Source organism: Streptomyces griseoluteus, from assembly GCF_004784465.1.
Lineage (GTDB): Bacteria > Actinomycetota > Actinomycetes > Streptomycetales > Streptomycetaceae > Streptomyces > Streptomyces griseoluteus.
In genome coordinates this window covers 342,426-398,044 of record NZ_SRRU01000002.1, presented here as the reverse complement: position 1 = coordinate 398,044, position 55,619 = coordinate 342,426, and the positions used below count along the sequence as shown (strand labels likewise).

Below are 55,619 nucleotides of genomic sequence, written 5' to 3'. Positions count from 1 at the left end.
GCTCGACGCGGCCGCCAAGGCGGTCCCGGCCCTGCGCGACCGCCTGCTCTGGCACGAGATCCGCACCCCCGACCACAACTCGGCCGAGACCGGCGCCCGTCACGGCGCGGTCCCCGCCCCCTCACTGGCTTCGGGCGAGGGCGGTTTCCTGCACCCCGCCAACTCCACGCGACTGCCCGGCCTGTACCGGGTCGGCGGCTGGTCGCACCCCGGCGGCGGGCTGCCGCACGCGGGGATGTCGGGGGCGATGGTGGCCGGACTCGTCGTGGAGGGGCCGGAGTTCCGGGGCTCGACGTGAACCGCTGTCAGTAGCGGTACTGCTCGTCGTAGCCGGTGTTCTGCTGCTGGGTCTGACCCTGGTAGGGGTACTGCTGCTGCTCCGGCGGGAGTTCGCCGTTGTAGGTCTCGTCGGTCCGCTGCTGCGGCACCCACACCCCGCCCGCCGGGGTCTCGCCCTGGCCGCCGTAGGCGTCCTGGCCGTAGCTCTGCTGGGCGTAACCCTGCTGCGCGTACCCGGAGTTGTCGTAGCCGCCCTCGTAGCCCTGGCCGTACGGGTCGGTGTAGCCGGGGTACGTCTGCTGGGCGCCGGTGTCGTAGCCGCCCTGGGCGTACCCCTGCTGGCCGTAGCCCGAGTAGTCGTAGGCGTACGCCTGGTCGGTCTGCTGGGGCTGGGCCGGGGTGCCGTCGCCGTAGACGCCGTAGCTGCCGGTGTCGTCGGGCATGGGCTGGGGCTCGTAGACCGAGGTGGTCTCGGCGGCGGTGGGGTCCGGGCGGGCCGGGGTGAACACGTCGTCGCGGTCGTAGGCGTCGTCGTGGTCGTAACCGTCGGTGGCGTAGGCCGCGGTCTCCGGGCCGGGGTGGTCGTGGCCGAAGTCGGCGGACTCGTCCGGGCCGGGGTCGCCGAGGACCGGGTCCTGGTGCTCGGCGCGGTTGCGGCGGCGCCGGGTGACCGGGCCCGCCTCCTCGTCGTCGGGGCGCTTGACGGCCCAGCCGGCCGCGAAGCCCTTGCGGAACGACAGCGTGACGTAGGTCTGTCCGACGGCGAAGGCGATGGCGCCCAGCCCGATCACGACGACCGACGGCATCAGTACGCCGACCACCACACCGAGGAACCCGGTGAAGGCGAGCAGTCGCCAGCGAAGCCGCGCCTTGTACTGCAGCAGCACTTCGCCGAGCAACCACAGCGCGACGACGCCGAACGCGATGTAGAGGACCGTCCAGCCCATGTACGCCCCTCTCCCAGTGACCGTTACGCAGTGTGTCCCATTGCGATGCGGCCGGTCTAGGCCCGCGGGGGGTGGTGCAGGCCCAGGTTCTCGTAGATTTCCAGCGTCGCCGTGGAGTTGTTCAACGTGATGAAGTGCAGTCCGGGCACCCCCTCGTCGAGCAGCCGGGCGCAGAACTCCGTGGCGAAGTCGATCCCCAGGGAGCGTACCGCCGCCGGGTCGTCCTTCGCCGAGAGGATGCGCTCTTTCAGCTCGGGCGGGAACAGCGCGTTGCTCAGCTTCGGCAGCCGTTCCAGCATCTTCACGCTGGTGACCGGCAGGATCTCCGGAATGACGGGGGTTTCGCAACCCGCGGCGGCGACCCGGTCGCGCAGCCGGAGGTAGGACTCGGGCTGGAAGAACATCTGCGTGATGGCGTAATCGGCGCCCGCGCGGCACTTGTCCACGAAGTGGGCGACGTCGGTGTCCCAGTCGGCGGAGCGCGGATGCATCTCCGGGAAGGCGGCGACGCCCACGCAGAAGTCCCCCGACTCCTTGATGAGGCGCACCAGTTCGGCCGCGTAGGTCAGCCCCTCGGGGTGCGCGACCCAGTCGCCCATCGGGTCACCGGGCGGGTCGCCGCGCACGGCGAGCATGTTGCGGATGCCGGCGTCCGCGTACTGGCCGATGATGTTGCGGAGTTCGGCCACCGAGTGGTCGACGGCGGTGAGGTGGGCGACCGGGGTGAGCGTCGTGTCGACGACGATCTGCTGGGTCTCCTTGACCGTGGTGGCACGGGTGGTGCCGCCCGCGCCGTAGGTGACGGAGACGAAGTCGGGCGCGACGGCCTCGACCCTGCGCAGCGCGTTCCACAGGTTGCGCTCGCCCTGCGGGGTCTTCGGCGCGTAGAACTCGAAGGAGTACGCCGTCTTGCCGGTGGCGAGGATGTCCCGGACGGTCCGGGCGCGATCAGTCCTGGTGGATGCGGTTCCGAGGGCCATACCCGCAGGTTAGCCACGGGTGGGCGGTGACCCAACCGGGCACCGGTGATTTGGCCGAATTGCCGGGCCTTTGTCCATCCCTTGGGACGGCTCCGCTCAGATTTCCCGCAGCCGCTTGGCGAACTCGGCCGCCGCCGCGCCCGGATCGTCCGCCTTTGTGAGCGCGCGGACCACGACCACCCGGCGGGCGCCCGCGTCGAGCACCTCGTCCAGGTTGGTGCGGTCGATGCCGCCGATGGCGAACCAGGGGCGCTCGGTCTTCAGGCCCGCGGTGTACCGGACCAGGTCGAGGCCGGGTGCGTGGCGGCCCGGCTTGGTGGGGGTGGGCCAGCAGGGGCCGGTGCAGAAGTAGTCCACGCCGTCCTGGACGGCGGCCGCGGCGGCCTCCGCCTCCGAGTGGGTGGAGCGGCCGACCAGGACCCGGTCGCCGAGGATCGCGCGGGCGGCGGGCACCGGGAGGTCGCCCTGACCGAGGTGGAGCACGTCGGCTCCGGCGGCGTGGGCCACGTCGGCCCGGTCGTTGACCGCGAGCAGCTTGCCGTGCCGGGCGCAGGCGTCGGCGAACACCTCCAGGTGGGCCAGCTCCTCGGCGGCCTCCATGCCCTTGTCCCGCAGCTGGACGATGTCGACACCGCCGGCCAGGACCGCGTCCAGGAACTCGGCGAGGTCGCCCTGCTCCCTGCGGGCGTCCGTGCAGAGGTAGAGCCGGGCGTCGGCGAGGCGGGCGCGGGCGGTGTCGGACATGCGGTGGGTCCCCCGGTGTTCGGTGTGCGGGTCGTGCTGCGTGCGGGCGGCGCCGACGGGGCGCCGCCCTGGGGCGCGGCGGGTCAGACGGCCAGCGCCTGGGCCCGGCGCTTCACCTCCGTGCCGCGGTTCTCACTGAGGGCCTGCGCGGGGGTGCCGGGCAGGGAGGGGTCCGGGGTGAAGAGCCATTCGATCATCTCTTCCACCGTGAAACCGTTGTCCCGCAGGAGCGTCAGGGTGCCGGTGAGGCCCTTGACGACCTTGTCCTCGTCGATGAAGGCGGCGGGGACGTGCAGCGCGCGGTTCTCACCGCGGCGTACGGCGATGAGCTGGCCCTCCTTGACCAACTGCCGTACACGCGTCACCTCGACGTCGAGCATTTCGGCGATGTCGGGGAGGGTGAGCCAGGCGGGGACAAGAGCGTCGGTCTTGGTGTCAATCTCGGTCACGACATCTAGCCTGCCATCCCCCACCGACAGCCGGTAGTCGGGCCACTCCGCACGGGGCACCCGGCCTACCCGGCGACGGCCTGCTTCAGCGGGAGGGCGGGGTCCCGCAGAGCCTCGGCGTCCATCAGCCGGCCCGCCTCGATCAGCCGTCTGCCCTGGGCCAGGTCGCGCGGGCGGCCCACCGCCAGCAGGGCCACCAGACGCCCCTCGCGCAGCCAGCACACGGTCCAGGCGGGGTCGGCCGGGTCGCCGCGCCACACCGTGCGGTCGGCGGCCGCGTGGTGGCCCGCGTACTGCACGAACCGCCCGAACTGCTCGGACCAGAAGTACGGCACCGGGTCGTAGGGCGCCGCCTCCTCGCCCAGGATGTCGGCGGCGACCGTACGGGGGCCCTGGAGGGCGTTGTCCCAGTGGTGGACGAGGAGCCGCTCGGCGTAGCGGGCCGAGGGGAAGGAGGTGCAGTCGCCGACCGCGTACACGTCCTCGGCGGAGGTGTGCAGCCGGTCGTCGGCCAGCACCTCGCCGTGCGGGCCGAGGGCGATGCCGGAGCCGGCCAGCCAGCCGGTGGCGGGGTGGGCGCCGATGCCGACCACGACGGCGCCGGAGGGCAGCCGGGCGCCGTCGTCCAGCACGACCGCCCCGGGCTCGACGGCCGCCACCCGGGCGCCGGTGCGCAGGGTGACGCCGGCGTCGGCGTACCAGGCGGTCATCGGGGCGGCGACCTCGGCGGGCAGGGCGCCTGCCAGCGGGCGGTCGGCGGCCTCGACGACGGTCACCGCGCAGCCCGCCTCCCGGGCGGCGGTGGCGAACTCGGCGCCGATCCAGCCCGCGCCGACGACCACCACGTCGTGCTGCGCGGCCAGCACCGGGCGCAGCCGCTCGGCGTCGTCCAGGGTGCGCAGCAGGTGCACGCCGGGCGTCTGGTCCGTGCCGGGCAGCCGGACGGGTTCGGCGCCGGTGGCGAGGACCAGCACGTCGTACGGGACGGGCCCGGCGGTGGTGTCCACCTCGCGGTCGGCGGGGCGGACGCCGAGCGCCTCGCAGCCGAGCCGGAGGTCGATGCCGAGCGAGGCGAAGTCCACGTCGAAGGCGGAGCCGTCGGCGGTGCCCAGCAGGATGGCCTTGGACAGCGGGGGCCGGTCGTACGGCTGGTGCGGTTCGGCGCCGATCAGGGTGACGGGCCCGGTGAAACCCTGTTCGCGCAGGGCGACGGCGGTCTGCACCCCGGCCATCCCCGCCCCGACGACGACCACGCGCCGTTCCTGTGCCTGGCCCGCCGAAGATCTCTGCTCGCTCACATCGCCACCTTAGGGGGTGTCGTCTGGATGAGGTCGGCGGATGGATGCGGCGCCTCCTGGCCGACCCGAGCGGGGTCTGGTGCGTGCAGCTGCGAGGCGGAGGAGGGAGTCGACGCGATGGGGGTGCCCCCGCGCGAGCGCAGCCGAGCGTGGGGGAGTCGGGGAGTGACGACAACGCGGCAGATGTGCGTGCCAGACCCCACGTCGTCGAACTGATCCAGACGACACCCCCTAAGACACCTGACCCACCGTCAGTCAGTGCGCGGCGGCACCGACCTCTTCCACCACGCTGGTGCCCGCGCCCGGCCCGGATTCCCACTCCCACTCCTCCTCCAGCCGGACGCGGCCGTCGGGCAGCTCGACCACGGTGGAGACGCAGTGCCCGGAGGCGGTGGTGCCGTCGTGCCGGAGCTGGACGTAGCGGAAGTCCAAGCGGTCCCCGGCGCGGGTGCCGACGAGGTGGCCGCGCACGATGTCCCCGCCCGCGTACTCGGCCCATATCCGCCCCTCGCTCTCGTGGTACGCGAACCGGGTTCCGGTGCCCACCTGGCCCGGTGCCTGGTCCGTCACGGGGGCGAGGGTGAGTCCGTCGAGCGAGCGGGGCATGGGCGAGGGCTCCCTTACGGGTGAACTGGGCGGGCGGCTAGGCTGACCACCGTAACTGCACTCGCGGGAGCCCGGACGCACCGGGCTGAGAGGGAGGCTGGCGGCCTCCGACCGTACGAACCTGATCCGGGTCATGCCGGCGAAGGGAGGGGCGGGACGCCCATGCCGTCACGTACGTCCGAACGACCCGGTGCTCGGGACGTCCTCGTCGTCGGGGGCGGGATCATCGGCCTGGTCACCGCCTGGCGCGCGGCCGGGCGGGGGCTCACCGCCGCCGTGGTGGACCCCGGTCCCGGCGGCGGGGCCGCCCGGGTCGCGGCCGGGATGCTCGCCGCGGTCACCGAGCTGCACCACGGCGAGGAGGGGCTGCTCGCGCTCAATCTGGCCTCCGCGCGCCGCTATCCCGAGTTCGCCGCCGAGCTGGCCGAGGCCACCGGCCACGACCTGGGCTACCGCCGCTCGGGCACGCTGGCCGTCGCCTTCGACACCGACGACCGGGCCCAGCTCCGCGAGGTGCACGAGCTGCAGCTCCGGTGCGGGCTGGACTCCCAGTGGCTGTCCGGGCGGGAGTGCCGACGGCTGGAACCGATGCTGGCGCCCGGTGTGCGGGGCGGGCTGCGGGCCGACGGGGACCACCAGATCGACCCCCGGCGGCTGGCGGCCGCGCTGCTCGCCGCCTGCGAGCGGGCCGGGGTGGCCTTCCACCGCACGTGGGCCGCACGGCTCGACACCGCCGGGGACCGGGCCACCGGGATCACCACGGCGGACGGCACCTCCCTGGCCGCCGGTCAGGTGGTGCTGGCGGGCGGCAGCCTGAGCGGGCGGCTTCAGGGGGTGCCCGAGGCGCTCGTACCACCGGTGCGCCCGGTGAAGGGACAGGTGCTGCGGCTGACCGTGCCGCCCCGGTACCGGCCGTTCCTCAGCCGTACCGTGCGGGCCGTGGTGCGCGGCGGGCCGGTGTACCTGGTGCCGCGCGAGAACGGCGAGCTGGTGATCGGCGCGACCACCGAGGAGCTGGGGTACGACACCACGGTCACCGCGGGCGGGGTGTACGAGCTGCTGCGCGACGCCCATGAGCTGGTGCCCGGCATCACCGAGCTGCCCCTCACCGAGACCCTGGCCGGGCTGCGCCCCGGCTCCCCCGACAACGCCCCGCTGCTCGGCCCCTCGGGCCTGGACGGCCTGCTGCTGGCCACCGGGCACCACCGCAACGGCGTGCTGCTCACGCCCGTCACCGGGGACGTCATGGCCGACGTGCTGTGCGGCGCGGGCCTGCCCGAGGTGGCCCGCCCGTTCTCGCCGCGCCGCTTCGCCGCCCCCTCCCCCACTCTGGAGCGCTCCGTATGAACATCTCCGTCAACGGCGAGCACCGCGAGGTGGCGCCCGGCACCGCTCTGGACGCCGTCGTACGCGTCCTCACCCCGGCGCCCTCCGGGGTGGCCGCCGCCGTCAACGAGACCGTGGTCCCGCGCACCAGGTGGGCCGAGACCGGCCTCGCCGAGGGCGACCGGGTCGAGGTTCTCACCGCCGTGCAGGGAGGCTGAGCATGACCACCGATCCCCTGGTCCTCGGCGACCTGGCCCTGGACTCCCGGCTGATCATGGGCACCGGCGGCGCCCCCAGCCTGGACGTGCTGGAGCGCTCGCTGATCGCGTCCGGCACCGAGCTGACCACGGTGGCGATGCGCCGGGTCGACCCCGGCGCGCACGGCTCGGTGCTGTCGGTGCTGGAGAAGCTCGGCATCCGCGTCCTGCCCAACACCGCGGGCTGCTTCACCGCCGGGGAGGCGGTGCTGACCGCCCGGCTGGCCCGCGAGGCGCTCGGCACGGATCTGGTGAAGCTGGAGGTGGTGGCCGACGAGCGGACCCTGCTGCCGGACCCGGTGGAGACGCTGGAGGCGGCCGAGACGCTGGTGGACGACGGCTTCACCGTGCTGCCGTACACCAACGACGACCCGGTGCTGGCCCGCAGACTGCAGGACGTGGGGTGCGCGGCCGTGATGCCGCTGGGCTCCCCGATCGGCTCCGGGCTCGGCATCCGCAACCCGCACAACTTCGAGCTGATCATCGAGCAGTCGTACGTCCCGGTGATCCTGGACGCCGGTGCCGGTACGGCCTCCGACGTGGCGCTGGCGATGGAGCTGGGGTGCGCCGGTGTGATGCTCGCCTCGGCCGTCACCCGTGCGCAGGACCCCGAGACGATGGCCTCCGCCATGCGGTACGCCGTCCACGCCGGGCACCTGGCGAGGCTGGCCGGACGCATCCCGCGCCGCCATTTCGCGCGGGCGTCCTCCCCCGCCGAGGGGCGCGCGGACCTCGACCCCGAGCGCCCGGCGTTCACCTCGCGGAACGGTCACAGCTCTGCTGCAGCCGCTCACCCGGACGGCGCAGCGGGAGCCACCTCCGCGCACCCCTCGTAGACTCGCCCGCGTGGATACGACCCTCTCGGACCCCCTCCTCGGCCAGGTGCTCGACGGCCGCTATCGCGTCGAGGCGCGGATCGCCGTCGGCGGGATGGCCACCGTGTACCGGGCCCTGGACATCCGGCTGGACCGGGTCCTGGCGCTCAAGGTGATGCATCCGGCGCTGGCCGCCGACGGCGCCTTCGTGGACCGGTTCATCCGCGAGGCCAAGTCGGTGGCCCGGCTGTCCCACCCCAATGTGGTGCAGGTCTTCGACCAGGGCACCGACAGGGGTTACGTCTACCTCGCGATGGAGTACGTCGCCGGGTGCACCCTGCGTGACGTGCTGCGCGAGCGGGGCGCGCTGCGGCCGAGGGCGGCCCTGGACATCGTGGAGCCGGTGCTCGCCGCGCTGGGCGCCGCGCACCGGGCCGGGTTCGTGCACCGGGACATGAAGCCGGAGAACGTGCTGATCGGGGACGACGGCCGGGTCAAGGTCGCCGACTTCGGTCTGGTGCGCGCGGTCGACACGGTCACCAGCACCACCGGCTCGGTCCTCGGCACCGTCTCCTACCTGGCTCCGGAGCAGATCGAGCAGGGCACCGCCGACCCGCGCGTGGACGTGTACGCCTGCGGTGTCGTGCTCTACGAGATGCTGACCGGCGCCAAGCCGCACTCCGGGGACTCCCCCGCCCAGGTCATCTACAAGCACCTGAACGACGACGTGCCCCCGCCCTCGGCGCTGGCGCCGGGCCTGGCCCCCGAGCTGGACGGTCTGGTGGCCGCCGCCACCGCCCGCACCCCGGCCCTGCGCCCGGCGGACGCGGCCGCGCTGCTCGGCGAGGTGCTGCGGGTGCGCGGCACACTCAACGAGGAGCAGCTCGACGCGCTGCCCCCGCAGGCCCTCTCCGGCGCCCATGACAACGCGGGCGACCGGACGAGCGTGCTGCCGCGCGCCATGACGGTCCGGCCGCTCCCGGTCGACGGGGACGGCGAGGACGGCCGCGACGTCACGAGCGTGCTGCACACGACCGACATCGAGCCCCCGCCCGCCCGGCGCGGCGCCGGACGGTCCCGGCGGCCCCGGCGCGGGCTGCTGACGCTGCTGGCGGCCGTGCTGGTGGTCCTCGGCGTCGGCGGCGGGGTCTGGTACATCAACTCGGGCCAGTTCACCAAGGTGCCGCCGGTGCTGTCGCGCACCCAGGACCAGGCCGAGCAGCGGCTGAAGGCGGCCGGGCTCGAGGTGGGCGGTGTGAAGCGCGCCTACAGCGACACGGTGGACCGGGGCACGGTCATCAGCACCGACCCCACGGCCGGGTCCCGCGTACGGGGCCACGCCTCGGTGGGTCTCACGATCTCGCTGGGCCCGCGTACCGTCCCGGTGCCCCGGGTGGCGGGGCAACCGCTGGAGCGGGCGAGGGAGCGGCTGAAGGCGGCCGGTCTGGAGCCGGGCATGGTCACCCGCGAGTTCAGCGACGAGGCCGAGCGGGGCTCGGTGATCCGCACGACGCCGGAGGCGGGCACCGAGCGGCACGCCGGTTCGGCGATCGCGCTGGTCGTCAGCAAGGGCGTCCCCGTCGACATCCCGGACGTCAGCGGCGAGGACGCGGAAACCGCGCGCCAGGACCTGACCGACGCCGGGCTCAAGGTGAAGATCGCCACGGAGCGCGTCAACTCCGACTACGACAAGGGCCAGGTCGTCTCCCAGTCGCCGCAACCCGGCGCGCAGGGTGCCGAGGGCGACACGGTGACGCTGACGCTGTCCAAGGGCCCCGAGATGGTGAAGGTGCCGGACGTGGTCGGTTCGAACGTGGACGACGCCCACCAGAAGCTGGAGGCGGCCGGGTTCCAGGTGCGCGAGGACCGCGGGCTGCTGGGGCTGTTCGGCGACACCGTGAAGAAGCAGTCGGTGGCGGGCGGCGACAAGGCGCCCAAGGGCTCGGAGGTCACGATCACCATCCGGTGACCGGTCTCACCGCGGCCGCCGGTCCGGGCGCACGGGACGGCGTGACACCCTGAACGGGTGACACTCCAGCCGTCCCCCGCAGTTCCCCTCACCGTCCCCGGTGCCCTCCGCAACCCCGTCGGCGCCCATGTGCCGGTGGCCGGCGGGCTGCACTCGACGGGACTTCCGTACGCCCGCGAGCTGAAGGCGGAGACCGTGCAGGTCTTCGTGGCCAACCCGCGCGGCTGGGCCACCCCGGCCGGTAACCCGGCCCAGGACGAGGCCTTCCGGGCGGCCTGCGCGGCGGAGTCGATACCGGCGTACGTGCACGCGCCCTATCTGATCAACTTCGGCTCGCACACCGAGGCGACGGTGGAGCGGTCGGTGGAGTCGCTGCGGCACTCCCTGCGGCGCGGGCGGGACATCGGGGCGCTCGGTGTGGTGGTGCACACCGGCAGCGCGACCGGCGGGCGCCTGCGTGAGGTGGCCCTGAAGCAGGTGCGCGAACATCTGCTGCCGCTGCTGGACGAGCTGACCCACGACGACGACCCGTTCCTGCTGCTGGAGTCGACGGCCGGGCAGGGTTCCTCGCTGTGCTCGCGGACCTGGGACTTCGGCCCATACTTCGAGGCGCTGGACGCCCACCCCAAGCTCGGCGTCTGCCTCGACACCTGCCACATCTACGCCGCCGGGCACGACCTGACCGGCCCGGACGGGATGCGGCAGACCCTCGATCTGCTGGTGGAGACCGTGGGCGAGGGACGGCTGAAGCTGATTCACGCCAACGACTCCAAGGATGTGGCCGGCGCACACAAGGACCGCCACGAGAACATTGGCTCCGGACACATCGGCGAGGAGCCGTTCCGCGCCCTGATGGCTCACCCGGCCACGGCGGGCGTCCCCCTGATCATCGAGACCCCCGGCGGCAAGGAGGGCCACGCGGCGGACGTGGCCCGGCTGAAGCGCCTCAGGGACGACTAGGGCCTCTCGTTTGGATCTTGCCGGGCTCGCGGGGTCTGGCACCGCGCCTCGCGGCGTTGTCGTCGGTTGCCATGGCTCCGCCATGTCGCCCTCCTCCGCCTTGCGATGCACGGCACCAGACCCCGCTCCCTGATCCGGCCTGATCCAAACGAAAGACCCTAGAGCCACCCGGAGCTACAGCTCCGGACCGTCGCCCGGCTCCTCCTGGTAGGAGTAGCGCTGTTCCTTCCAGGGGTCGCCCACGTTGTGGTACCCGCGCTGCTCCCAGAAGCCCCGGCGGTCGGCGGTCATGTACTCCACGCCCCGGACCCACTTGGGGCCCTTCCAGGCGTACAGGTGCGGGACGACCAGGCGGGCCGGGAAACCGTGCTCGGCGGTGAGGAGTTCGCCGTCCTTGTGGATGGCGAAGATGGCGCGCTCGTCGGCGAAGTCGGCCAGCCGCAGGTTGGCGCTGAAGCCGTACTCGGCCCACACCATCACATGGGTGACCTCGGGCGCGGGCGGGACGAGGTCGAGGATCGCGCGGGCGGGCACTCCGCCCCACTCCGCGCCGAGCATGCTGAACTTCGTCACGCAGTGCAGGTCGGCCACGACGGTGGCGTACGGCAGGGCGGTGAACTCCTCGTGGGTCCAGGACCGCTTCTCGCCGTCGGCGGTGGCGCCGAAGACCCGGAAGTCCCAGCGCTCGGGGCGGAACTTGGGCACGGGCCCGTAGTGCGTGACCGGCCAGCCGCGCTGGAGCCGCTGCCCCGGCGGAAGATCTGGCGCTGCCCCCGTTCCAGACGCGCGTTCCACCGGATGACCCATGTCTCCATCCTGACAGACCCGGCGGGGTGCATCCGACCAGCACAGGGACATTTCCGGCATTATCCACTAAGTGTGCGCTTACTGGACGGTTCGGGACCCCGATGGAATCATGCGGCAGGATCTGCCAGGAATGTCCGGAAGGAGCCCACCCCGATGTCAGGCGACCCCGAGGTCATCGAGCTGCTCAACGAACAGCTCACCGCCGAGCTGACCGCGATCAACCAGTACTTCCTGCACGCCAAGCTCCAGGACCACAAGGGGTGGACGAAGCTCGCCCGGTACACCAGGGCCGAGTCCTTCGACGAGATGCGGCACGCGGAGTCCCTGACCGACCGCATCCTGATGCTGGACGGCCTGCCCAACTACCAGCGGCTCTTCCATGTCTCGGTCGGCCAGACGGTGACCGAGATGTTCCGGGCCGACCGGCGGATCGAGGTCGAGGCCATCGACCGGCTGCGCCGGGGCGTGGAGATCATGCGGGCCAAGGGTGACATCACCTCGGCCAACGTCTTCGAGACGATTCTCGCCGACGAGGAGCTGCACATCGACTACCTGGAGACCCAGCTCGACCTGATCGAGAAGCTGGGCGAGTCGCTCTACCTGTCCACGGTGATCGAGCAGGTCCAGCCGGACACCGAGGGCTGAGCCCAACCCTCAGGCGGCGTCACCGAGGCGGCGTACGGGTGCCTCGGCTGCGGTGACGAGCACCGGCGGACGCTCGGCGATCTGCTCGCGGCGCGGGCAGGCGCCCCGGCCCAGGAGGGCCTGGATGCGGCGGACACAGCCACCGCAGTCGGTGCCGGCCTTGCAGGCGGAGGCGATCTGGCGCGGGGTGCAGGCGCCGTCCGCGGCGTGCTGCTTGACCTGCTGCTCGGTGATGCCGAAGCAACTGCAGACGAACACCAGGTTCACCTCCCGACGGGACCGCCGATCGCTGCCGTCGCCGGATCTCGGTGAGGCAAACCTAACCTAACCCAGGCATCGGGGGCCGGGGAAGCGCGAGGGCGCGGATCTCGTGTGATCCGCGCCCCACTTCACGCTTCGTGCCGCCGCGGACTCACTGGTCCCGGTACATCTCCGCGACCAGGAAGGCGAGATCCAGCGACTGGCTGCGGTTGAGCCGGGGGTCGCAGGCCGTCTCGTAGCGCTGGTGCAGGTCGTCGACGAAGATCTCGTCGCCGCCGCCCACGCACTCGGTCACGTCGTCGCCTGTCAGCTCCACGTGGATGCCGCCGGGGTGGGTGCCCAGGCCCTTGTGGACCTCGAAGAAGCCCTTGACCTCGTCCAGCACGTCGTCGAAGCGGCGGGTCTTGTGCCCGGAGGCCGCCTCGAAGGTGTTGCCGTGCATCGGGTCGGTCACCCAGGCCACCGTGGCACCGGACGCCGTGACCTTCTCCACCAGCTCGGGCAGCCGGTCGCGGATCTTGTCGGCGCCCATGCGGACGATGAACGTCAGCCGGCCCGGCTCCCGGTCGGGGTCGAGACGGTCGATGTAGCGCAGCGCGTCCTCGGCCGTGGTGGTCGGGCCGAGCTTGATGCCGATCGGGTTGCGGATCTTGGACGCGAACTCGATGTGCGCGCCGTCCATCTGCCGGGTGCGCTCACCGATCCACACCATGTGGCCGGAGACGTCGTACAGCTTGCCGGTGCGGGAGTCCACGCGGGTCAGCGCCGACTCGTAGTCCAGCAGCAGCGCCTCGTGCGAGGAGTAGAACTCGACGGTCTTGAACTCCTCCGGCTCCGCGCCGCAGGCCCGCATGAAGTTCAGCGCCTGGTCGATCTCGCGGGCCAGCTGCTCGTAACGCTGGCCGGAGGGCGAGGACTTCACGAAGTCCTGGTTCCAGGCGTGCACCTGGCGCAGGTCGGCGTAGCCACCCGTGGTGAAGGCGCGGACCAGGTTCAGCGTGGAGGCGGAGGCGTGGTACATCCGCTTCAGCCGCTCGGGGTCCGGGTAGCGGCTCTTCTCGGTGAAGTCGAAGCCGTTGACGGAGTCGCCCCGGTACACCGGCAGGGTCACGCCGTCACGGGTCTCGGTGGGCTTGGAGCGCGGCTTGGAGTACTGGCCCGCGATCCGGCCGACCTTGACCACCGGGACGGACGCGGCGTACGTCAGCACGGCGCCCATCTGCAGGATCGTCTTGACCTTGGCCCGGATGTGCTCGGCACTCACTCCGTCGAAGGACTCGGCGCAGTCGCCGCCCTGGAGCAGGAACGCCTCGCCCTTGGCGACGGCCGCCAGGCGGGCGCGCAACTGGTCGCACTCGCCCGCGAAGACGAGGGGCGGATAGGTCGACAGCTCCGCGATCACTTCGCGCAGAGCCTCGGTATCCGGGTATTCGGGCTGCTGCGCCGCGGGCAGGTCTCGCCAGGTCGCCTCGGCGGCCACGGCTCGGGAATCAGCGTTCACGGTCACCCTCTCAACATTACGGGGTCGCAACCGGTGCTCCCCGCCCCGCTCGAAAGGTGAGACGGGGTGACTGCTCCGTGGACGCCTTTCCCCGCGCCGGGCCGGGCCGATGCGGTAGGGTCGGCGCCATGTTCGCGCAGTCGATCCAGAACTGGTGGTGGACCGCTTTTCCGGCGGCCCACTGATTCGCGCGCACTACCGAGACTTCCGCGAAGGCCGCCCGAGGGGCGGCCTTCGGTGTTTCCCGGGGTCGTCCCATCGACCGGCGTCCGTCGTCCCCGCTTCCGGACCGCCCGACGCAAGAGGACCCCCATGACCCAGCCCGACCTGGCCCGTCTCGCCGACGGCAGCCGCCCCTTCGCCCTGCTGCACCGCCGCACCCCCGGCCGGGACACCTCCTCGGTGGAGGTACTGCTCGGCCCGGTCACCGCCCACGAGGAGCTGGCCGAGCTGCCCGACGAGGGCCTGGCACTGATCCCGTTCCGGCAGATCCGCGAGCGCGGCTTCGACGTCCGCGACGACGGCACCCCGCTGCTGGTGCTCCACCCCGAGGAGTCGTACGAGGTGCCGCTCGAGCGGGCGCTGGAGACCCTGCCCGCGCATCCGGTGCGGGTCGAGGACGGCGGGTTCGACGTGCCCGACGCGGAGTACGGGGAGATCGTCGGCCGGGTGCTGCGCGAGGAGATCGGGCGGGGCGAGGGCGCCAACTTCGTGATCCGGCGGACCTACCGGGGCGAGATCCCCGGCTTCTCCCGGGCCGACGCGCTCGCGCTGTTCCGGCGGCTGCTGGCGGGCGAGCGGGGCGCGTACTGGACGTTCGTGGTGCACACCGGAAATCAGGACGGGCCCGGAGGGCCTTCCCCGGAAGGGCGGGGGCGGGTGACGGGTGGGCGCACGCTGGTCGGGGCGAGCCCCGAGGTCCATGTGCGGATGTCCGGCGGCACCGTGGTGATGAACCCGATCAGCGGGACGTACCGCTATCCCCCCGAGGGGCCGACCCCGGAGCACCTGCTGGACTTCCTCGCCGACGCCAAGGAGACCGAGGAGCTGTCCATGGTCGTCGACGAGGAACTGAAGATGATGTGCACCGTCGGCGACCGGGGCGGGGTGGTGGTCGGCCCCCGGCTGAAGGAGATGGCCCACCTCGCGCACACCGAGTACGAGCTGCGCGGCAAGACCTCGCTGGACGTCCGGGACGTGCTGCGCGAGACCATGTTCGCCGCGACCGTCACCGGCTCGCCGGTGCAGAACGCCTGCCGGGTCATCGAGCGGTACGAACCCACCGGGCGCGGCTACTACGCGGGCGCGCTCGCCCTGCTCGGTCGGGACGCCGGGGGCGCCCGCACCCTGGACTCCCCCATCCTGATCCGTACCGCCGACATCGCCGCCGACGGCCGGCTGAGCGTGCCGGTCGGCGCGACCCTGGTGCGCGGCTCGGACCCGGCCGGCGAGGTGGCCGAGACCCACGCGAAGGCGGCGGGCGTGCTGGCCGCGCTCGGGGTACGGCCCGCCCGGCCGCGCACCGAGCGGGAGCGGCCCCGGCTGGCGGACGACCCGCGGGTGCGGGCCGCGCTGGACGGGCGCCGCTCGGCGCTGGCGCCGTTCTGGCTGCGGATGCGGGAGCCGGCCGCCCCGCTGGGCGCGCACGCGCTGGTGGTCGACGGCGAGGACACCTTCACCGCGATGCTCGCCCACGTCCTGCGCTCCGGCGGCCTGGAGGTGACCGTACGGCGCTTCGACGAGCCGGGGCTCGCGGAGGCGGTGCGGGCGCACGAGGGTCCGGTGGTGCTCGGGCCCGGCCCCGGTGACCCCTCGGACGCGGCCGACCCGAAGATGCGTCGGCTGCGCGAGCTGACGGCGACCGTGCTGCGCGAGCACCGGCACGGGGTGCTCGGGGTGTGCCTGGGGCACGAGCTGATCGCCGCGGAGCTGGGGCTCGACATCGTCCGCAAGCGGGTGCCGTACCAGGGGGCGCAGACGGTGATCGACCTGTTCGGACGGCCGGAGACGGTCGGCTTCTACAACAGCTTCACGGCCCGCTGCGACGACGACGCCGCGCGTGAACTCGGCGCGCACGGCGTGGAGGTGAGCCGTACGCCGGACGGCGAGGTGCACGCGCTGCGCGCCGGCCGGTTCGCGTCGGTGCAGTTCCACCCGGAGTCGGTGCTGACCGTCAACGGTGCGGATCTGGTGCGGGAGTTGGTCTCCGGGCTGCTGACGGCACGCACCGGCTCGTAGCGGGGGTCAGCCGAAGAACACCCCGGCCTCCGCGTACAGCTCCGGGTCGACCGTCTTCAGCCGGGCGGTCGCCTCGGAGATCGGGATGCGCACGATGCGGGTGCCCTGGAGGGCGACCATCTTGCCGAAGTCACCCTCGTGGACGCAGTCGATGGCGTGCAGCCCGAAGCGGGTGGCGAGCCAGCGGTCGAAGGCGCTCGGGGTGCCGCCGCGCTGGACGTGCCCGAGCACGGTGGTGCGGGCCTCCTTGCCGGTGCGCCGCTCGATCTGCTTGGCCAGCCACTCCCCCACCCCGGACAGCCGGACGTGCCCGAAGGAGTCGTGCGACTCGTCCTTGAGCACCATCTCGCCCTCCCTCGGCATCGCCCCCTCCGCGACGACCACGATCGGGGCGTACGCCGCCTCGAAGCGGGAGGTGATCCAGCCGCACACCTCGTCCAGGTCGAAGCGGTGCTCGGGGATGAGGATGACGTTGGCGCCGCCGGCGAGCCCGGAGTGGAGGGCGATCCAGCCCGCGTGCCGGCCCATCACCTCGCAGACCAGCACCCGCATGTGGGACTCGGCGGTGGTGTGCAGCCGGTCGATGGCCTCGGTGGCGATGTTGACGGCGGTGTCGAAGCCGAAGGTGAAGTCGGTGCCGGAGAGGTCGTTGTCGATGGTCTTGGGCACGCCCACACAGGGCAGGCCGTGCTCCTCGTACAGGGTGGCGGCGACACCGAGGGTGTCCTCGCCGCCGATGGCGATCAGCGCGTCGATGTCCTGCCCGGCGAGGTTCTCCCGGACCCGGCGCACCCCGTCCTCGGCCTGGAGCGGGTTGGTGCGCGAGGAGCCGAGGATGGTGCCGCCGCGCGGGAGGATGCCCCGCACGGCGGGGATGTCGAGCGGGACGGTCCGGCCTTCGAGGGGGCCGCGCCAGCCGTCCCGGAAGCCGGTGAAGTCGTAGCCGTACTCCTGGACCCCCTTGCGGACTATGGCCCGGATGACGGCGTTCAGGCCCGGGCAGTCGCCGCCCCCGGTCAGCACTCCCACGCGCATGGTCCGTCCCTTCGCCGCGATGACCGACTCAGCCACGGTAATGGTGATACAGGTCACAGAACGAGGTGGGAAGGGCGAAACCGGTGAATCAGTCGTCGTCCAGGCCCCACTCGATCGCGTACCGCACCAGTTCCACCCGGTTGTGGAGCTGGAGCTTGCCGAGGGTGTTCTGGACGTGGTTCTGGACCGTGCGGTGCGAGATGACCAGGCGTTCCGCGATCTGCTTGTAGCTCAGGCCCTTGGCGACCAGGCGGAGCACCTCGGTCTCCCGCTCGGTGAGCCGGGGCGCGCCCGGCGCTCCCGCCTCGGGCGCCGGCGCGGGCTCGGCGGCCAGCCGCCGGTACTCGCCGAGGACCAGTCCGGCGAGGCCGGGGGTGAACACCGGGTCGCCGACGGCGGTACGGCGTACCGCGTCCAGCAGTTCGCCGGTCGACGCCGACTTCAGCAGATAGCCGGTGGCGCCCGACTTCACGGCCTCCAGCACGTCGGCGTGCTCGCCGCTGGCGGAGAGCACCAGGACGCGCAGGGCCGGGTTGTGGGCGATGAGTTCCTTGCAGACCTGCACACCGGGCTTGGCGGGCAGATTGAGGTCGAGCACCAGCACGTCGGGGGCGGCGGCCTTGGCCCGCCGCACCGCCTGCTCGCCGTCGCCGGCGGTGGCGACCACGTGCAGCCCGGACTCGGCCAGGTCGCGGGCGACCGCGTCGCGCCACATGGGGTGGTCGTCGACCACCATCACCTTGATCGGGTCCTGCTCGGTCATCGCCGTTCCGCCTTCCCCCGCGCCACCGAGGCGCTCTTCGGTACCTTCAACTCGACCTCGGTGCCCTGGCCGGGCACGGAGATCACCTCGGCGCTGCCGCCGAGGTCGCGCAGCCGCCCCCGGATCGACTGGGCCACCCCGAGCCTGCCCTCGCCCTCGGCCAGCGCGAGCCGGCCCTCGGGGATGCCGGGGCCGTCGTCGCGGACGGTGACGATGATCCCGTCGGGCTCGTCCTCGACCAGGATCCAGGCGCGGGCCTCGTCGCCCGCGTGCCGCCGCACGTTGTCCAGCGCGGCCCCGACGGCGGCCGCCAGCTCCCGCGCCGCCGTCGCCTCCAGCGTGACCGGCGCGCCCGGTTCGGCGAGGCTCACCCGGGACCCGGCGTACGGGGCGAGCAGGGAGCGCAGGTCGAGCGGGCCGGTGTCGGCCCGGGCCGGGTCGGCGGGGGTGCGGCTGGTGGGGAGCAGGCCGCCGGAGACCAGGGTGCGCAGGGCGATCTCCTGGTCCCCGGCGAGCCGGCCCAGCTCGGCCGCCTCGCCGCCGATGACCGCGCCGCGCCGCTGGACCATGGCCAGTACCTGGAGCACGCTGTCGTGGATGTCGCGGGCCAGGCGCTCCCGTTCGCGGGTGGCGGCCTCGATCTCCAGGGCGCGGGCGAGGGTGCGCTCGGAGGCGCGGGCCACCTCGACCACGTAGCCGATGGCGATGGCGGCGACCCAGACCAGGATCACGTTGTGCACGGTGTCCCGCGCCGGGGCGCCCCGCTCGACCAGGTTGGCCACGGCGACCGCCGTGGAGGCGGCGGCCGCCCATCGCCAGCCGCCCTTGAGGGCGAAGGCCAGCACCGCGCCTGCCGTCCATATCGAGGGCAGGGTGGGGCCGCCGCCCGCGATCCGGTGCGGGTCGTCGGCGAGCGGGGTGAGCAGGATGCCGAGGACCGCCACCGCCAGGTCGGCCGCGAGGAACCACCGGGTGCAGCGGGCCGCGCTGGTCACCCGGGTCACGGTGGCGAGCGTCCAGAGCACCAGCAGCGCGTAGTAGGCGAGGGCCAGCCACGGGCGGACGAAGTGGGTGTAGGCGGTGGCGCCCAGACCGATCGCGTACAGCATGGTCAGGACGCGGTAGCCGGTGAGCGCGCGCCACAGCGGCAGCTCGACCGACATCCGCATGACCTGTTCGCCCCTGGCCATGGCGCCCCCCGCCTCCCCCGAGCCGGGTCGCTAGGCCCCGGTCTTCTCCGCCTTCTCGGCCTTGCCGGCCTCCTTCGCCGCCTTCGCCGCCTCCGCGATCTGCCGCTTGGCGGCGGTCGCGTAGATGTCGACGTACTCCTGGCCGGAGAGCTTCATGATCTCGTACATGACCTCGTCCGTCACCGCCCGCAGCACGAACCGGTCGTGTTCCATGCCGTGGTAGCGGCTGAAGTCCAGCGGCTTGCCGATCCGGATGCCGGGACGCATCAGCTTGGGCATCACCTTGCCGGGCGGCTGGATCTTCTCGGTGTCGATCATCGCCACCGGGATCACCGGTGCGCCGGTGGCCAGCGCCACGCGGGCCAGACCGCCGGGCTTGCCCCGGTAGAGACGGCCGTCGGGCGAGCGGGTCCCCTCGGGGTAGATGCCGAACAGCTCACCGCGTTCCAGCACCTCTATGCCGCTCTTGATCGCGGCCTCGCCCGCACCGCGCGCGCCGGAGCGGTCGACGGGGAGCTGCCCGACGCCCTTGAAGAAGGCGGCCGTCAGCCGCCCCTTGAGTCCGGGGGTGGTGAAGTACTCGGCCTTGGCGATGAAGGTGACCTTGCGGTCCAGCATCGTGGGCAGGAAGAACGAGTCCGAGAAGGACAGGTGATTGCTCGCCAGAATGGCGGGCCCCTCGGCCGGGATGTTCTCCAGCCCCTCGACCCAGGGTCTGAAGGCGACCTTCAGCGGCCCTCCGATGGCAACCTTCATCGTGCCGTACAACACCCGCGTGCCTCCCGTTTCCGTCGCACAGACCTTAACCCGGACCGCCGCCGATGGCGCCGACGACCCTGGTCGGTGGCGACGCGGTCGCGTACGGTGAAGCACATCCACCCGTACCGCACTCCCCAGAGATCCACATACCGGAACAGGAGCCCCAAAGGTGCCGGTCCTTCCCGGAGCCGAGCCGTACCGCCACGACGGCGGGGAGGTGGGGGTTCTCCTCTGCCACGGTTTCACCGGCTCGCCCCAGTCGCTGCGCCCCTGGGCGGAGCACCTCGCCGCGCGCGGCCTGTCGGTGTCGCTGCCCCTGCTGCCCGGTCACGGCACCCGCTGGGAGGACCTGCGGGCCACCGGCTGGGAGGACTGGTACGCGCACGTCGACCGTGAGCTGTGGCAGCTCTCCGAGCGCTGCGAGCGGGTGTTCGTCGCGGGACTGTCCATGGGTGGCGCGCTGGCGCTGCGGCTGGCCGCCAGGCACGGTGAGCGCGTCGCCGGAGTGGTCGTCGTCAACCCGGCGAACCGGGTGCACGGACTCGCCGCCCACGCCCTGCCCGTGGTCCGCCACCTGGTGCCCTCCACCAAGGGCATCGCCAGCGACATCGCCAAGGGCGCCACCACCGAGCTGGGCTACGACCGGGTCCCGCTGCACGCGGCCCACTCCCTGCGCCGCTTCCTGCGCGTGCTGGACGGTGAGCTGCCGCAGGTCACGCAGCCGTTGCTGCTGATGCGCAGCGCGGTGGACCACGTGGTCCCGGCGGCCGATTCGGCGCGGGTGCTGAGCCGGGTGTCCTCCACGGACGTAACCGAGAGCGTGCTGGAACAGAGCTACCACGTGGCGACGTTGGACCATGACGCGGACCGGATCGTCGAGGAGAGCCTCGCCTTCATCGACCGGCTCGCTCCCCGTGTCGGCAAGGAAGGGACGGCCCCCGTTGGCTGAGCACGACTCCGACCGCGAGGGCCGCGAGCCGGACGAGCACGGCACGCCCTTCGACGAGGACGCCGCCTGGCGGGCCATCGTCGCGGGGTACGGCGACGAGCCGCCGGACCCGCCCGGCTCCAAGCCCTTCCGCTCCATCGAGGACCTCGCGCTGCTGGAGAAGGACCCGGAGCCGGAGACGGACGAGGAGGGCACCGCCGAGAAGCCCGCGCCGGTACGCCCGCTGGGCAGCTCGGTCACCTTCGCGCCCGGTGTCGGCCCGCGCGACCACACCCCGGCCGAACCCTCCGACGACGCCGGGGACTCCGGCGACGACGATGACGACGGCGAGGGGCACTTCGTACCGCCCGAGCCGCCCCCGCTGCCCGTCGCCGACACCACCGCCAAGTTCGCCTGGCTCGGGGTGGTCGGCGGGCCGATTCTGCTGCTGCTCGCCGTGCTGCTGGGCTGGGAGATGACCTGGTGGCTGACGACGCTCGCCATCGGCGGCTTCCTCGGCGGCTTCGTCACCCTGGTGACGCGGATGCGTACGGACGACGACGGCGACGACGACCCCGGCCGGGGGGCCGTCGTCTGAGCCTTGCTAGACGCTCGCCGGGATTCTGAGGGCGGCCAGGACCGGGAGGTGGTCCGTGGCCGCCCTCAGGTCGCTTCCGGTGACGCCGGGGAGGCCGGTGGGGACTCCGCAGGCGAGGACCTCGATGCCCCGGGTGGCGAGGACGGCGTCGATACGGCGGGCGGGGGCCGTGGCGGGGAAGGTGTCCGTGCCGCCGCAGGGGGCTACGGTCGCGGCGTCCTGGAGGGCTTCGGCGAGCAGGGTGAAGGCGGGGCCGGTGGGGCCTTCGTTGAGGTCGCCGCCGATCACCGCGTGGTCCACGCCCAGTTCACCCAGGCGGTCCAGGAGCAGGCCGCTCTGCGTCCGGCGTTCGGCCTTCTGGAGGCCGAGGTGGCAGCTGACGAGTCCCACGCGGGCCTTGCCGAAGCGGACGACCGCGGTGGCCAGGCCCCTTCGGTGCTGGCCGCGGGTGAGGGGCAGCAGGATGTCCTCGGTGCTCTCCACCGTGGCCCGCAGGGAGCAGAGGATCGCCGGGCCGGCGGCGGGGGCTCCGCCGGTGAGGTAGACGAGGCCGGTGGTTCTGGCGAGGCGGGCCAGCTTCTTGCGCCAGCGGAAGAAGCGGGGGGCTTCCTGGAGGAGGAGGACGTCGGGGGCGCAGGCGTTGACGACTCTTGCCAGGGCTTCCGGGTCGTCCCTCAGGGAGCGGACGTTGTAGCTGAGAACCCTGATGACCGCGGAACCGTCTGACTCCGTACGGGAGTTGGGGAACGGGGTTGGCATGTGATCAACCTACTCGGGGCGCGGGAACCGTTCCCCGCGCCCCTGAAGTCGGTGCACTCGTCCGGTCTACATGACCGGGTCCGGCTCCCTTGCCAGGTCCGCCGCGCCCACCAGGCCCGCCTTGTTGCCGAGCTGAGCGGCGATGACGTCGGCGACCGGGCGCCAGTTGCCGCCGACCAGCCAGCGCTTGTAGGACTTGCGGATCGGGTCGAGGACCAGTTCGCCCTCGTCCGAGAGGCCGCCGCCCACGATGAAGGCGGAGGGGTCGAACAGCGAGGCCAGGTCCGCGAGGCCGGCGCCCGCCCAGCGGGCCAGCTCGCGGTAGGAGTCCACGGCCACCGGGTCGCCCTGGCGGGCGGCCACCGAGATGTGCTTGCCCTCGATCCCGTCGGGGGTGCCGTCGCCGAGGCCCAGGAGGATCTCCGCGTTCTCCGGGGTGGCGTTGGCGCGCTGCTTGGCGTAGCGGACCAGGGCGCGGCCGGAGGCGTACTGCTCCCAGCAGCCCTGGGAGCCGCAGCCGCACGCCAGGCCGTCCGGGACCATCCGGATGTGGCCGAACTCGGCGGCCACGCCGAAGTGCCCCCGGCGCAGCTTGTTGCCGATGATGATGCCGCCGCCCAGGCCGGTGCCGAGCGTGATGCAGATGACGTTGCGGTGGCCCTTGCCCGCGCCGAACTTGTACTCGCCCCAGGCGGCCGCGTTGGCGTCGTTCTCCACGACGACCGGGAGGCCCACGCGGGCCTCGACCTTCTCCTTGAGCGGCTCCTGGCGCCAGTCGATGTTGGGCGCGAAGTACACCGTCGAGCGCTGCCGGTTCACGTAGCCGGCCGCACCGATGCCCACGCCGACGATGTCGTGTCCGGCACGCGCGCCCTCCACGGCCGAGGCGATGGCGTCCACGATGGCCTCGGGCGTGCTGGGGGTCGGCACCTTGAAGGTCGAGAGGATGTTGCCTTCCTCGTCGACCACGCCGGCCGCGATCTTGGTGCCGCCGATGTCGACGCCGATGGTGAGTCCCATGAATCCCTCAGTTCCGGTCGAGCCCCGCTAGGGCCAACGGTACCCGAGGCCCCACCGGGGCAGACCGTCAGTCCAGGTCGATGCGCTCGCCCGGTCCGGTGCCCTCACCTGGGTCACGGCGGCCGGCCGGCGGTCCGTCTGCCGGGGGCGGGGTGGGACCGGTGGTCCACCGCCGCTCCTGCGCCTGGACGGCCGAGCGGTAGGCGGCGAGCAGTTCGCTCCCGGCGGCGGCGAGGTGGTCGAAGACCTGGGGGTTGCGCTCGACGACCGGCTCGACGGCGGCCTTGGCCTGCTGGACCATCTGGCGCACCGCCTGCTGCGCGGCGGGCCCGGCGACCGCGCCGAGCAGCGGGGACTGCAGGCCGGAGAGCTTGTCGGCCACGGATTCCATCAGCCGGCGCAGCTCCTCGGCGGCCGTGCCGGGCGGCGGCGGGCTGGTGCCGCGGCGGCGGGCCTTCTCGGCGGCCAGGTCCTCGGCGGTCGCGGTGGCCCAGGCGTCGGCGTCGCCCATGCGCGGCGCTTCAGGAGCTTCGGGCTCCTCGGGGGGCTGGGGTGCGGGGCGCTCTTCGCTCATGGCGGGCTCCTGACTACGGTTCGCGTCTTCGACGTTACCCGAACGGCGCAGTGCGTTCACCGTCCCGTGCCGGGCCACAGGGCGGGATCGGGCGCGAACCGGACAGACAGCTCGCCGTCGGTCAGGGCGGCCCCGGCGACGGTGCAGCGGCGCAGCGCGGAGGGCAGGGCGACGATCCGGTGGAAGGGACCGGCGGTGACCACGAGTTCGTCGCCGCGCCGGATCAGGTCGAGCTCGTCGCGTACGGCGCCGGGCAGCGGGAGGCGCCAGACGAGGGTGCCGTCCTCGGCGAGGCGGTCGGTGACCGGCCACTCGACGGGGTCGGGCGCGGGGTTGACGCCGGGCGGGGCGAGCGCGGCGAGGTCGTCGGTGCCGCGCGGGTCGTGGCCGAGGTGCGGCACGGTGTGCACGTCGTACTCCTCGGCCCAGTCGGCCAGGGTCTTGCGCTGCTGGGCGAAGGGGCCGGCCAGCCAGGTGCCGTCGGCGGACTCGGGCAGCACGCGGTTGGCGATCAGGGTCTCGGTGCGCAGTCCGCGCAGGGCGAGGCCGAGGGCCGCGGTGCGGACGGCGTCGTCCCCGGCCGGGCCGGGTTCGGCGACCAGGCGGACGGTGGTGCCCCGGTCGGCGACGACGGCTTCGACGGCGGCGAGTTCCAGGTCCCAGCGGGCGGCCGTCTCGTACAGCCAGTCGGCGGGCATGGGGACCCCGGCGAGGCGGCCGAGGACAGGGCGCAGGGCGCGGGCGGCCTGGCGCTCGGGCGGCAGCAGGCGGCGCAGGTAGCGGCGGAGTTCCTCGGGCAGTGCGAGCAGGGCGAGGGCCCGGGCCAGCGGGGGGAGGTCCACCACGAGCAGGTCGTAGCGCTCGGAGAGGGCCGCGTCGCGCAGGGCGCGCAGCACGGACAGTTCCTCGGCACCGGGCAGCGGGGTGACCTCCTCGGCGTCCAGCCGGGAGGCGCCGAGCAGGTCGAGGACGGTTCCGGCCCGGCTCTGGAAGGCGGTGAGGTCCTCGCGGAAGCGGGCGCCTGCGTCGGGGCGCCAGACGGTGAGGTTCTCGGCGGCCTCGGTGGGCGTGGGTCCCGTCACCGTGCCGAGGGCCGCGCCGAGCGTGTCGGCCCGGTCGGCGCCGAGCACGAGCACGCGGGCGCCGGCGCGGGCCGCGGCGAGCCCGGTGGCGGCGGCGACGCTGGTGCGGCCGCTGCCGCCCGGCCCGGTGATCAGGAGGGTACGCATGAGGCTGAACGGTAACGGAGCCTCAGCGGCGTCGGAGCCCCCGGCGGGCAGGGCCCGGTGTCAGGAGCCCGTCTCGACGCGCTTCTTCAGGCCGGCCAGCGCGCGGTCGATGATGACCTTCTCGGCCTTGCGCTTGATCATGCCGAGCATGGGGATCTTGACGTCGACCGTGAGGCGGTAGGTGACCTCGGTGGACCCGGCGCCCGCCGGCTTGAGCAGGTAGCTGCCGTCCAGGGAGCGGAGCATCTGGGACTTCACCAGGGTCCAGGAGACCTCGTGCTCGCCGGTCCAGGTGTAGGCGAGGGTCTGGTCGTCCTTGATGGCGCCCGCGTCCATGACGAGGCGGACCTCCTCGGCGCGGCCGCGGCCGTCGGTCTCCAGGACCTCGGCCTCCTTCACCTCGCCGGTCCAGTCCGGGTAGCGGGAGAAGTCGGCGATCACCGCCATGACATCGGCCGGGGCCGCCTCGATCGTGATGCTCGAACTGGTGTGTTCCGCCATCGCCGTGGCTCCTCCAGATGCGGCCGGACGTTCTCTCACGCGCGGGGTGCGCACGTGTGTGCAGCGTGAAGGCTACCGCGCCGCCCCCGGCCCGCCGTCACCACTCCAGCACCCACGGCCTGCCGGTCCCGGCGAAATGGCCCACGTTCACACACTCGGTCGCCCCGATCCGCATCCGGCGGGCGAGCGGCTGGTGGACGTGGCCGAACAGGGAGTAGCGCGGCCTGGTGCGCCTGATGGCGGCCAGCAGGGCCCGGCTGCCGCGCTCGAAGCGGCGGGCGACGGTGTCGTAGACGAGTTCGGGCACCTCGGGCGGGATGTGGGTGCAGAGCACGTCCACCTCGCCGACGGCCTCGATCTTCGCCGCGTACTCCTCGTCGTCGATCTCGTACGGGGTGCGCATCGGGGTGCGCAGGCCGCCGCCGACGAAGCCGAAGACGCGGCCCCCGATCTCCACCCGCTCACCGTCCAGCACAGTGGTGCCCGGTCCGGCGTACTCCCGCCAGAGGGGCGGCATGTCGACGTTGCCGTAGGTGGCGTAGGTCGGGGTGGGGAAGGCGGCGAACATCTCGGCGTACTGGCGGCGTACCGCCTGCTCGATCGCCGCGTCCCGGTCGGTGCCGATCCCCGACCACAGCTTCCGGCCGAAGGCGCGGGCCTCCTCGAAGCGGCGGGCGGTGCGCAGCTCGACGATCCGGTCGGCGTTCTCCGCGCCGAACAGGTCGGGGAAGATGCCGCGCGAGTGGTCGGCGTAGTCGAGGAAGAGGACGAGGTCGCCGAGGCAGATCAGCGCGTCGGCGCCCTCCCCGGCCCGCGCGAGATCACGGGCGTTCCCGTGCACGTCGCTGATCACGTGGACGCGGGTCCGGGGGCCGCGGGCGGGTGTGGAAGCCATGGCGATCAAGGGTAGAGGTGTGCGGTCTAGGTGAACAGTGGCCCGCCTGGCCTGCGGTTACTCGCCCGTTGGTCAAGAGGTGGACTACTGTGCGCCCAAGCGGGTCATCCCGTGTGACGCAGCGAACATCTGGCACGGACCCCCTGTCCCAGAGGTCATACCGGCGGGTAACGTCCGGGCAGTCCGGTCGTGCTCCGGAGATCACCCCGGCAGGCGGGACTCCCCGAGCACCCGCCCCGAGGAGCAGCAGTCTTGCGCGAGTTCAGCCTTCCGGCTTTGTACGAGGTCCCCGCCGACGGCAACCTGACGGACATCGTCCGCAGAAACGCCGCGCAGCACCCGGACGTCGCCGTCATCGCCCGCAAGGCGGGCGGCGCCTGGCAGGACGTGACGGCCCGGCAGTTCCTCACCGAGGTGCACGCCGCCGCCAAGGGCCTGATCGCCGCCGGTGTGCAGCCGGGCGACCGGGTCGGTCTGATGTCCCGCACCCGCTACGAGTGGACCCTGCTGGACTTCGCCATCTGGAGCGCGGGCGCGGTCACCGTGCCGGTGTACGAGACCAGTTCGCCGGAGCAGGTGCGCTGGATTCTCTCCGACTCCGGCGCGACCGCCGCCTTCGTGGAGCTGGACGGCCACGCGGCCGCCGTGGACTCGGTGCGCGAGTCGCTGCCGGCGCTGAAGCACGTGTGGCAGATCGAGGCCGGCGGCCTGGAGGAGCTGACGCGGCTCGGGCAGGACGTCTCCGACGCGACGGTCGCCGAGCGCGGCTCGCTCGCCAAGGCGGACGACCCGGCGACCATCGTCTACACCAGCGGCACCACCGGCCGCCCCAAGGGCTGTGTGCTGACCCACCGCAGCTTCTTCGCGGAGTGCGGCAACATCGTGGAGCGGCTGCGCCCGCTGTTCCGTACCGGCGAGTGCTCGGTGCTGCTGTTCCTGCCGCTGGCGCACGTCTTCGGGCGGCTGGTGCAGGTGGCGCCGATGATGGCGCCGATCAAGCTGGGCTGCGTCCCGGACATCAAGAACCTCACCGAGGAGCTGTCCGCGTTCCGGCCGACCCTGATCCTGGGCGTCCCGCGCGTCTTCGAGAAGGTCTACAACAGCGCCCGGGCCAAGGCGCAGGCCGACGGCAAGGGCGCGATCTTCGACAAGGCCGCCGACGCGGCCATCGCCTACAGCCGCGCGCTGGACACCCCGGCGGGCCCGTCGCTGAAGCTGAGGCTCAAGCACAAGGTCTTCGACAAGCTGGTCTACGGCAAGCTGCGGGCGGTGCTCGGCGGCCGGGGCGAGTACGCGATCTCGGGCGGTGCCCCGCTGGGCGAGCGGCTCGGCCACTTCTTCCGGGGCATCGGCTTCTCGGTGCTGGAGGGCTACGGCCTGACCGAGTCGTGCGCGGCGACGGCGTTCAATCCGTGGGACCGGCAGAAGATCGGCACGGTCGGCCAGCCGCTGCCCGGCTCGGTCGTGCGGATAGCGGACGACGGCGAGGTGCTGCTGCACGGCGAGCACCTGTTCAAGGAGTACTGGAACAACCCGGACGCGACCGCCGAGGCGCTGGCCGACGGCTGGTTCCACACCGGGGACATCGGCACCCTGGACGAGGACGGCTACCTCCGGATCACCGGCCGCAAGAAGGAGATCATCGTCACGGCGGGCGGCAAGAACGTCGCCCCGGCCGTGATCGAGGACCGCATCCGGGCGCACGCGCTGGTCGCGGAGTGCATGGTGGTGGGCGACGGGCGGCCGTTCGTGGGCGCGCTGGTCACCGTCGACGAGGAGTTCCTGGGCCGCTGGGCCGCCGAGCACGGCAAGCCCGCCGGCTCCACGGCGGACTCGCTGCGCGACGACCCGGAGCTGAACGCGGCGATCCAGGCGGCCGTGGACGACGGCAACGCGGCGGTGTCCAAGGCGGAGTCGGTGCGCAAGTTCCGTATCCTGCCGATCCAGTTCACCGAGGAGTCGGGGCACCTGACGCCCTCGCTGAAGCTGAAGCGGAACGTGGTGGCCAAGGACTACGCGGCCGACATCGAGGCCCTCTACGCCAAGCAGGCCACCTCCTGACGAACCGTCACAGAACCGAGCGGCGCCGGGGATTCCCCGGCGCCGCCGCGTCAGAGCAGCACCTTCAGCCGTTCGGCCAGCAGGTCCCAGCGCCACTTCTCCTCGACCCACCGCCTGCCGCGCTCGCCCATCCGGCGGCGCAGGCCCTCGTCGGCGAGGAGGGCGGTGATCCGCTCGGCGGCCTCGGCGGGTTCGCCGCCCCGGACCACCCAGCCGGTCTCGCCGTCGAGCACGGCGTCCGGCGCTCCGCCGGAGTCACCGGCGACCACGGGCAGCCCGGTCGCGGACGCCTCCAGGTAGACGATGCCGAGCCCCTCCACGTCCAGCCCGCCGCGCCGGGTGCGGCACGGCATGGCGAACACGTCCCCGGCGCCGAAGTGCGCGGGCAGCTCGGCCCAGGGCACCGCGCCGGTGAACCGTACGGAGTCCGCGACGCCGGTCCCGGCGGCCAGGCGGCGCAGGTCGGCCTCGTAGGGGCCGCCGCCCACGATCAGCAGTACGGCGTCCGGCTGGGCGGCGAGGATCCGGGGCATGGCCCGGATCAGGGTGTCCTGGCCCTTCCTCGGCACCAGCCGCGAGACGCACACCACGACCGGCCGGTCGGTGAGCCCGAGCCGGGCGCGCACCTCGTCCCCGCCGGAGCCGGGGTGGAAGGTCTTCTCGTCCACGCCGGGCGGCAGCTGGACCATGTGCCCGGCCGCCTGAGGAGTGAGCGCGGCGGCGATCCGGGACCGGGTGTACTCGCCGAGGTAGGTGATGGTGTCCGTGGACTCACCGATCCGGCGCAGCAGCCCGCGGGCGCCGGGCAACTGGGCCCAGCCCGCCTCGTGACCGTGGGTGGTGGCCACCAGTCGCTCGGCGCCGGCCTGGCGCAGCGCCGGTGCCATCAGCCCGAGCGGCGCCGCCGCCCCGAACCACACCGAGGTGCAGCCGTGCTCCCGCAGCAGCCCCACCGCCCGCCGGGTCGCGCCCGGTGTGGGCAGCAGCATGGTCGTACGGTCGCGTACGACGGTGAAGGGCTGCTCGGCGTCGAAGGCGGCGGTCGCCGCGGCGCCCTCCCGGCCGCGCTTCCAGGTGGAGGCGTAGACGACGACCCGGTCCGGGTCCAGGCGCAGCGCCATGTTGTGCAGGAACGCCTGGATGCCGCCGGGGCGGGGCGGAAAGTCGTTGGTCACGATCAGGGTCTTGTGCATCGCCGCCGACCCTACCGGGTGGGCCGCCGGGGGCCGGGCCGGGCGGAGTCTGTGGCAGGGACCCGGCCGTAAACGACATCATGAGTCTTCCGACGCGCACGACACACGACCGAACGGCAGGGGATCACGTGGACACGAAGGGCGCCGGGCGGTCCCTGGCGTGGCTCGCGGCGGTGTGGGGGTCAAGCCGTGCCGTCCTGCTGCTGACCGTGTTCAAGGTGATCACCGTCGCGGGCCCGGACGTCACCTCGGACGTGTCGGTGATCTACCGCGGCTGGTACGAGGTCCTGCGTCAGGGAACGTTTCCGCTGGACGACGTGACCTGGCAGTACCCGCCCGCGGCGGCGCTGGCGGTCCTCTCCCCCGGCCTGCTGCCGTTCCTGGACTACACGGACGCCTTCTTCGTCCTGTGCTGCCTCACCGACCTCGCGGTGCTCGTCCTCCTGGTGCGCCACGGCCGGAGGCCGGGCCGCTCGCCGCGCGGGGCCTGGCTGTGGACGGCCGCCGTCCCGCTGCTCGGGCCGACGGTGTACGCCCGCTACGACGTGATGGTGACCGCCCTGGCCGTGGCCGCGCTGCTGGTGGCCGCCCGGCATCCGCGCGCCTTCGGGGTGCTGACCGCGCTCGGCGCGCTGGTGAAGGTCTGGCCTGCACTGCTGCTGACGGGGTCCTTCCGGCGCCGTCCGTGGGCGTCGGCGGCGGTGACGGCGTCGGGGCTGGCGGCCCTGTTCGCGGTCTCCATGCCGGGCGCCTTCGCCTTCCTGACCTTCCAGCGGGACCGGGGCACCGAGGTGGAGTCGCTGGGCGCGCTGGTCTTCCATGTGGCCCGGCACTTCGGCTGGGAGGGCCAGGTGCTGCTGAACTACGGCTCGATCGAGTTCCTGGGCCCGTGGGTCGGGGTGGTGAGCACGGCGGCGCTGGTGCTGACCGGGGCGGCGTTCGGCTGGCTGGTGCTGTGGCGGCTGCGGGTGGTGCGGACCGACGAACTGACCCTCCCCGAGGCCGCGTTCACGGCGGTGCTGCTGTTCACGGTGACCAGCAGGGTGATCAGCCCGCAGTACCTGGTGTGGCTGACCGGCCTGGCCGCGGTGTGCCTGACCCACCGCGCGTCCCGGATGACCGCGCCCGCGCTGATGGTGGCCGTGGCGTCCCTGGTGACGGTGCTGGAGTTCCCGCTCGGCTTCATCCACGTGGTGACGAGCGACTGGTACGGCGTGACGCTGATGGTCGTGCGCAACGGCCTGCTGGTCGCCGCCTCCCTCGCGGCGGCCCGCCGCCTGTGGCGCGCCACCGTGTCCCCGGCGCCCCTCGCGTCCGTCCCCGCCGCGGCGGACCGCGCGGACGAGTCGCCCGTCTCCCCGTGAGGCTCAGCCCAGTCGGTCCCGGACGTAGTCCTGCCACTGGGCGGTGAACTCCTCCGGGGTGGTGTCCAGCACCTGCTTCAGCGCCCCCTCCACCGCGCCCGCCCGGCGGCGGTGGGCCCCGACGGCCCGGTAGAAGACGCGCAGTTCCTCCTCGCCCCAGCGCTCGGCGATCATCCGGCAGGCCAGCCAGCCGGACTCGTAGGCGCGGGCCAGACCGGCCGGGTCACCGGTGAACCCGAAGTCCTTGTCGGCGGGGAGCGCTACGGGGACGCGCCCGTCCGCGACCGCGCGGGTCAGCTCGGGGGCGACCTCGGCGGGGGTGCGGCCGGTGCCCACGTAGCCGGTCCAGTCGGCGTATCCCTCGGAGAGCCAGAGCGGCGTGGCGGCGGTGGTCGCCGAGCGGGTGGCGACATGGGTGGTCTCGTGGGTGAGCACGACCTGTCTGCCCAGGTCACCGAGGGCCGCGTACGCCTCCGGGTTGACCACCACCCGGTCGGCGGGGGCCCGCCCGGCGCCCGGTGTCTCGGCGGTGGTGACGGCGGCGATGCCCCGGTACCGGGCGGCGGGCGAGCCGAGCAGCGCGGCCATGCCGTCCAGCGAGCGCGGCACCAGCACGACCACCCGCCGGGCCCACCGGGCGCCCCAGGCGCGGGAGACGGCCGGTACGGCGCGGTCGGCGAGCCGGGCGTAACCGCGCAGCTCGCCGGTGCTCTGGCCGGTGCCCAGCACCAGGCTGTGCGCGCCGCTGACGGCGGTGACCGGCCCCTGGTCCCAGAGCTGCTGCCCCGCGCCCTGCGCGGGCCCCTCGGCGGCGACGTACCAGCCGCCGTCCGCGGTGTGGCTCAGGGTGAGGGTGCGCCGGGCGGTGACGGGCGCGGTGTCCTGCCCGGCGACCCGGTAGCTCAGCTCGGCGTCGGCGCTGGTGCCGTCCCGGCGCAGCGAGGTGATCCGGTAGGCCCAGGAGGCCAGCGGGAGGGCCCGGAGCCGGTTGTACGGGACGCGCGTGCCGGTGGTGGCGTACGCGGCCTCGTCGTGGCCCAGCAGGGCGGTGGCCCGGCGGTCGAGCACCCGCTGCACCTCGGCGCGGGCGCCGGTGCCGGGGGTGCGGTGGCCGCATCCGGAGAACGCCGGCAGGAGCAGCAGGCAGAGTCCCGCCGCCGCTGCTCGCCACGCTCCGTCCCGGCCGGCCACCGTCCGATCGTACGGGGTGCGGGCAGGGCTCAGGGCCGGGTCACCGCGGAGACCGGGAGCATCCCGACCCGTTCGTAGCGCACCGCCGCGCCGGGGTGGGGCGCGTGGATCACCAGGCCGTCGCCGACGTACATCGCCACATGGCTGGCGTCGGAGCGGTAGATCACCAGGTCGCCGGGGCGGGCCTGGGAGAGCGGGACCCGGTGTCCGGCGTCGCGCTGGGCCTGCGAGGTGCGCGGGAGCTGGACGCCCGCCCTGGCGTACGACCACTGCATGAGGCCGGAACAGTCGAAGCCGGAGGGCCCGTTGGCGCCCCACACATAGGGCCGGCCGAGGGCGGAGCGGGCCGCGGCGAGCGCGGCGGCGGCACGGGGGTCGAGGTCACCGAGGCCGGTGAGGTCGGGGCGGCCGGAGCGGGAGGACCGGTTGTAGTCGGCGCGGTCGGCGGCGGACAGGGAGTCGAACAGGCGCCGGGCGCTGGTGAGGCGCTCCCGTACCTTCCGCTTGTGCGCGGCGACCGCCTTGCGGCTGCGCTCCAGGTCGCCGAGCTTGGCCTCCGCCTCCGCCCGCTCCTGGGCGAGGTCGCGCAACGCGACGCTCAGTTCGCGCAGTTGTCCGGCCTGACGGGTGCCGATGCGGTCGACGACGGACGCCTTGTCGAGGTAGTCCTCGGGGTCGGCGGAGAACAGGAGGGCGACCGCCGGGCCGATACCGCCGGAGCGGTACTCGGCTCCGGCCAGCGAACCGAGCTGATCCCGCAGGGAGTTGACCCGCTGCTGGGTGCGGGCGATGTGGTCCTGGGCGTCGCGGACCTCGCGGCGCAGCCTGTCCGCGCGTTCGTCGGCCCGGTCGTAGTCCTCGGTGGCACGCTCGGCCTGGGCGTAGAGCCGGTCCAGTTCGGCGCGGGCGCCGTCGCGGGGCGCCGCGTGTGCGGCGGGTACGGCGCCGAGGGCGGCGGCCGCGGCCGACAGCACGCACAGGGCGGCTGCGCCCCGGTCGCATCCGGATGTTGCGGGACGGCGATGGGACGCCACGGCGGTCCTTCCCCTGGACGACGGGAACCGTCCCCCGGCGCGCGGACGGGCGGGGGCCCTCGGCGCCGGGGAAACGCGGCAGACAGTAGCCGCAGCGGCACCCACCGGCCAACGACCGCCGTGCGCCCACACGGTGACGCCCCGGCGCCGACGCAGGTCAGCGGCGGGGCGCCAGGGGTCGCGCGGTGCCGTGATTCGCCCGTTCGGGCGGGTGGGGCGAGGGTGTCAGACGCGCACGCCGAACATGAAGGGGCCGCCGATGGTGCTCATGGACTCGTAGCGGACGACCGTGCCGGTGCGCGGGGCGTGCAGGACCTGGCCGTTGCCCGCGTAGAGACCGACGTGGTGGATGTCGTTGAAGAAGAAGACGAGGTCGCCGACCTGGAGGTCGCTCGTGGAGTAGATCCGGGTGCCGATGTTGGCCTGCGCCTCGGAGGTGCGCGGGATGGAGACACCGGCCTGGGCGTAGGCCCAGGAGGTCAGACCCGAGCAGTCGTACGAGGAGGGACCGGTGGCGCCGTAGACGTACGGGGTGCCGATCTTGCTCTGGGCGGCGGAGAACGCGGCTCCGGCGCGGCCCGAGGCGGGGACGGCGTGGCCGAGCTGGACGCGCTCGCTGGAGGAGCGGTCGGCGCGCTGCTGTTCGGCGGCGAGCGCCTGCTTCTCCTTGGCGGTCAGGGTGTTGAGCAGGCGCTGCGCCTCGCCCAGCTTGCCCTGGACCTCCTTCTTCTTCTTGCCCAGCTCGGTGCGGGTGGAGGCGAGGTCCTTGAGCTTCTCGGTGGCCTCGGCGCGCTGCTGGGCGAGTTCGCGCTGCTTGTCCTGGATCTTCTTCAGCGCCTCGACCTGCTGACCGCTCAACTGGTCGAGCGTGGACGCCTTGTCGAGGTAGTCGTCCGGGTCCGCGGAGAGGAAGAGCTGGACCGAGGGGTCGATGCCGCCGCTGCGGTACTGGGCGGTGGCGAGCGAACCGAGGCCGTCGCGCAGCTTGTTGAGGTCCTGCTGGCCGCGGGCGACGTTGTCCTGGATCGTGGAGATCTCCTTCTGGAGCTTCTCCTGCTTCTCCTTGGCGCCGTTGTACTTCTCGGTGGCCTGCTCGGCCTGCTCGTAGAGCTTGTCGACCTGCGCCTTGACCTCGGTCTTGCCCGGCTTCTCGCTCGGGGCTGCGTTGGCCGCGTTCGCGCTCAGCGCGACGGCGGCGGCCGCCGCGGTGGTGAGCACGGTGACACGCGTGCGGCTCGGCTGCTTGGGTCGACGATGGGACGCCACTGAGGACGAACTCCTTCTTGTGAGTGATCACCCGCTCGGAGGTTCGAACCGACCCTAGTGACCCGGTTGTGATCAGTTCAAATCCTCACAGCAAAAAATCCAGTCCCTCGCTGCATATTTTGCACTCAACGCACCGGGCGTGACAGCGGGTTGACTTTCCGTCGTCCACAGAAGCCCTCAATTGGGGCAGGTCACGTGTCCGTTGGGCGTTCAGGACAGTCGCTTGAGAAGTACCGCAGAGGCCACCGGGCGCGCCCCGGCGCGTGCGACGCCGTCCGCCACCTCGCGGTCGGTGGAGGCCACGATGACCGGCCGGCCCGGCGGCTCGGCGCGCACGAGCTGGCGGATCAGCTCGTCCGCCGTCACGCCCGGCTTGGAGAACAGCACCCGTACGCCGCGCGGCGGCGCGAGCAGTACCGGGGCGACCAGTTCGGCGCCGTCGAAGACACAGGTGACCTCGGCGCCGGTCTGCGCGGCGAGCGCGGAGAGCTGGCCGAGCAGTCTGAGCCGCTGCTTCTCCAGCGGCATCTGCGGATAGCCGGTCTTGGTGACGTTGTAGCCGTCGACCACCAGATGGGCCTGCGGCAGCGCCAGCAACTGGTCGAGGATGGCCGGGTCGTGCTCGGACAGGGCGCGGGCGGCGATGTCCTTCGGCGTCATCCGGCCCGGCTCGACGGCGTCCACGGTCTCCGCCGGGCGCACCGACACCGGGGGCAGGGCGAGTTCGCGGCGCAGCCCCTGGGCCGCCTCCAGGACGGTGTCGAGCAGCAGCCGTACCCGCATGTCCTCCACGCTGCGGCCCTCGCGGACCGCACGGCGGGTCGCCTCCAGCGCGGCCTCCGACTCACCCAGGCGGGTCCTGAGCCGGCGGGACTCGCTCTCGGCGGCGGAGAGGGCCGCCTGGCCCTCGGCCCGCGCGGACTCGGTCTCGGCGCGCTCCTTGCGCAGCGCGGCCTCCCCGCGCTTGACGTCGCTCAGGGCCGAGCGCAGCTTGCGGTGCAGCGCGTCGGCCTCCTTCCTGGCCGCGTCCAGTTCGGCGCGCAGCCGGGCGGTCTCGGCGCGGGTGTGCTCGCGGGCCCGCTCCAGCTCCTCGCGGAGCTTCTCCAGCTCGGCGCGGCTCTCCTCGTCCACGCGCTCGGCGTCCGCGCGCTGGGCCTCCTCGCCGGCCGCCGCGACCAGCTTGGCCCAGCCGGGCGGGCGCAGCACATAGGCGGCGGCCGCGACGTCGAGGGGGTCGGCGGCCGGGGGCGGTGAGCCCGCCTCCAGCGCGCCGCACAGCTCGGGCTGGGTCTCCTTGTAGCGCTCGGCGATCCGCTGCCGGAAGAGGCGTTCGGTCTCCAGCGCGGCGGCCATCGCGTTCCCGGCGAACTTGGCCCGCCGGGTCGGTGTGAACCGGGCGTACTGGCGCAGGGGGGCGGGCAGTTCGGCCATGGTGAGGGCGCCGAAGGCGTCCGAGACGATTCCCACGACCCGGCGGCGCACGCCGTCGGGCAGCGGACGGTCAAGCACCTCGGCGGTGCCGTCCTCCGGCCCCCCGCCCGCGGTCTCCACCATCCTTCACACCCCAATGCCCGACATGCCCGATATCTGTCCGATCCCGCGCGGACCGCCCCGCCCTCAGGAGGCGGCGCCCGGCCTGTCCACGAGTTCCACCTGGTCCACCGCGTTGCACCAGCGGCAGCGGACCGACTCGATGGTCTCACTGACCACCTCGCGTTCCTCGACCGTCGGCTCCCCGGCCAGGTCGAGGTGGACGTACTCGACGGTCTTGGCGGAACGGGTCACGTCGAACCGGGTGAGGTTGCCGCACAGGGTGCAGCGCCAGCGTGTCGTGGCGGTCGGCGGAGGAACCGTCATGGCGCAGCTCGCTTCCTTCTCGTCGCGTCTGGCGGACTGAACGCGCCGGAACCCCGGCGCGTGTGGCCGTAACCCTACGGCCTGCCGGGTGTTCGCCGCCCGCCTGTCCGAAGCGGCGAGGCGGTCTGTACCACTGCGTCCGGTTACGTCATGCTCTGTATTCATGATCAGAGAGTGGAGCACGACCGCCGCCCGGACCGTCAGGGCGGTCCGGGGTACCCCGGCGCCGCTGACATACGGCCTCATCGCCCTGTGCTGCCTGATCTTCCTGCTGGGTCCGGCCTCCGGCTTCGCCCACACGTACGGCACCGGGAACGCGCTGCTCGCGGCGCAGCGGGCGTACTTCCGGCACTGGGGGGTGATCCCGGCCGGACTCCTCGCGGAGCCGGTCCGCGAGGCGCTCACCCCGGTGACCGCGCTGTTCGTGCACGGGGGCTGGGTACATCTGCTCGGCAACATGCTGTTCCTCTTCGTCTTCGGCGTGCTCACCGAGGAACGGATGGGCCGCGTCGAGTTCGCCCTCTTCTACGTCGGCTGCGGCTACCTCGCCCTGCTCGGGTACGCGCTGGCCAACGCGGACTCCGAGCAGTCCCTGGTCGGCGCCTCGGGGGCCGTCTCCGCGGTCCTCGGCGCCTTCCTCCACCTCTTTCCGCGGGCCCGTGTCACCAGTCTCCTCCCGTTCCTCTTCTTCCTCCCCCTGCGCTTCCCGGCCTGGGTGGTGCTGCCCTTCTGGGCGGGCCTGCAGTGGTACGCCGCGGGCCGCGCGCCCGAGGGTCCCGGCGTCGCCTACCTCGCCCATGTGATCGGCTTCTGCCTGGGCTTCGGCTACGCCTGGCTCAGGTACGGGCGGAAGCAGGGCGAGAAGGACGGGCCGGGCGAGGCTAGAGTTGGGCCCGCCCCGGCTACGGCGTCCAAGGGAGAGAACCAGCCGTGATCACCGCGATCGTCCTGATCAAGACCAGCGTGGACCGGATTCCGGAGATCGCCGAACAGATCGCCGCGCTGGAGAGCGTGAGCGAGGTCTTCTCCGTCACCGGCACCTACGACCTGATCGCCATGGTCCGCGTGGCCCGCCACGAGGACCTCGCCGAGGTCATCCCCGGCCGCATCAGCAAGATCCAGGGCGTGGAGGGCACCGACACCCACGTCGCCTTCCGCACCTACTCCCAGCACGACCTGGAAGCGGCCTTCGCCATCGGCCTCGACAGCTAGGGGGTCGGCCGCGCGGTCCCGCTCGGCGCCGCCGGGGTCCCGCCCGCGGCGGCCGTCCGGCCGGGCCCTGTGTCCCACCGGGCGCCGGGGCAGCCCGTCGGAGTCCGGCCGCTGCCGGATGACCGGGCCGCCGCCAGGCCGACGGCGGCTTCTGGGTATCGGCCAGGCCGCCGTTCCTCTCCCCCGTCGAGCCGACGCCGGCCGACGGGGTCGAGCCTCCGGGCCGCCCGGCCCCGGCTCAGCTCTCCGGGACGCAGCGGCCGTTCTCCGTGCGGTAGGTCCAGCGGGCGCCCCTGGTGACCAGTTCACGGACCGCTGTCACGAAGCGGGTCACGTGCTCGTCCGGGGTGCCCGCGCCGAAGCTGACGCGGACGGCGTTCAGGGTGCCGGTGCCGCAGCCGGCCTGCCCGGCGGCGCCGGTGCCGAGCAGGGCGTGCACCAGGGGGTGGGCGCAGAAGAGGCCGTCGCGGACACCGATGCCGTACTCGGCTGAGAGCGCGGCGGCGAGGTGGGAGCTGTTCCAGCCCTCCACCACGAAGGACAGCACGCCCACGCGCGGGGCGTCGTCGCCGAACAGCGAGAGCACCCGCACCCCGGGCACCTCGGCGAGGCCCGAGCGGAGCAGCCCGAGCAGGTGCCGCTCACGGGCGGCCAGCACCTCGGGGCCGGCCTCGGCGAGCGCCCGGCAGGCCGAGGCGATCGAGTAGGCGCCGATGACATTGGGGGAACCCGCCTCGTGCCGGGCGGCGCCCTCGTGCCACTCCACCGCCACCGAGCCGTCGGCCCGCCGGGCCACCGTGCGGCTGGCGCCGCCGCCCGCGAGGTACGGCTCGGCGGCGGAGAGCCAGTCGGCCCGCCCGGCCAGCACCCCGGAGCCGAAGGGCGCGTACAGCTTGTGCCCGGAGAACGCGATCCAGTCGACGTCCAGCTCGCGCACGCTCACCGCCTGGTGCGGCACCAGCTGGGCGGCGTCCAGCACGATCCGCGCCCCGAAGGCGTGCGCGGCGGCCGTCAGTTCCCGCACCGGCCACACCTCGCCGGTGACATTGGAGGCACCGGTGACGCAGACCAGGGCGGGGCGCGCGGTGTCCCGGCCGACGAGGGCCCGCTCCAGCGTGCGCACGGCCGCCCCGGGACTGTGCGGGGCGTCCAGGAAGGTCACGTCGGCCTTGCGCCAGGGCAGCAGCGCGGCGTGGTGCTCGGTCTCGAAGACGTACACCTCGCACCCGGCGGGAAGCGCGCGGGCCAGCAGGTTCAGGGAGTCCGTGGTGGACCGGGTGAAGACCACCTGGTCGTCGTCCCGGCAGTGGAGGAACTCCGCGACCGTGCGGCGGGCGTTCTCGAACAGCTCGGTGGAGAGCTGCGAGAGGTGCCCGGCGCCCCGGTGCACGCTGCCGTAGTAGGGGGCGTAGGCGGCGACGTCGTCCCAGACCCGCTGGAGCGCGGGGGCGCTGGCGGCGTAGTCGAGCGCGGCGTAGCCGGCCTCTCCCCCGGTGACGAGCGGCACGCGGACGTCCCGGCCGAGCACCGGCAGTGGGGCGGGGACGACGTCGGTGGCGGCGGGGGCGGGGGCGAAGGCGGTGGAGACGGACATGGCTGAACTCCCGTGAGGCAGGCCGGAGTCACCGCGCGCAGGGCATGCGGACGCGGCACCGGAGGAAGGGTGAAAGGGGGTGTGCGGAGGCGGGGCTCGGCGGCCCTAGCGCATTCGCTTGCTCACGGAAAAAGGCTCCCTCGTACGACCAGGACCCCTGGTTCTCGAGGGGTCCGCGCTTGCCGTAGACCTTCTGGGCTACGGCCTGGTCCTCACCCGGAGCACCCCGCCACGGACGGAGGGTTGCCGGACAGCCGGCCGGGGCCGCATGGCTGTCGCTCATGACCTGATCAGGAAGCTAGCCGGACGGAGCACGTGGCGCAACCGCCGTCCGGATGCCGGAACGCCGGCGCGGCGGGGAGCAACCGCTCCCCGCCGCGCCGGAAGAAGGACTCCTACCGGTTGCTGGCGGCCACCCACCGCTCCAGCGTGCGCGCCGCCGCCCCGGAGTCGATGGACTCGGCCGCTCTCGCCATGCCCGCCCGGAGCTGGTCCGCCAGCGGCTCCTCCGTCGGGTCCAGCGCGACCAGCGCCGCCGCCGAGTTCAGCAGCACCGCTTCCCGCACCGGTCCCCGCTCGCCCTCCAGCACCTGGCGGGCCACCATCGCGTTGTACGCCGGGTCGCCGCCGCGCAGCGCGTCCACCGGCACCAGCTCGATGCCGACGTCACGCGGGTCGAAGACCTCCTCGGTGACCTTGCCGTCGCGCACGATCCACACCCGCGAGGGCGAGGTGGTGGTCAGCTCGTCCAGCCCGTCCTCGCCCCGGAAGACCAGCGAGGAGTTCCCGCGCTCGGCGAAGACGCCCGCGACGATCGGCGCCATATCCAGGTTGGCCACGCCCACCGCCTGGGACCGCACCCGCGCCGGGTTGGTCAGCGGACCGATCACATTGAAGACCGTACGGATGCCGAGCTGGCCGCGGGCGGCGCCGACATGACGCAGCGCGGGGTGGAACTTGACCGCGAAGCAGAAGGTGATCCCCGCCTCCTCCGCGACCTCGGCCACCCGCTGGGGCGTCAGCTCCAGGTTCACCCCGAGCCGCTCCAGCACGTCCGAGGAACCGGACGCGGAGGACGCGGCCCGGTTGCCGTGCTTGATGACCTTCGCGCCGGTGCCCGCGACCACGATGGAGGACATCGTGGAGATGTTCACCGTCTTGGCGCCGTCCCCGCCGGTGCCGACGATGTCGACGGTCCGGCCGGGCACCTCGATCACATTGGCGTGGTCGTACATCGCCCGGACGATCCCGGTGATCTCCTCGACCGTCTCGCCCTTGGCCCGCAGCGCCACCAGGAAGCCCGCGATCTGGGCGTCCGTGGCCTCGCCGCGCATGATCCGGTTCATCGCCCAGGCGGTGGCGTCGGCACTCTGGTCCCGGCCCTCCAGCAGGGCGTTGAGTACCTCGGGCCAGGAACGGCCCGCCGCGGTGTCGCCTCCAGCGGGGGTCACAGCGCTCATCAGCCGCTCCTGGGTGTGTGAGAGAAAAACAGGTGTTCCGGGGCACGCGGGGTGCCCGCTCCCACCCTATCCAGCCGGGACAGGGCGAAGGGCCCCGCCGGTGTTCCGGACGGGGCCCTTCGGCCGTGGCGTGGCGACGCGCGCGGGGATCAGTGGTGGCCGTGGCCGCTCGTGATCTCCTTGTACTCGTCGACGGTCGGCTTGGGGATCTGGTTGTCCTTGCCGTAGTAGGCGTTGGACAGCTTGACCCGGAGCCGCTCGGTGGGCTTCACCTTGCGCTCGACCCCGTTCTCGTCGACCGTGGGGCCGATCTCGGCGGGCTCGTACTGGTGGTGGGCCGTCAGGGTGTGGAGCTGCTCCTGGCTGAGCGGCTCGTGCACCTCGATGAACTCACCGTGCGGCAGGCGCTTGATGATGCCGGTCTCGCGGCCGTGCAGCACCTTCTCCTTGTCCCGGCGCTGGAGGCCGAGGCAGATCCGCTTGGTGGCGATGAACGCGATCACCGGTCCGGCGAAGAAGAAGATCCGGACGAACCAGGTGACCTGGTTGATCGACAGGTGGAAGTGGGTGGCCCACAGGTCGTTGCCGCCGCCGACCAGACCGATCATGTACACCGTGACCCAGGCGACGCCGAACGCGGTACGCGTCGGGGCGTTGCGCGGGCGGTCCAGGATGTGGTGCTCACGCTTGTCACCGGTGACCCAGGACTCGATGAAGGGGTAGACCGCGATGGCCATCAGCACGACACCGAACAGGACCAGCGGGATGAACACGCCCAGGACCAGCGTGTGGCCCCAGAAATTGACCTCCCAGCCGGGCATGTAGCGGACCAGACCCTCGGCGAAGCCCATGTACCAGTCGGGCTGGGCGCCGGTGGAGACCTGGTCGGGCCGGTACGGGCCCATCGCCCAGATCGGGTTGATCTGCGTGATGGCCGCGATGACCGCGATGACACCGAAGACCAGGAAGAAGAAGCCTCCGGCCTTGGCCATGTACACCGGCAGCAGCGGCATGCCGACGACGTTGGTCTCCTTCTTCCCCGGACCCGCGAACTGCGTGTGCTTGTGGTAGAAGACCAGGATCAGGTGCGCCACCACCAAGCCGAGCATGATGCCCGGCAGCAGCAGGATGTGGATCGAGTAGAACCGGGCCACGAAGTCGTGGCCGGGGAACTGCCCGCCGAAGAGGAAGAACGAGATGTACGTGCCGACGATCGGCATGGACAGGATCGCGCCCTCGGTGAAGCGCACACCGGTGCCGGAGAGCAGGTCGTCCGGGAGCGAGTAACCGGTGAAACCGGTGAACATGCCGAGGACGAACAGCAGGAAGCCGAACAGCCAGTTGACCTCACGCGGCTTGCGGAACGCGCCGGTGAAGAACACGCGCATCATGTGCACGAACATGCCCGCGAGGAAGATCAGCGCGGCCCAGTGGTGGATCTGCCGGATGAGCAGACCACCGCGCACATCGAAGGAGATGTGCAGGGTCGAGTTGAACGCCTCCGACATCAGCTGTCCCTGGAGCGGGACGTAGCTGCCGTGGTACTCCACCTCGTTCATCGACGGGTGGAAGAACAGCGTCAGGTACACACCGGTCAGGATGATGATGAGGAAGCTGTACAGGCAGACTTCGCCCAGCATGAACGACCAGTGGTCCGGGAAGACCTTGCGCATGTTGGCCTTGGCCAGGGAGTAGATCCCCAGCCGGCCGTCCGCCCAGTCGGCGACGCGCTCGCCGGCCGGCGCCTTCCCGCGCGAGCGGGGGGCTTCGTTCGCTTCAGTACTCATCCGCGCTCCCAGAATGCAGGACCGACGGGCTCCGCGAAGTCGCCGAGCGCCTCGAGGTAGCCCTCGTCGTTCACACCGATGCGGAGCTGCGGCAGGGCGTGACCGGCGGGGCCGAAGATCACTCGGGCACCGTCGGAGAGGTCGAAGGTGGACTGGTGGCACGGGCAGAGCACGTGGTGCGTCTGCTGCTCGTACAGGGAGATCGGGCAGCCCACGTGGGTGCAGATCTTAGAGAACGCGACGATGCCCTCGTGGGACCAGGCCAGTTCCTGCTTGTCCTTGATGTCCTCCGGCAGGAGCCGGACGATCATCAGGGCGGCCTTGGCGATCTCGTTCTGGAAGTCCTCGTCCGTCTCCTCCAGGCCCTCGGGCTTGGCGAAGGTCAGCGAGCCGACGGCCACGTCCTCGGGACGCAGCGGCTCGTTGGTGTTGACGTTGACGAGGAGCTTGCCCTTCGCCCACAGCGTGTGGCGGAGCGAGCTGTGCGGCAGCGGACCGAGGTCGCGCAGCAGCATGACGCCGGAGAGCGGCACCAGGGCCAGCGCGCCGAACATCGTGTTGCGGATCAGCTTGCGACGGCCGATGCCGGACTCGGCGGCTCCCTGGTGGAAGTCCTCGAAGACCTGGGCGCGGGTGGCGGGGTCCGCCGCGATCGGGTGGCGCTCGGCCACCATCTCGACGTCGGACATCAGGGTGCGCGCCCAGTGGACGGCGCCCGCGCCGATGCAGAACAGCGCCACACCGAGGGTCAGGCCCAGCGCGAAGTTGAGCGCGCTGATGTGACCGATCGGGAAGACGAAGATCGACTTGTCGTGCGGGATCGTCACGTACGACGCGATGAAGCCGAGGGTGGCCAGCATCGAGATCGTGAACAGCAGGGCGACCGCGCGCTCGGACCGCTTGGCGGCCCGCTCGTCGATGTCCTGCGCACGGTGCTCGTGCGGCGGCATGCCCGGGTCGGCGAACGGCGTCTCTTCGTCCGCGACGCTCACCGAGCCGTGCGGGTGGTCCTGCGCGGCGGGCAGGTTCTCTTCTGGAATGTCTTGGCTACTCATGACTTCTTGGCCTTTGCGGTCCGAGCGGCGACCCAGACGGCGACCGCGATCAGCGCGCCGAGGCCGAAGATCCAGGCGAACAGGCCCTCACTGACCGGGCCGAGTCCGCCCAGCTCAAGGCCGCCGGGGTTCTCGGTCTCGCTGCTGTTGACCGCGTTCAGGTACGCGATGATGTCCTTCTTGTTCTTCTCCGTCATGGTGGTGTCGGGGAAGGACGGCATGTTCTGCGGGCCGGTCTGCATGGCCTCGTAGATGTGCTTGGGCGCGACGTCCTCGAGGCTCGGCGCGTACTTGCCCTTGGTCAGGGCACCACCCTTGCCGGTGAAGTTGTGGCACTGCGCGCAGTTGGTGCGGAACAGCTCGCCACCCTTGGCGATGTCCGCGCCTTCCTTGGAGTACTGCTCCTTGGTCGGCACGTTCGGGCCGGCGCCCAGCGACGCGACGTACGCGGCGAGCTGGTCGATCTGGGCCTGGGTGTAGATCGGCTTCTTGGCCGGGATCTGAGCCATCTGCGAGCTGGAGGCGGGCATCCGGCCGGTGCCGACCTGGAAGTCGACCGCGGCGGCGCCGACGCCGACCAGGCTCGGGCCGTCGGAGGAGCCCTGGCCACCGGTGCCGTGGCAGCTTGCGCAGCCGACCTCGTAGAGCTTCTGGCCCTCCTTGATGGTCAGGGACTGGGAGGTTTCATCGGCCTGCGCCTTGCCCGCGGGCGCGAACGCGGCGTACAGCCCCCCAGTGGCCGCCAGCGCGAGGAGTAGGACGACGACCGCCGCCAGCGGATGGCGTCGTCGTGCGGAGAGCTTTTTCACGGATTACCCCGGTGTCAGGATCTTCTGCGTCGGTGCTTCTGGATGTGCGGGTCTTGCCCGCTACTTGATCAAGTAGATCGTGGCGAAGAGGCCGATCCAGACCACATCGACGAAGTGCCAGTAGTAGGACACGACGATGGCGGCGGTCGCCTGCTCGTGAGTGAACCTCTTGGCCGCGTAGGTGCGGCCGAGGACCAGCAGGAAGGCGATGAGTCCGCCCGTCACGTGCAGGCCGTGGAAGCCGGTGGTCAGGTAGAACACGGAGCCGTAGACGTCGGAGGACAGCGAGATGCCGTCCTTCTTCACCAGTTCCGTGTACTCGAAGATCTGTCCGCCGATGAAGATCGCACCCATCACGAAGGTGACGATGAACCATCCGCGGAGCTTCTTCACGTCCCCGCGCTCGGCGGCGAACACGCCGAGCTGGCAGGTCAGGGAGGAGAGCACCAGGATCGTGGTGTTCGTCGCGGAGAAGGGCACATTCAGCGCGTGCGCCATCTCCTTCCAGTGATCCAGTCCGGTCACCGATCGAGCGGTGAAGTACATCGCGAAGAGGGCCGCGAAGAACATCAGCTCGGAACTCAGCCAAATGATGGTTCCGACGCTGGTGAGGTTCGGCCGGTTGACCGACGGGTGCGCGTGCCCGGTATCTACTGTCGTTGCTGTCGCCACGACCGACATTATGTCGGTCGCTTATCTCGCCCTCACTCCGGGGGTGCCGTTCGGAGTGTCTTCGCCTGTCGTACCGGTGTTGACGTGCTGTCCGGGGGAGTAGCATCCGGCCCACAATGGCCTGTCCGCAAGACGCCGACGTCTCGGAGGAAGCATGCAGCCGACCGCCACCGTGCTGGTGTACAGCGACGACTCCAACACCCGCGAACAGGTACGGCTCGCCGCCGGACGCCGGCCGGCCCCGGACGTGCCGCTGGTGGAGTTCGTCGAGTGCGCCACGCCCGAGGCCGTGGTGCGCGAGGTGGACCGGGGCGGCATCGACGTCTGCGTGCTGGACGGCGAGGCGGTGCCCATGGGCGGCATGGGGGTCTGCCGGCAGATCAAGGACGAAGTCTTCGGCGCTCCGCCGGTGTTGCTGCTCATGGGCCGTCCCCAGGACGCCTGGCTGGCGACCTGGAGCCGGGCCGACGCGGCGGTGACGCTGCCGGTCGACCCGATGGAGTTCGCGGAGGCGCTGGCCTCCCTGCTGCGCCGCAAGCGCCTCCAGAACGCCTAGAACGGCCCGCTGGAGGGGTGCGGGGACCCGCCCGGCTCCCGCACCCCGGAGCCTCATGCGGCGGCGGGGCGCAGGCGTACGGAGTCCCTGGACGCGGAGCCGTTCTGGGCGGCCCCGGTGAGGGCGCTGCCGGTGCCCCACTTCTTCCAGTCCACGTTCCAGTCGCCGAAGCCGTTGCCGAAGTCCTCCATGGCATGGCCGTTGGAGTTGACGACCTTCACGATGTCGCCGACGCGGACGTGGTCGAAGAACCACTCGGCGTTCCCGGTGCTCATGCCGGTGCAGCCGTGACTGACGTTGGCGGAGCCCTGTGAGCCGACCGACCAGGGCGCGGCGTGCACGTACTCACCCGACCAGGTGACGCGAGTGGCGTAGTACACCGGCAGGTCGTACGAGTCGGAGCTGCCCTCGGCGATGCCGACGGTGGTTCCGCGCATCCGTACCAAGTACTGCTTCTCCAGGACCACCTTGACGCCGTTGCGGGTCTCGAAGCCGGGCTTGCCGGTGGTGATCGGGATGGTGTTGATCGCCTCACCGTTCTTGTAGAACGTGAGCTGGTGGGTGGCGGCGTCGGTGATGGCCTCCACCTTGTCCCCGATGGTGATCTTCAGGTCTTTGCTCTTGCCACCGCGCAGCCGGTCGGTGATCTTGATCCCGTCGAGGTTGCTGTGCACCTTGACGGTGGCGTGGGCGGGCCAGTACTCCTTGGGCCGGTAGTGGAGTTCCTTGTCGCTGACCCAGTACCAGGCACCCTGCACGGCGGGGACGGAGTCCACCCGCAGCCCGCTCTCCACCACGGCCCGCTGGGCCTTGTCCTTGACCGGCTGGTCGAGGTTGGCGGTGATGGGCTGTCCGACGCCGTACTCCCCCGCCTCGGGCCCGAAGGTGAGACCCAGGCTCTTCTTGCTCGCCGTCTTTCTGGTGGCGAAGTTGAGGACCTTGCGGCCGGGGGCGCCGTCCTCGTCCTCGGTGCTCACGCGGACCGTGTAGTGGGCGTCGGCGGCCAGCGGGGAGGTGCTGTGCCAGCGTCCACCGTCGGCGGCGAGTTCGCCCGCCACATAGCGGCCTGTGGCGTCCATGGCGGTGACGTCGGTGATCCGGCCCTCGCCGCTCTTGAGCGTGACCTCGAGGGGCTTGTCCGGATCGACCTGCTTCGCCTTGTCGGTGGGGGCGTTGAAGACGATCTGGTCGGCCGCGTCGTACGGCCTGGACGACAGGGCATTGCCGTCCGAACCGCAGCCGGTGACGCCCGCGCCGAGGGCGGCCACCAGCATGGCGGAGCTGACCACGGTGCGGGTCCGCGGAGTCTGATTCATACGATCACGCTATGAGATGAGGGCCTCACTGGCTCGGCACGTAACCCGTACGAGGGACGGACCACTGCGGCAAAGGGAGGAGCCCGGACCCTCCTGATGGAGTGTCCGGGCTCCCGCCGGGTCCTGCGCTGTGCTGCCGGGTCCTACTGGGTGCGGTTCTCACCGCGGTAGTACTCGAACACCCAGCCGAAGAGGCCGATGGCGATCAGGGGTGCCGAGAAGTACAGCAGCCACCAGCCGACCGCGATGCCCAGGAAGGCCAGCGCACCGCCGACCGCCAGGGACAGCGGCTGCCAGCTGTGCGGGCTGAAGAAGCCCAGCTCGCCCGCGCCGTCCGCGACGTCGGCCTCCTTGTCGTCCTGCGCGCCCGCGTCGACCCGCCGGGCGGTGAAGCCCAGGTAGAAGCCGATCATGATGCACAGGCCGAAGGCCAGGAAGAGCGCCGTGGTGCCGGCCGGCTCCTTCGACCACACGCCGTACACGACGGCCATGACCAGGACGAAGATGCTCAGCCAGAAGAACATCCGACCTTGGATCTTCACTTGCCGGCCTCCTTGCTGCCCGCGATGGCGGCGCCGTGACCGGCGTGCTCAAGCTGCTCCAGCGCGGCGATCTCGGGGTGGTGCAGGTCGAACGCCGGGGATTCGCTGCGAATCCGCGGCAGGGTGAGGAAGTTGTGGCGCGGCGGCGGGCAGGAGGTCGCCCACTCCAGCGAACGGCCGTAGCCCCACGGGTCGTCCACCTCGACCGGCTTGCCGTACTTGGCGGTCTTCCACACGTTGTAGAGGAACGGCAGGATCGACAGGCCGAGCAGGAACGAGGCGATCGTCGAGACCGTGTTCAGCGCGGTGAAGCCGTCGGCCGCCAGGTAGTCGGCGTAGCGGCGGGGCATGCCCTCGGCGCCCAGCCAGTGCTGGACCAGGAAGGTGCCGTGGAAGCCGATGAACAGCGTCCAGAAGGTGATCTTGCCGAGCCGCTCGTCCAGCATCTTGCCGGTGAACTTCGGCCACCAGAAGTGGAAGCCGGCGAACATCGCGAACACCACGGTGCCGAACACCACGTAGTGGAAGTGCGCCACCACGAAGTACGAGTCCGAGACGTGGAAGTCCAGCGGCGGCGAGGCCAGGATGACACCGGTCAGACCACCGAAGACGAAGGTGATCAGGAAGCCGGTCGTCCAGAGCATCGGTGTCTCGAAGGACAGCGAGCCCTTCCACATCGTGCCGATCCAGTTGAAGAACTTCACACCGGTCGGGACCGCGATGAGGAACGTCATGAAGGAGAAGAACGGCAGCAGCACACCGCCGGTGACGTACATGTGGTGCGCCCACACGGTCACGGACAGACCGGCGATGCCGATCGTGGCCGCGATGAGGCCCATGTAGCCGAACATCGGCTTGCGCGAGAACACCGGGATGATCTCGGAGATGATGCCGAAGAACGGCAGCGCGATGATGTACACCTCTGGATGGCCGAAGAACCAGAAGAGGTGTTGCCACAGCAGCGCCCCGCCATTGGCGGCGTCGAAGATATGGGCCCCGAACTTGCGGTCCGCCTCCAGGGCGAACAGCGCGGCGGCCAGCACCGGGAAGGCCAGCAGGACCAGCACACCGGTCAGCAGCACGTTCCACACGAAGATCGGCATGCGGAACATCGTCATGCCCGGAGCGCGCATGCAGATGATCGTGGTGATGAAGTTGACCGAGCCGAGGATCGTGCCGAAGCCGGAGAAGGCCAGACCCATGATCCACATGTCGGCGCCGACACCCGGCGAACGGACCGCGTCCGACAGCGGGGAGTAGGCGAACCAGCCGAAGTCGGCCGCGCCCTGCGGGGTGAGGAAGCCACCCACGGCGATGGTCGAGCCGAACAGGTAGAGCCAGTAGGCGAACATGTTCAGCCGCGGGAACGCCACGTCGGGCGCGCCGATCTGCAGCGGCATGATCCAGTTGGCGAAACCGGCGAACAGCGGCGTCGCGAACATCAGCAGCATCACGGTGCCGTGCATCGTGAACGCCTGGTTGAACTGCTCGTTGGAGATGATCTGCATGCCCGGGCGCGCCAGCTCGGCACGCATGAGCAGCGCCATCACGCCACCGATGAGGAAGAACGCGAACGACGTCGCCAGATACAGCGTGCCGATCGTCTTGTGGTCAGTGGTCGTCAGCCACTTGATCACGACGTTGCCGGGCTGCTTGCGCCGGATCAACAACTCGTTGTCGTTCGAGTCCTCGGTCGCGCCGGCACCCTGGGGTTCATTGAGGATGCTCACAGGTTGTTCGTCTCCCGGTTCTTCTCGTGGCTCGTCTGCGCGATGCCGGCGGGAATGTAACCGGTCTGCCCCTTCTTGGCGAGGTCCTTGAGGTGCTGCTCGTACCGCTCGGGGGAGACGACCTTCACGTTGAACAGCATCCGGGAGTGGTCGACGCCGCAGAGCTCCGCGCACTTGCCCAGGAAGGTGCCCTCCTTGTTGGGGGTCACCTGGAAGGCATTGGTGTGGCCCGGAATGACGTCCTGCTTCATCAGGAAGGGCACGACCCAGAAGTCGTGGATGACGTCACGCGAGGTCAGCACGAAGCGGACCGTCTTGCCCTTGGGCAGCCACAGCGTCGGGCCGGGGTTGCCGGTCTGCGGGTTCCGCGTACCCGGCGTACCGACGTCGTAGACGCCACCGGCGTTGGCCGGGAACTGGTCCACGAACCGCGTGGGGATGGCCGCGAGGTTCGGGTCCTTCTTGGCGTCACCGGTGGAACCCGGCACGTTCTCGATGTAGTTGAAGCCCCAGCTCCACTGGAAGCCGACCACGTTGACCGTGACGTCCGGCTTCTTCTCCAGGCTGAGGAGCTTCGATTCGTCCCGCGCGGTGAAGTAGAAGAGCACCGAGACGATGATGATCGGAACCACCGTGTACAGCGCCTCGATGGGCATGTTGTACCGCGTCTGCGGCGGAACCTCGACCTTGGTGCGGCTGCGCCGGTGGAACATGGCGCTCCACAGGATCAGGCCCCACACCAGCACGCCGGTAGCGAGCGCGGCCGCCCACGAGCCCTGCCACAGGGAGAGGATGCGGGGAGCCTCTTCCGTGGTCGGGGTGGGCATGCCAAGGCGGGGGAAGTCCTTGTATGTGCAACCGGTCGCGGTCGCAAGGACCAGGCCCGCGGTCAGTGCCTGGAGCAGCTTCCGCCGCGTCGCGCGCCGCGGCTTGGGGGTACCGCCCACGCCTTTCGGGCGAAGGGGGAGGTCGGAGCCGTTGGGACTCACGTAGCGCCTTCCCGAGAGTCTCGCCCGCGCGGTCGGCTGCGGCCTTCTCGCTGGTCGGTCGCCGCCCTGCGTCGGGCAGGGGTTTGGATGTTTATGCGGACCAAACCCTAGCCGACGGTCTCCGACGGTTCGCGGGGAGGGGGGCATACGCGTCGTCGGGTCGTTCTGAGGGGTGTTGCTGGGGGGCCAATCGCCGTTGTTGTTCCGGTTTGGGGTTTTGTGCGGCGCCGCTTGGGCTGGGCGCGCCCCGCGGCGGAGCCGCACATGGACACAGCGCCGCGCCCCTCGAGGTGGGGACACGTGACGCTCGTTCTAACGTGGGCCTGTGGCTTTCTTCGATGTGGCTTCCGGGGCCCCGCTTCATCCTGTGGCGCGGCAGGCGTTGTTGGCGTCTCTGGACGAGGGGTGGGCCGATCCGGGGCGGTTGTACCGGGAGGGGCGGCGGGCGCGGCTGCTGCTGGACGCGGCCCGGGAGGCGGCGGCCGAGGCGGTGGGGTGCCGGGCGGACGAGGTGGTGTTCACGTCGTCCGGGACGCGGGCCGTGCACGACGGTGTGGCCGGGGCGTTGGCCGGGCGGCGGCGCGTCGGACGTCACCTGATCGTGTCAGCGGTCGAACATTCCTCGGTCCTCCATTCGGCGGACGCGTTCGAGGCCGGGGGCGGTGCTGTCACCCGAGTGGGCGTCAGCCGGGCGGGGGCGGTGGACCCGTCGGCGTACGCGGAGGCGCTGCGTACGGACACCGCGCTGGCGTGTCTGCAGTCGGCCAACCACGAGGTGGGCACCGTGCAGCCGGTGGCCGAGGTGGCCGGGGCCTGCCGGGCGGCCGGGGTGCCGCTGCTGGTGGACGCGGCCCAGTCGCTGGGCTGGGGCCCGGTGCCCGAGGGCTGGTCGCTGCTGACGGCCAGCGCGCACAAGTGGGGCGGCCCCTCGGGCGTGGGTCTGCTGGTGGTGCGCAAGGGTGTGCGCTTCGCGGCCCAGGGGCCGGGCGAGGAACGGGAGTCGGGGCGCGTCTCCGGCTTCGGGAACATCCCGGCGATCGTGGCCTCCGTGGCCGCGCTGCGGGCGGTACGGGCCGAGGCCGACGCCGAGGCGGTACGGCTGCGGGAGCTGACCGAGCGGATCCGGGCGCGGGTGCCGCGGCTGGTGCCGGACGTGGAGGTGGTGGGCGATCCGGAGCGGCGGCTGCCGGGGATCGTCACGTTCTCCTGCCTCTATGTCGACGGCGAGGTGCTGCTGACCGAGCTGGACCGGGCCGGCTTCTCCGTCTCCTCCGGCTCCTCCTGCACCAGCGGCACCCTGACCCCGAGCCATGTGCTCAAGGCGATGGGCGTACTGAGCGAGGGCAACGTCCGCGTGTCGCTTCCGTCGGGCGTGGCGTCGGAGGAGGTCGACCGTTTCCTGGAGGTGCTGCCGGGCGTGGTGGCGGGAGTCCGCTCCCAGCTCGGCGCTCCGGAGCCCCGGGTGGAGGAACGCGCGGCGGAGCTGGTGGTCGACTCCCTCGGCAAACGCTGCCCGATCCCGGTGATCGAACTGGCCAAGGTGTTCCCCGACGTCCCCCTGGGCGGCACGGTCCGCGTCCTCTCGGACGACGAGGCGGCCCGCCTGGACATCCCGGCGTGGTGCGAGATGCGGGGGCAGGAGTACGTGGGCGAGGAGGAAGCGGAGCGGGGAACGGCGTACATCGTCCGCCGGGTGAGCCAGTCGGAGGGGCCGAGGTGACCAGGGGCGTGGGGCTGTAGTGAATTCGCGGCTCCGCCCCGTGGGCGCGGCCGGCCCGAACGGGCCCGCGGCGCACCACGGACCCGTCGAGGCACAGACGTCAGCTCAGGTGCTCACGAACCTCGGCCGCCGCGTCCTCGCCGTACGCCTTGGTGAACCGGTCCATGAAGTGCGCCCGCCGGAGCTGGTACTCCTGCGTGCCCACGGTCTCGATGACGAGAGTCGCCAGCATGCACCCGACCTGAGCCGCCCGCTCCAGCGAGACCCCCCAGGCGAGCCCGGACAGGAACCCGGCGCGGAAGGCGTCGCCCACACCCGTGGGGTCGGCCTTGCGCTCCTCGTCCGGGCACCCGACCTCGATCGGGTCCTCACCGACCCGCTCGATCCGCACGCCCCGCGAGCCGAGCGTGGTCACCCGGTGCCCGACCTTCGCGAGAATCTGCTCATCGCTCCAGCCGGTCTTGGACTCGATGAGCCCCTTCTCGTACTCGTTGGAGAACAGGTAGGTCGCGCCGTCCAGCAGGATCCGGATCTCCTCGCCCTCCATACGGGCGATCTGCTGGGAGAAGTCCGCGGCGAACGGGATCGCGCGGGACCGGCACTCCTCGGTGTGCCGGAGCATCCCCTCCGGGTCGTCCGCGCCGATCAGCACGAGGTCCAGCCCGCCGACCCGGTCCGCGACCGTCTTCAGCTCGATCAGCCGGGCCTCGCTCATGGCGCCGGTGTAGAAGGAGCCGATCTGGTTGTGGTCGGAGTCGGTGGTGCACACGAAACGGGCCGTGTGCAGGGTCTCCGAGATACGGACCGACTCGGTGTCCACGCCATGGCGGTCGAGCCAGGAGCGGTACTCGTCGAAGTCGAAGCCCGCGGCGCCGACGAGGATCGGCCGGGTGCCGAGCTGGCCCATGCCGAAGGCGATGTTGGCGCCCACTCCGCCCCGGCGCACGTCCAGGTTGTCGACGAGGAAGGAGAGCGAGACCGTGTGCAGTTGGTCCGCTACGAACTGGTCGGCGAAGCGGCCGGGGAAGGTCATGAGGTGGTCGGTGGCGATGGAGCCGGTGACTGCGATGCGCACGGCAGGCGTTCTCCTGGCGGGAGGGGGAGCTGACAGTTCACGCTACCCGTAATCGGGCAGCCGCTGAAGCGGGGAAAACTACCCGATAGTAGATCTTTCTTCACCGGCCCTGCCGTGCCTACGGTGCGCTCATGACGAACCTCAGGCCCGACGACCTCGAAGTGGACCTTCCCGCGCTGCGCGGCGACTGTGCCCGTATGGCCCCCCACTGGGCCCCGCCCGAGCACCCGGCCACCCGCCCGGTCCCGCCCTCGCTGATCCACGGGGTCCGGGTGCCGGCCCGCTCGGCACGGCTGGTGGACGCGATGTCCGACTACGGCGACTGAGCCGGCCCTCGCCGGGGCGCACGGAAGGGAACCGTGCGCTCCCCCCGCGCGTCCCACCGCCGTCCCCCGCGCGGGAGACGCGGGGCACGAGCAGCGAGGAGCGATGCGGTGACCAAGGAGCGACCCGAGAACCCGGACCAGGCGGAGGCCGAGCCGGAGCCTTCGCCGGAGCAGGCATCGGCGTCGGCGTCGGTGTCGGCGGAGGAGCCCGCCGCGACCTCGGAGACCGGCGAGCCCGCTGAGCCCGCCGCGACCTCGGAGACTGCCGAGCCCGCTGAGACCGCCGAGGCCGCTAAGACCCGGACGGGTGAGGAACCCCCTCCTGCCCCCGCCGGGCGCCCCCGTACCGCCGCGATCGTCGCCTCTGTCGCCGCCGCCGTCCTGCTCGTCGGCGGCGGAGGCGCCTGGCTGGCCTCCGGAGCCGGGTCCGACGGCAAGCAGGCCGGGGCCGGGAGCAAGGGCGCTCCCCCGCCGCTCGCCCTGGACAGCAAGCCCGGCACCGGCGCCCCCGGCATCGCCGTCGGCGAACCCGACCCGAACGGCCACGTGCACTACGTCATCAAGGGCGACCTCCCCGACGGCCCCCGCTCCGCCCCCGTCCACCTGGCCGGGGACAAGGCCGGCAAGGACGAAGTCGCCCGCCTGGCCGAGGCGTTGGGGATCGACGGCAGGCCCGTGGCCGACGGCAACGGCTGGCGGGCCGGAGAGCGGGAGGGCGGGCCGGTCCTGCGGGTCACCGGCGCCGACTGGTCGTACACGCGCTACGCGCCCGGCACCGACAACTGCCGCAAGGTCACCGTCTGTGCGCAGGACCCCGCCGCCCCGGCGGACGAGCCGGTCGGCACGGCGGAGGCGGAGCGGGTGGCGCGGCCGGTGCTGAAGGCGCTGGGGCAGGACGACGCGAAGCTCGACGCGAGCCAGGTGATGGGCGGCCGCCGGGTGGTGAACGCCGACCCGGTGGTGGACGGTCTGCCCACCTACGGCTGGACGACCGGTCTGACCGTGGACGAGAAGGGCGACATCGTCGGCGGCCACGGCATGCTGGCGCGGCTCACGAAGGGCGACACGTATCCCGTGCTGGGCGCGGCCGACACGGTGAAGCTGATGAACGAGCAGCCCGCCGGGGGCCACCGGATGGGCATCGGCGGGTGTGCGAGCCCGGTGCCGCTGAAGGACCGCCTTGAGCAGCCGTGCGGAGCGTCCAGCGGCTCCCCCGCCGCACCGAAGAACGATGCGGTGACGGTCGAGAAGGCGGTGTTCGGGCTCGCCGCGCAGCCGGTGGACGGCCGCCAGGCCCTCGTACCGTCCTGGCTGTTCGAGGTGCGCGGCTCGGCGGCCCGCGGCACCTTCACTGTGGCGCATCCGGCGGTCGACCCGGAGTACCTCGCCTCCCCCGCCCCTTCGGCCGGGGCGCCGAAGGAGCGAGGGGTGACGGTGGAGGGCTACCGCGCCGAGGGCCGGAAGCTGACCGTGCGCTTCCTGGGCGGGGTGTGCGCCGAGTACCGCGTGGCCGCGCGGGAGAGCGCGGGCCGGGTGACGGTCACGGTCACCGAGAAGCGCCGGCCGGGCAACTGCATCGCGATCGGCAAGGAGTACACCCGGACCGTCTCCCTGGCCGCCCCCCTCGGGGACCGCGCGGTGGTCGGCGCCGACGGCGACCGGGTGCCGGAGGCGGAGCAGAGCCCGCTGTCCCGCTGACACCTCCGCACACGACTACGGCGGCGGCCCCTCACCAGGAGGAGCCGCCGCCGTCGTGTCACGACTGTGGGGCCGGTTTTAGCTGAAGGAGTCGCCGCAGGCGCAGGAGCCCGTCGCGTTCGGGTTGTCGATCGTGAAGCCCTGCTTCTCGATCGTGTCCACGAAGTCGATCGTGGCGCCGCCCAGGTAGGGGGCGCTCATGCGGTCGGTGACGACCTTGACGCCGTCGAAGTCCTTCACGACGTCGCCGTCGAGCGAGCGCTCGTCGAAGAAGAGCTGGTAGCGCAGACCGGAGCAGCCGCCGGGCTGGACGGCCACCCGAAGGGCGAGGTCGTCCCGGCCTTCCTGGTCGAGGAGCGCCTTGACCTTGGCCGCGGCGGCGTCGGTCACGATGATGCCGTCGGTGACGGTGCTGGTCTCGTCCGATACGGACATCTACATCTCTCCCAAGTTGTACGGAGACTGCTTTCCGACCAGTGCAACCGGCGCGCCGGCCGATTCATTCCGGGCCGGGCGGACGGTCTGGCCGCGTTTCGCTCTTCCTTCATGCTCGCACACGGGCGGAAGAGGGGGCAGCGGCCCGGTGCCGGACAGGCCGGGATTCACGTCACATGGACGCTATGGCCATCGTCAAAGTGACGTGAAGCGGTTATGATAGATAACGTCAGTTAGACGAAAAGTAGAAAGGGTAGGTGCCGTGACCACCGCCCAGACCCCGCAGCTCGACGTACAGCCGTCTCCGCTCGCCCTGCTGCTGCTCGGCCGCGGGGCCGACCCGA

56 protein-coding genes, 1 pseudogene and 2 riboswitches (2 of these 59 cut by a window edge) are annotated in these 55,619 nt (G+C 72.0%); of the genes and pseudogenes, 20 read left to right on the top strand and 37 right to left on the bottom strand.

What is annotated here, in order from left to right; translation table 11 throughout:
* Nucleotides 1-298, top strand: partial view of a phytoene desaturase family protein gene (locus tag E5082_RS07295; RefSeq protein WP_190045175.1) — the 3' end only. Its footprint begins 1,193 nt before the window's first position; 298 of the gene's 1,491 nt are visible here — the last part of the coding sequence; its start codon lies off the left edge, out of view; it ends in the stop codon at nt 296-298.
* 7 nt (nt 299-305) lie between these two features.
* On the opposite strand, the gene E5082_RS07290 is transcribed toward E5082_RS07295, so the two are convergent.
* The 6 genes from E5082_RS07290 to E5082_RS07265 all read right to left on the bottom strand — a co-directional run bounded on the left by E5082_RS07290 (nt 306) and on the right by E5082_RS07265 (nt 5,303).
* The gene (locus E5082_RS07290; RefSeq protein WP_135790443.1) at nt 306-1,226 is read right to left on the bottom strand and encodes an SCO2102 family sporulation regulator; all 921 of its coding nucleotides are present in this window, start codon (nt 1,224-1,226) and stop codon (nt 306-308) included.
* Between the two features lie 56 nt (nt 1,227-1,282).
* The gene (gene metF / locus E5082_RS07285) at nt 1,283-2,206 is read right to left on the bottom strand and encodes a methylenetetrahydrofolate reductase [NAD(P)H] (RefSeq protein WP_135790442.1); all 924 of its coding nucleotides are present in this window, start codon (nt 2,204-2,206) and stop codon (nt 1,283-1,285) included.
* Between the two features lie 96 nt (nt 2,207-2,302).
* Nucleotides 2,303-2,950: a thiamine phosphate synthase gene (gene thiE / locus E5082_RS07280; RefSeq protein ID WP_135790441.1), complete on the bottom strand. Its 648-nt coding sequence runs from the start codon at nt 2,948-2,950 to the stop codon at nt 2,303-2,305.
* 83 nt (nt 2,951-3,033) lie between these two features.
* Nucleotides 3,034-3,399, bottom strand: a complete 366-nt coding sequence (locus E5082_RS07275; protein WP_135790440.1) for an Rv2175c family DNA-binding protein — start codon at nt 3,397-3,399, stop codon at nt 3,034-3,036.
* Between the two features lie 65 nt (nt 3,400-3,464).
* Nucleotides 3,465-4,652 (bottom strand): NAD(P)/FAD-dependent oxidoreductase, encoded by a 1,188-nt coding sequence (locus E5082_RS07270; RefSeq protein ID WP_135790712.1) that lies wholly within the window; start codon nt 4,650-4,652, stop codon nt 3,465-3,467.
* 300 nt (nt 4,653-4,952) lie between these two features.
* Nucleotides 4,953-5,303, bottom strand: a complete 351-nt coding sequence (locus E5082_RS07265; RefSeq protein WP_135790439.1) for an avidin-fold protein — start codon at nt 5,301-5,303, stop codon at nt 4,953-4,955.
* Nucleotides 5,304-5,356: 53 nt separating this feature from the next.
* A riboswitch (TPP riboswitch) is annotated at nt 5,357-5,469 on the top strand.
* Here E5082_RS07265 and thiO point away from each other — a divergent pair.
* From thiO to E5082_RS07240, 5 genes and pseudogenes are all read left to right on the top strand, one after another.
* Entirely contained in the window at nt 5,466-6,650 is a 1,185-nt protein-coding gene (thiO, locus tag E5082_RS07260; protein WP_135790438.1) for a glycine oxidase ThiO, read from the top strand. It overlaps the preceding riboswitch by 4 nt.
* Complete coding sequence (thiS, locus tag E5082_RS07255; RefSeq protein WP_135790437.1) at nt 6,647-6,847, top strand: sulfur carrier protein ThiS; 201 nt, start codon at nt 6,647-6,649, stop codon at nt 6,845-6,847. Before thiO ends, thiS begins: the two co-directional genes overlap by 4 nt.
* A gap of 2 nt (nt 6,848-6,849) precedes the next feature.
* Nucleotides 6,850-7,641 (top strand): annotated as a pseudogene (locus tag E5082_RS07250) (thiazole synthase); the annotation flags it as partial.
* A gap of 91 nt (nt 7,642-7,732) precedes the next feature.
* Entirely contained in the window at nt 7,733-9,670 is a 1,938-nt protein-coding gene (gene pknB, locus E5082_RS07245; protein WP_135790435.1) for a Stk1 family PASTA domain-containing Ser/Thr kinase, read from the top strand.
* Nucleotides 9,671-9,727: 57 nt separating this feature from the next.
* Nucleotides 9,728-10,630: a deoxyribonuclease IV gene (locus E5082_RS07240; RefSeq protein ID WP_135790434.1), complete on the top strand. Its 903-nt coding sequence runs from the start codon at nt 9,728-9,730 to the stop codon at nt 10,628-10,630.
* Nucleotides 10,631-10,804: 174 nt separating this feature from the next.
* Here the strand turns inward: E5082_RS07240 and E5082_RS07230 are convergent, their stop codons facing one another.
* The gene (locus E5082_RS07230; protein ID WP_135790433.1) at nt 10,805-11,437 is read right to left on the bottom strand and encodes a sulfite oxidase-like oxidoreductase; all 633 of its coding nucleotides are present in this window, start codon (nt 11,435-11,437) and stop codon (nt 10,805-10,807) included.
* A 153-nt stretch (nt 11,438-11,590) separates the two neighbouring features.
* On the opposite strand from E5082_RS07230, the gene bfr reads away from it, so the two are divergent.
* The gene (bfr, locus tag E5082_RS07225; protein WP_135790432.1) at nt 11,591-12,082 is read left to right on the top strand and encodes a bacterioferritin; all 492 of its coding nucleotides are present in this window, start codon (nt 11,591-11,593) and stop codon (nt 12,080-12,082) included.
* A gap of 9 nt (nt 12,083-12,091) precedes the next feature.
* Here the strand turns inward: bfr and E5082_RS07220 are convergent, their stop codons facing one another.
* Together E5082_RS07220 and E5082_RS07215 are read right to left on the bottom strand one after the other, a co-directional pair.
* On the bottom strand, nt 12,092-12,340 hold the full coding sequence (locus E5082_RS07220) for a (2Fe-2S)-binding protein (RefSeq protein ID WP_086691731.1): 249 nt from the start codon (nt 12,338-12,340) through the stop codon (nt 12,092-12,094).
* 154 nt (nt 12,341-12,494) lie between these two features.
* Nucleotides 12,495-13,850, bottom strand: coding sequence for a class II 3-deoxy-7-phosphoheptulonate synthase (locus E5082_RS07215; protein ID WP_135790431.1), 1,356 nt, complete (start codon nt 13,848-13,850; stop codon nt 12,495-12,497).
* Nucleotides 13,851-13,972: 122 nt separating this feature from the next.
* Between E5082_RS07215 and E5082_RS33660 the strand changes: the two genes are divergently transcribed.
* Both E5082_RS33660 and E5082_RS07205 read left to right on the top strand, forming a co-directional pair.
* Complete coding sequence (locus tag E5082_RS33660) at nt 13,973-14,029, top strand: trp operon leader peptide (RefSeq protein ID WP_350881435.1); 57 nt, start codon at nt 13,973-13,975, stop codon at nt 14,027-14,029.
* Nucleotides 14,030-14,156: 127 nt separating this feature from the next.
* Nucleotides 14,157-16,082, top strand: a complete 1,926-nt coding sequence (locus E5082_RS07205) for an anthranilate synthase family protein (RefSeq protein WP_135790429.1) — start codon at nt 14,157-14,159, stop codon at nt 16,080-16,082.
* 6 nt (nt 16,083-16,088) lie between these two features.
* On the opposite strand, the gene E5082_RS07200 is transcribed toward E5082_RS07205, so the two are convergent.
* The 4 genes from E5082_RS07200 to E5082_RS07185 form a co-directional block, all read right to left on the bottom strand.
* Nucleotides 16,089-17,117: a 6-phosphofructokinase gene (locus E5082_RS07200; RefSeq protein ID WP_135790711.1), complete on the bottom strand. Its 1,029-nt coding sequence runs from the start codon at nt 17,115-17,117 to the stop codon at nt 16,089-16,091.
* 88 nt (nt 17,118-17,205) lie between these two features.
* Nucleotides 17,206-17,880, bottom strand: a complete 675-nt coding sequence (locus E5082_RS07195) for a response regulator (RefSeq protein ID WP_135790428.1) — start codon at nt 17,878-17,880, stop codon at nt 17,206-17,208.
* Nucleotides 17,877-19,070 carry a MacS family sensor histidine kinase gene (macS, locus tag E5082_RS07190; RefSeq protein ID WP_135790427.1) on the bottom strand — a complete coding sequence of 398 codons (1,194 nt, stop codon included), beginning with the start codon at nt 19,068-19,070 and terminating at the stop codon, nt 17,877-17,879. The genes E5082_RS07195 and macS overlap by 4 nt, the downstream gene beginning before the upstream one ends.
* 30 nt (nt 19,071-19,100) lie before the next feature.
* Nucleotides 19,101-19,838, bottom strand: a complete 738-nt coding sequence (locus E5082_RS07185; RefSeq protein ID WP_135790710.1) for a lysophospholipid acyltransferase family protein — start codon at nt 19,836-19,838, stop codon at nt 19,101-19,103.
* Between the two features lie 160 nt (nt 19,839-19,998).
* On the opposite strand from E5082_RS07185, the gene E5082_RS07180 reads away from it, so the two are divergent.
* A complete protein-coding gene (locus E5082_RS07180; protein ID WP_135790426.1) occupies nt 19,999-20,778 on the top strand; it encodes an alpha/beta hydrolase in 780 nt (259 codons plus the stop codon).
* Nucleotides 20,771-21,355 (top strand): hypothetical protein, encoded by a 585-nt coding sequence (locus E5082_RS07175; RefSeq protein WP_135790425.1) that lies wholly within the window; start codon nt 20,771-20,773, stop codon nt 21,353-21,355. Before E5082_RS07180 ends, E5082_RS07175 begins: the two co-directional genes overlap by 8 nt.
* Before the next feature lie 6 nt (nt 21,356-21,361).
* Here E5082_RS07175 and E5082_RS07170 read toward each other — a convergent pair whose 3' ends face one another.
* The 6 genes from E5082_RS07170 to E5082_RS07145 form a co-directional block, all read right to left on the bottom strand.
* On the bottom strand, nt 21,362-22,114 hold the full coding sequence (locus tag E5082_RS07170) for an endonuclease/exonuclease/phosphatase family protein (protein WP_135790424.1): 753 nt from the start codon (nt 22,112-22,114) through the stop codon (nt 21,362-21,364).
* 66 nt (nt 22,115-22,180) lie between these two features.
* Nucleotides 22,181-23,134, bottom strand: coding sequence for an ROK family glucokinase (locus tag E5082_RS07165; RefSeq protein ID WP_031179915.1), 954 nt, complete (start codon nt 23,132-23,134; stop codon nt 22,181-22,183).
* A 67-nt stretch (nt 23,135-23,201) separates the two neighbouring features.
* Nucleotides 23,202-23,708 (bottom strand): DUF5304 domain-containing protein, encoded by a 507-nt coding sequence (locus E5082_RS07160; protein ID WP_135790423.1) that lies wholly within the window; start codon nt 23,706-23,708, stop codon nt 23,202-23,204.
* Nucleotides 23,709-23,764: 56 nt separating this feature from the next.
* Nucleotides 23,765-24,937, bottom strand: a complete 1,173-nt coding sequence (locus tag E5082_RS07155) for an ArsA family ATPase (RefSeq protein ID WP_135790422.1) — start codon at nt 24,935-24,937, stop codon at nt 23,765-23,767.
* A gap of 60 nt (nt 24,938-24,997) precedes the next feature.
* Nucleotides 24,998-25,438, bottom strand: coding sequence for an SRPBCC family protein (locus tag E5082_RS07150; RefSeq protein ID WP_030810292.1), 441 nt, complete (start codon nt 25,436-25,438; stop codon nt 24,998-25,000).
* Nucleotides 25,439-25,535: 97 nt separating this feature from the next.
* Nucleotides 25,536-26,333 (bottom strand): metallophosphoesterase family protein, encoded by a 798-nt coding sequence (locus E5082_RS07145; RefSeq protein WP_135790421.1) that lies wholly within the window; start codon nt 26,331-26,333, stop codon nt 25,536-25,538.
* Between the two features lie 252 nt (nt 26,334-26,585).
* Between E5082_RS07145 and E5082_RS07140 the strand changes: the two genes are divergently transcribed.
* On the top strand, nt 26,586-28,394 hold the full coding sequence (locus E5082_RS07140; protein WP_135790420.1) for an AMP-dependent synthetase/ligase: 1,809 nt from the start codon (nt 26,586-26,588) through the stop codon (nt 28,392-28,394).
* 50 nt (nt 28,395-28,444) lie between these two features.
* Here E5082_RS07140 and E5082_RS07135 read toward each other — a convergent pair whose 3' ends face one another.
* The gene (locus tag E5082_RS07135; protein WP_135790419.1) at nt 28,445-29,587 is read right to left on the bottom strand and encodes a glycosyltransferase family 4 protein; all 1,143 of its coding nucleotides are present in this window, start codon (nt 29,585-29,587) and stop codon (nt 28,445-28,447) included.
* 128 nt (nt 29,588-29,715) lie between these two features.
* On the opposite strand from E5082_RS07135, the gene E5082_RS07130 reads away from it, so the two are divergent.
* On the top strand, nt 29,716-30,951 hold the full coding sequence (locus E5082_RS07130; RefSeq protein ID WP_135790418.1) for a glycosyltransferase family 87 protein: 1,236 nt from the start codon (nt 29,716-29,718) through the stop codon (nt 30,949-30,951).
* A 3-nt stretch (nt 30,952-30,954) separates the two neighbouring features.
* Here the strand turns inward: E5082_RS07130 and E5082_RS07125 are convergent, their stop codons facing one another.
* From E5082_RS07125 to E5082_RS07105, 5 genes are all read right to left on the bottom strand, one after another.
* Nucleotides 30,955-32,142, bottom strand: a complete 1,188-nt coding sequence (locus E5082_RS07125) for a hypothetical protein (RefSeq protein WP_135790417.1) — start codon at nt 32,140-32,142, stop codon at nt 30,955-30,957.
* Nucleotides 32,143-32,171: 29 nt separating this feature from the next.
* Nucleotides 32,172-33,176 (bottom strand): C40 family peptidase, encoded by a 1,005-nt coding sequence (locus E5082_RS07120; protein WP_190045176.1) that lies wholly within the window; start codon nt 33,174-33,176, stop codon nt 32,172-32,174.
* Nucleotides 33,177-33,401: 225 nt separating this feature from the next.
* On the bottom strand, nt 33,402-34,442 hold the full coding sequence (locus E5082_RS07115) for a C40 family peptidase (RefSeq protein WP_135790416.1): 1,041 nt from the start codon (nt 34,440-34,442) through the stop codon (nt 33,402-33,404).
* 210 nt (nt 34,443-34,652) lie between these two features.
* Nucleotides 34,653-35,996: an NYN domain-containing protein gene (locus E5082_RS07110; RefSeq protein ID WP_135790415.1), complete on the bottom strand. Its 1,344-nt coding sequence runs from the start codon at nt 35,994-35,996 to the stop codon at nt 34,653-34,655.
* A gap of 63 nt (nt 35,997-36,059) precedes the next feature.
* Nucleotides 36,060-36,299, bottom strand: a complete 240-nt coding sequence (locus tag E5082_RS07105; RefSeq protein ID WP_086695420.1) for a hypothetical protein — start codon at nt 36,297-36,299, stop codon at nt 36,060-36,062.
* 163 nt (nt 36,300-36,462) lie between these two features.
* Here E5082_RS07105 and E5082_RS07100 point away from each other — a divergent pair, with 163 nt between their 5' ends.
* Nucleotides 36,463-37,233 (top strand): rhomboid family intramembrane serine protease, encoded by a 771-nt coding sequence (locus tag E5082_RS07100; RefSeq protein ID WP_135790414.1) that lies wholly within the window; start codon nt 36,463-36,465, stop codon nt 37,231-37,233.
* Nucleotides 37,230-37,511, top strand: a complete 282-nt coding sequence (locus E5082_RS07095; protein ID WP_031179902.1) for an Lrp/AsnC family transcriptional regulator — start codon at nt 37,230-37,232, stop codon at nt 37,509-37,511. The genes E5082_RS07100 and E5082_RS07095 overlap by 4 nt, the downstream gene beginning before the upstream one ends.
* 238 nt (nt 37,512-37,749) lie before the next feature.
* Here the strand turns inward: E5082_RS07095 and E5082_RS07090 are convergent, their stop codons facing one another.
* The 6 genes from E5082_RS07090 to ctaE all read right to left on the bottom strand — a co-directional run bounded on the left by E5082_RS07090 (nt 37,750) and on the right by ctaE (nt 44,897).
* The gene (locus tag E5082_RS07090; protein ID WP_135790413.1) at nt 37,750-39,105 is read right to left on the bottom strand and encodes an aminotransferase class V-fold PLP-dependent enzyme; all 1,356 of its coding nucleotides are present in this window, start codon (nt 39,103-39,105) and stop codon (nt 37,750-37,752) included.
* Nucleotides 39,106-39,275: 170 nt separating this feature from the next.
* A riboswitch (SAM riboswitch) is annotated at nt 39,276-39,392 on the bottom strand.
* A 108-nt stretch (nt 39,393-39,500) separates the two neighbouring features.
* A complete protein-coding gene (trpD, locus tag E5082_RS07085) occupies nt 39,501-40,565 on the bottom strand; it encodes an anthranilate phosphoribosyltransferase (RefSeq protein ID WP_135790412.1) in 1,065 nt (354 codons plus the stop codon).
* A gap of 149 nt (nt 40,566-40,714) precedes the next feature.
* The gene (qcrB, locus tag E5082_RS07080; RefSeq protein WP_135790411.1) at nt 40,715-42,352 is read right to left on the bottom strand and encodes a cytochrome bc1 complex cytochrome b subunit; all 1,638 of its coding nucleotides are present in this window, start codon (nt 42,350-42,352) and stop codon (nt 40,715-40,717) included.
* Nucleotides 42,349-43,407 (bottom strand): cytochrome bc1 complex Rieske iron-sulfur subunit, encoded by a 1,059-nt coding sequence (qcrA, locus tag E5082_RS07075; RefSeq protein ID WP_135790410.1) that lies wholly within the window; start codon nt 43,405-43,407, stop codon nt 42,349-42,351. Before qcrA ends, qcrB begins: the two co-directional genes overlap by 4 nt.
* A complete protein-coding gene (gene qcrC / locus E5082_RS07070) occupies nt 43,404-44,216 on the bottom strand; it encodes a cytochrome bc1 complex diheme cytochrome c subunit (protein WP_135790409.1) in 813 nt (270 codons plus the stop codon). Before qcrC ends, qcrA begins: the two co-directional genes overlap by 4 nt.
* A 60-nt stretch (nt 44,217-44,276) precedes the next feature.
* On the bottom strand, nt 44,277-44,897 hold the full coding sequence (ctaE, locus tag E5082_RS07065) for an aa3-type cytochrome oxidase subunit III (RefSeq protein WP_030810341.1): 621 nt from the start codon (nt 44,895-44,897) through the stop codon (nt 44,277-44,279).
* Between the two features lie 145 nt (nt 44,898-45,042).
* On the opposite strand from ctaE, the gene E5082_RS07060 reads away from it, so the two are divergent.
* Nucleotides 45,043-45,444: a response regulator gene (locus tag E5082_RS07060; RefSeq protein WP_030810343.1), complete on the top strand. Its 402-nt coding sequence runs from the start codon at nt 45,043-45,045 to the stop codon at nt 45,442-45,444.
* Nucleotides 45,445-45,497: 53 nt separating this feature from the next.
* Here the strand turns inward: E5082_RS07060 and E5082_RS07055 are convergent, their stop codons facing one another.
* The 4 genes from E5082_RS07055 to ctaC form a co-directional block, all read right to left on the bottom strand.
* A complete protein-coding gene (locus E5082_RS07055; RefSeq protein WP_135790408.1) occupies nt 45,498-46,760 on the bottom strand; it encodes a L,D-transpeptidase in 1,263 nt (420 codons plus the stop codon).
* A 143-nt stretch (nt 46,761-46,903) separates the two neighbouring features.
* Nucleotides 46,904-47,302, bottom strand: a complete 399-nt coding sequence (locus tag E5082_RS07050; RefSeq protein WP_135790407.1) for a cytochrome c oxidase subunit 4 — start codon at nt 47,300-47,302, stop codon at nt 46,904-46,906.
* On the bottom strand, nt 47,299-49,032 hold the full coding sequence (gene ctaD / locus E5082_RS07045) for an aa3-type cytochrome oxidase subunit I (protein ID WP_135790406.1): 1,734 nt from the start codon (nt 49,030-49,032) through the stop codon (nt 47,299-47,301). The genes E5082_RS07050 and ctaD overlap by 4 nt, the downstream gene beginning before the upstream one ends.
* Nucleotides 49,029-50,021 carry an aa3-type cytochrome oxidase subunit II gene (gene ctaC / locus E5082_RS07040; RefSeq protein ID WP_373309983.1) on the bottom strand — a complete coding sequence of 331 codons (993 nt, stop codon included), beginning with the start codon at nt 50,019-50,021 and terminating at the stop codon, nt 49,029-49,031. The genes ctaD and ctaC overlap by 4 nt, the downstream gene beginning before the upstream one ends.
* Nucleotides 50,022-50,346: 325 nt before the next feature.
* Between ctaC and E5082_RS07035 the strand changes: the two genes are divergently transcribed.
* Entirely contained in the window at nt 50,347-51,741 is a 1,395-nt protein-coding gene (locus E5082_RS07035) for a cysteine desulfurase/sulfurtransferase TusA family protein (protein WP_135790405.1), read from the top strand.
* A 100-nt stretch (nt 51,742-51,841) separates the two neighbouring features.
* Here E5082_RS07035 and E5082_RS07030 read toward each other — a convergent pair whose 3' ends face one another.
* Nucleotides 51,842-52,816 (bottom strand): carbohydrate kinase family protein, encoded by a 975-nt coding sequence (locus E5082_RS07030; RefSeq protein WP_135790404.1) that lies wholly within the window; start codon nt 52,814-52,816, stop codon nt 51,842-51,844.
* Between the two features lie 131 nt (nt 52,817-52,947).
* Here E5082_RS07030 and E5082_RS07025 point away from each other — a divergent pair, with 131 nt between their 5' ends.
* Together E5082_RS07025 and E5082_RS07020 are read left to right on the top strand one after the other, a co-directional pair.
* Entirely contained in the window at nt 52,948-53,142 is a 195-nt protein-coding gene (locus E5082_RS07025; RefSeq protein WP_135790403.1) for a hypothetical protein, read from the top strand.
* A gap of 108 nt (nt 53,143-53,250) precedes the next feature.
* Complete coding sequence (locus E5082_RS07020; RefSeq protein WP_135790402.1) at nt 53,251-54,840, top strand: hypothetical protein; 1,590 nt, start codon at nt 53,251-53,253, stop codon at nt 54,838-54,840.
* A gap of 78 nt (nt 54,841-54,918) precedes the next feature.
* Here the strand turns inward: E5082_RS07020 and erpA are convergent, their stop codons facing one another.
* Nucleotides 54,919-55,275 (bottom strand): iron-sulfur cluster insertion protein ErpA, encoded by a 357-nt coding sequence (erpA, locus tag E5082_RS07015; protein WP_030807593.1) that lies wholly within the window; start codon nt 55,273-55,275, stop codon nt 54,919-54,921.
* Between the two features lie 262 nt (nt 55,276-55,537).
* Between erpA and nadA the strand changes: the two genes are divergently transcribed.
* Nucleotides 55,538-55,619: the start of a quinolinate synthase NadA gene (nadA, locus tag E5082_RS07005; protein WP_135790400.1), read on the top strand. The gene runs 1,103 nt beyond the window's last position; the window shows 82 of its 1,185 coding nt (coding positions 1-82); it begins with the start codon at nt 55,538-55,540; its stop codon lies beyond the right edge, outside the window.

Coding starts and splice junctions, on each gene's coding strand:
- E5082_RS07290 (WP_135790443.1), bottom strand. CDS start 1,226: ATGGGCTGGACGGTCCTCTACATCGCGTTCGGCGTCGTCGCGCTGTGG.
- metF (WP_135790442.1), bottom strand. CDS start 2,206: ATGGCCCTCGGAACCGCATCCACCAGGACTGATCGCGCCCGGACCGTC.
- thiE (WP_135790441.1), bottom strand. CDS start 2,950: ATGTCCGACACCGCCCGCGCCCGCCTCGCCGACGCCCGGCTCTACCTC.
- E5082_RS07265 (WP_135790439.1), bottom strand. CDS start 5,303: ATGCCCCGCTCGCTCGACGGACTCACCCTCGCCCCCGTGACGGACCAG.
- thiO (WP_135790438.1), top strand. CDS start 5,466: ATGCCGTCACGTACGTCCGAACGACCCGGTGCTCGGGACGTCCTCGTC.
- thiS (WP_135790437.1), top strand. CDS start 6,647: ATGAACATCTCCGTCAACGGCGAGCACCGCGAGGTGGCGCCCGGCACC.
- E5082_RS07230 (WP_135790433.1), bottom strand. CDS start 11,437: ATGGGTCATCCGGTGGAACGCGCGTCTGGAACGGGGGCAGCGCCAGAT.
- bfr (WP_135790432.1), top strand. CDS start 11,591: ATGTCAGGCGACCCCGAGGTCATCGAGCTGCTCAACGAACAGCTCACC.
- E5082_RS07205 (WP_135790429.1), top strand. CDS start 14,157: ATGACCCAGCCCGACCTGGCCCGTCTCGCCGACGGCAGCCGCCCCTTC.
- E5082_RS07200 (WP_135790711.1), bottom strand. CDS start 17,117: ATGCGCGTGGGAGTGCTGACCGGGGGCGGCGACTGCCCGGGCCTGAAC.
- E5082_RS07195 (WP_135790428.1), bottom strand. CDS start 17,880: ATGACCGAGCAGGACCCGATCAAGGTGATGGTGGTCGACGACCACCCC.
- macS (WP_135790427.1), bottom strand. CDS start 19,070: ATGGCCAGGGGCGAACAGGTCATGCGGATGTCGGTCGAGCTGCCGCTG.
- E5082_RS07170 (WP_135790424.1), bottom strand. CDS start 22,114: ATGCCAACCCCGTTCCCCAACTCCCGTACGGAGTCAGACGGTTCCGCG.
- E5082_RS07165 (WP_031179915.1), bottom strand. CDS start 23,134: ATGGGACTCACCATCGGCGTCGACATCGGCGGCACCAAGATCGCGGCC.
- E5082_RS07160 (WP_135790423.1), bottom strand. CDS start 23,708: ATGAGCGAAGAGCGCCCCGCACCCCAGCCCCCCGAGGAGCCCGAAGCT.
- E5082_RS07155 (WP_135790422.1), bottom strand. CDS start 24,937: ATGCGTACCCTCCTGATCACCGGGCCGGGCGGCAGCGGCCGCACCAGC.
- E5082_RS07150 (WP_030810292.1), bottom strand. CDS start 25,438: ATGGCGGAACACACCAGTTCGAGCATCACGATCGAGGCGGCCCCGGCC.
- E5082_RS07145 (WP_135790421.1), bottom strand. CDS start 26,333: ATGGCTTCCACACCCGCCCGCGGCCCCCGGACCCGCGTCCACGTGATC.
- E5082_RS07135 (WP_135790419.1), bottom strand. CDS start 29,587: ATGCACAAGACCCTGATCGTGACCAACGACTTTCCGCCCCGCCCCGGC.
- E5082_RS07110 (WP_135790415.1), bottom strand. CDS start 35,996: ATGGTGGAGACCGCGGGCGGGGGGCCGGAGGACGGCACCGCCGAGGTG.
- E5082_RS07105 (WP_086695420.1), bottom strand. CDS start 36,299: ATGACGGTTCCTCCGCCGACCGCCACGACACGCTGGCGCTGCACCCTG.
- E5082_RS07100 (WP_135790414.1), top strand. CDS start 36,463: ATGATCAGAGAGTGGAGCACGACCGCCGCCCGGACCGTCAGGGCGGTC.
- E5082_RS07090 (WP_135790413.1), bottom strand. CDS start 39,105: ATGTCCGTCTCCACCGCCTTCGCCCCCGCCCCCGCCGCCACCGACGTC.
- trpD (WP_135790412.1), bottom strand. CDS start 40,565: ATGAGCGCTGTGACCCCCGCTGGAGGCGACACCGCGGCGGGCCGTTCC.
- qcrB (WP_135790411.1), bottom strand. CDS start 42,352: ATGAGTACTGAAGCGAACGAAGCCCCCCGCTCGCGCGGGAAGGCGCCG.
- qcrA (WP_135790410.1), bottom strand. CDS start 43,407: ATGAGTAGCCAAGACATTCCAGAAGAGAACCTGCCCGCCGCGCAGGAC.
- ctaE (WP_030810341.1), bottom strand. CDS start 44,897: ATGTCGGTCGTGGCGACAGCAACGACAGTAGATACCGGGCACGCGCAC.
- E5082_RS07060 (WP_030810343.1), top strand. CDS start 45,043: ATGCAGCCGACCGCCACCGTGCTGGTGTACAGCGACGACTCCAACACC.
- E5082_RS07055 (WP_135790408.1), bottom strand. CDS start 46,760: ATGAATCAGACTCCGCGGACCCGCACCGTGGTCAGCTCCGCCATGCTG.
- E5082_RS07025 (WP_135790403.1), top strand. CDS start 52,948: ATGACGAACCTCAGGCCCGACGACCTCGAAGTGGACCTTCCCGCGCTG.
- erpA (WP_030807593.1), bottom strand. CDS start 55,275: ATGTCCGTATCGGACGAGACCAGCACCGTCACCGACGGCATCATCGTG.